This window comes from Corynebacterium sp. MSK073 (assembly GCF_030232085.1).
Classification (GTDB): domain Bacteria; phylum Actinomycetota; class Actinomycetes; order Mycobacteriales; family Mycobacteriaceae; genus Corynebacterium.
The window spans coordinates 1-57,671 of record NZ_JASPIY010000005.1; the positions used below are offsets into that span (position 1 = coordinate 1).

Annotated in this window: 42 protein-coding genes, 3 tRNA genes and 8 pseudogenes (1 of these 53 running past the window's edge); 24 read left to right on the forward strand and 29 right to left on the reverse strand. The window is 54.2% G+C overall.

The window, feature by feature from the left end; genetic code table 11:
- Positions 1-76: 76 nt before the first annotated feature.
- Positions 77-831 (forward strand): annotated as a pseudogene (locus QP970_RS04380) (IS256 family transposase); the annotation flags it as partial.
- Positions 832-946: 115 nt separating this feature from the next.
- Here QP970_RS04380 and QP970_RS04385 read toward each other — a convergent pair.
- The 4 genes from QP970_RS04385 to QP970_RS04400 all read right to left on the reverse strand — a co-directional run bounded on the left by QP970_RS04385 (position 947) and on the right by QP970_RS04400 (position 7,401).
- Positions 947-2,431, reverse strand: coding sequence for an ABC transporter permease (locus QP970_RS04385; protein ID WP_284869715.1), 1,485 nt, complete (start codon positions 2,429-2,431; stop codon positions 947-949).
- 269 nt (positions 2,432-2,700) lie between these two features.
- A complete protein-coding gene (locus tag QP970_RS04390) occupies positions 2,701-3,339 on the reverse strand; it encodes an ABC transporter ATP-binding protein (protein ID WP_239208590.1) in 639 nt (212 codons plus the stop codon).
- The gene (locus QP970_RS04395) at positions 3,332-5,863 is read right to left on the reverse strand and encodes a class III lanthionine synthetase LanKC N-terminal domain-containing protein (protein WP_284869716.1); all 2,532 of its coding nucleotides are present in this window, start codon (positions 5,861-5,863) and stop codon (positions 3,332-3,334) included. The genes QP970_RS04390 and QP970_RS04395 overlap by 8 nt, the downstream gene beginning before the upstream one ends.
- Positions 5,860-7,401 carry an ATP-binding cassette domain-containing protein gene (locus QP970_RS04400; protein WP_284869717.1) on the reverse strand — a complete coding sequence of 514 codons (1,542 nt, stop codon included), beginning with the start codon at positions 7,399-7,401 and terminating at the stop codon, positions 5,860-5,862. The genes QP970_RS04395 and QP970_RS04400 overlap by 4 nt, the downstream gene beginning before the upstream one ends.
- Before the next feature lie 426 nt (positions 7,402-7,827).
- Between QP970_RS04400 and QP970_RS04405 the strand changes: the two genes are divergently transcribed.
- Positions 7,828-8,502, forward strand: coding sequence for a response regulator transcription factor (locus QP970_RS04405; RefSeq protein WP_284869718.1), 675 nt, complete (start codon positions 7,828-7,830; stop codon positions 8,500-8,502).
- 396 nt (positions 8,503-8,898) lie between these two features.
- On the opposite strand, the pseudogene QP970_RS04410 reads toward QP970_RS04405, so the two are convergent.
- A pseudogene (locus tag QP970_RS04410) lies at positions 8,899-10,247 on the reverse strand (IS256 family transposase).
- 1,428 nt (positions 10,248-11,675) lie between these two features.
- On the opposite strand from QP970_RS04410, the gene QP970_RS04415 reads away from it, so the two are divergent.
- From QP970_RS04415 to QP970_RS04425, 3 genes and pseudogenes are all read left to right on the forward strand, one after another.
- Positions 11,676-12,245: a hypothetical protein gene (locus QP970_RS04415; RefSeq protein WP_284869719.1), complete on the forward strand. Its 570-nt coding sequence runs from the start codon at positions 11,676-11,678 to the stop codon at positions 12,243-12,245.
- A gap of 138 nt (positions 12,246-12,383) precedes the next feature.
- Positions 12,384-12,779: a hypothetical protein gene (locus tag QP970_RS04420; RefSeq protein ID WP_284869720.1), complete on the forward strand. Its 396-nt coding sequence runs from the start codon at positions 12,384-12,386 to the stop codon at positions 12,777-12,779.
- A gap of 63 nt (positions 12,780-12,842) precedes the next feature.
- Positions 12,843-14,054: pseudogene (locus QP970_RS04425) on the forward strand (IS3 family transposase).
- 439 nt (positions 14,055-14,493) lie between these two features.
- Here QP970_RS04425 and QP970_RS04430 read toward each other — a convergent pair.
- A pseudogene (locus tag QP970_RS04430) lies at positions 14,494-15,015 on the reverse strand (transposase family protein); the annotation flags it as partial.
- Between the two features lie 62 nt (positions 15,016-15,077).
- Entirely contained in the window at positions 15,078-15,686 is a 609-nt protein-coding gene (locus tag QP970_RS04435; RefSeq protein WP_284869721.1) for a recombinase family protein, read from the reverse strand.
- Positions 15,687-15,842: 156 nt separating this feature from the next.
- On the opposite strand from QP970_RS04435, the gene QP970_RS04440 reads away from it, so the two are divergent.
- The 3 genes from QP970_RS04440 to QP970_RS04450 all read left to right on the forward strand — a co-directional run bounded on the left by QP970_RS04440 (position 15,843) and on the right by QP970_RS04450 (position 18,843).
- Positions 15,843-16,403, forward strand: a complete 561-nt coding sequence (locus QP970_RS04440) for a hypothetical protein (RefSeq protein WP_284869722.1) — start codon at positions 15,843-15,845, stop codon at positions 16,401-16,403.
- Positions 16,404-16,684: 281 nt separating this feature from the next.
- Positions 16,685-17,437, forward strand: coding sequence for a hypothetical protein (locus QP970_RS04445; RefSeq protein WP_284869723.1), 753 nt, complete (start codon positions 16,685-16,687; stop codon positions 17,435-17,437).
- Positions 17,438-18,081: 644 nt separating this feature from the next.
- Entirely contained in the window at positions 18,082-18,843 is a 762-nt protein-coding gene (locus QP970_RS04450; RefSeq protein WP_284869724.1) for a hypothetical protein, read from the forward strand.
- A 533-nt stretch (positions 18,844-19,376) separates the two neighbouring features.
- Here the strand turns inward: QP970_RS04450 and QP970_RS04455 are convergent.
- Positions 19,377-20,502 (reverse strand): annotated as a pseudogene (locus QP970_RS04455) (IS256 family transposase).
- Positions 20,503-20,565: 63 nt separating this feature from the next.
- Here QP970_RS04455 and QP970_RS04460 point away from each other — a divergent pair.
- Positions 20,566-20,973, forward strand: a pseudogene (locus QP970_RS04460) (transposase); the annotation flags it as partial.
- Positions 20,974-21,122: 149 nt separating this feature from the next.
- Here the strand turns inward: QP970_RS04460 and QP970_RS04465 are convergent.
- The 3 genes from QP970_RS04465 to QP970_RS04475 form a co-directional block, all read right to left on the reverse strand.
- Positions 21,123-21,389 (reverse strand): transposase, encoded by a 267-nt coding sequence (locus tag QP970_RS04465; protein WP_284869725.1) that lies wholly within the window; start codon positions 21,387-21,389, stop codon positions 21,123-21,125.
- A gap of 609 nt (positions 21,390-21,998) precedes the next feature.
- Positions 21,999-24,329, reverse strand: a complete 2,331-nt coding sequence (locus QP970_RS04470; RefSeq protein WP_284869726.1) for a coiled-coil domain-containing protein — start codon at positions 24,327-24,329, stop codon at positions 21,999-22,001.
- Positions 24,330-24,718: 389 nt separating this feature from the next.
- Positions 24,719-25,180, reverse strand: a complete 462-nt coding sequence (locus tag QP970_RS04475; protein ID WP_284869727.1) for a hypothetical protein — start codon at positions 25,178-25,180, stop codon at positions 24,719-24,721.
- 261 nt (positions 25,181-25,441) lie between these two features.
- Here QP970_RS04475 and QP970_RS04480 point away from each other — a divergent pair, with 261 nt between their 5' ends.
- On the forward strand, positions 25,442-25,603 hold the full coding sequence (locus QP970_RS04480; protein ID WP_284869728.1) for a hypothetical protein: 162 nt from the start codon (positions 25,442-25,444) through the stop codon (positions 25,601-25,603).
- A gap of 169 nt (positions 25,604-25,772) precedes the next feature.
- On the opposite strand, the pseudogene QP970_RS04485 reads toward QP970_RS04480, so the two are convergent.
- Positions 25,773-26,991 (reverse strand): annotated as a pseudogene (locus QP970_RS04485) (IS3 family transposase).
- Between the two features lie 58 nt (positions 26,992-27,049).
- Between QP970_RS04485 and QP970_RS04490 the strand changes: the two are divergent.
- The 6 genes and pseudogenes from QP970_RS04490 to QP970_RS04515 all read left to right on the forward strand — a co-directional run.
- Positions 27,050-27,528, forward strand: a pseudogene (locus QP970_RS04490) (DDE-type integrase/transposase/recombinase); the annotation flags it as partial.
- A 19-nt stretch (positions 27,529-27,547) separates the two neighbouring features.
- On the forward strand, positions 27,548-27,715 hold the full coding sequence (locus QP970_RS04495; protein ID WP_284869729.1) for a glutaredoxin family protein: 168 nt from the start codon (positions 27,548-27,550) through the stop codon (positions 27,713-27,715).
- A 475-nt stretch (positions 27,716-28,190) separates the two neighbouring features.
- Positions 28,191-29,027 (forward strand): DUF368 domain-containing protein, encoded by an 837-nt coding sequence (locus QP970_RS04500; protein ID WP_239267614.1) that lies wholly within the window; start codon positions 28,191-28,193, stop codon positions 29,025-29,027.
- Positions 29,027-29,914 carry an ABC transporter substrate-binding protein gene (locus QP970_RS04505; protein ID WP_239267616.1) on the forward strand — a complete coding sequence of 296 codons (888 nt, stop codon included), beginning with the start codon at positions 29,027-29,029 and terminating at the stop codon, positions 29,912-29,914. Before QP970_RS04500 ends, QP970_RS04505 begins: the two co-directional genes overlap by 1 nt.
- Positions 29,907-30,860 carry an amino acid ABC transporter permease gene (locus tag QP970_RS04510; protein ID WP_239267978.1) on the forward strand — a complete coding sequence of 318 codons (954 nt, stop codon included), beginning with the start codon at positions 29,907-29,909 and terminating at the stop codon, positions 30,858-30,860. The genes QP970_RS04505 and QP970_RS04510 overlap by 8 nt, the downstream gene beginning before the upstream one ends.
- A complete protein-coding gene (locus QP970_RS04515) occupies positions 30,860-31,624 on the forward strand; it encodes an amino acid ABC transporter ATP-binding protein (RefSeq protein ID WP_284869730.1) in 765 nt (254 codons plus the stop codon). Before QP970_RS04510 ends, QP970_RS04515 begins: the two co-directional genes overlap by 1 nt.
- A 28-nt stretch (positions 31,625-31,652) precedes the next feature.
- Here the strand turns inward: QP970_RS04515 and QP970_RS04520 are convergent, their stop codons facing one another.
- From QP970_RS04520 to QP970_RS04555, 8 genes are read right to left on the reverse strand one after another with little or no spacing between them, the layout of a single operon-like run.
- Positions 31,653-32,399, reverse strand: coding sequence for a sulfite exporter TauE/SafE family protein (locus tag QP970_RS04520; protein ID WP_239267618.1), 747 nt, complete (start codon positions 32,397-32,399; stop codon positions 31,653-31,655).
- A complete protein-coding gene (gene coaD, locus QP970_RS04525) occupies positions 32,396-32,869 on the reverse strand; it encodes a pantetheine-phosphate adenylyltransferase (protein ID WP_023031110.1) in 474 nt (157 codons plus the stop codon). The genes QP970_RS04520 and coaD overlap by 4 nt, the downstream gene beginning before the upstream one ends.
- Before the next feature lie 15 nt (positions 32,870-32,884).
- Positions 32,885-33,478 (reverse strand): 16S rRNA (guanine(966)-N(2))-methyltransferase RsmD, encoded by a 594-nt coding sequence (rsmD, locus tag QP970_RS04530; RefSeq protein WP_239267620.1) that lies wholly within the window; start codon positions 33,476-33,478, stop codon positions 32,885-32,887.
- On the reverse strand, positions 33,479-33,691 hold the full coding sequence (locus QP970_RS04535; protein ID WP_239267622.1) for an acyl-CoA carboxylase biotin carboxyl carrier protein subunit: 213 nt from the start codon (positions 33,689-33,691) through the stop codon (positions 33,479-33,481).
- A 19-nt stretch (positions 33,692-33,710) separates the two neighbouring features.
- Positions 33,711-35,843, reverse strand: a complete 2,133-nt coding sequence (locus QP970_RS04540; protein ID WP_284869731.1) for an ATP-dependent DNA helicase RecG — start codon at positions 35,841-35,843, stop codon at positions 33,711-33,713.
- Positions 35,844-35,845: 2 nt separating this feature from the next.
- Positions 35,846-37,198, reverse strand: coding sequence for a DAK2 domain-containing protein (locus tag QP970_RS04545; protein ID WP_284869732.1), 1,353 nt, complete (start codon positions 37,196-37,198; stop codon positions 35,846-35,848).
- A 10-nt stretch (positions 37,199-37,208) separates the two neighbouring features.
- Positions 37,209-37,847, reverse strand: coding sequence for a uracil-DNA glycosylase (locus QP970_RS04550; RefSeq protein WP_239267628.1), 639 nt, complete (start codon positions 37,845-37,847; stop codon positions 37,209-37,211).
- Positions 37,848-37,849: 2 nt separating this feature from the next.
- On the reverse strand, positions 37,850-38,887 hold the full coding sequence (locus tag QP970_RS04555) for a thiamine-phosphate kinase (RefSeq protein WP_239267630.1): 1,038 nt from the start codon (positions 38,885-38,887) through the stop codon (positions 37,850-37,852).
- Between QP970_RS04555 and QP970_RS04560 the strand changes: the two genes are divergently transcribed.
- Positions 38,835-39,734 (forward strand): DUF3515 domain-containing protein, encoded by a 900-nt coding sequence (locus QP970_RS04560; RefSeq protein ID WP_239267633.1) that lies wholly within the window; start codon positions 38,835-38,837, stop codon positions 39,732-39,734. The genes QP970_RS04555 and QP970_RS04560 overlap by 53 nt on opposite strands.
- A 14-nt stretch (positions 39,735-39,748) precedes the next feature.
- Here the strand turns inward: QP970_RS04560 and QP970_RS04565 are convergent, their stop codons facing one another.
- Positions 39,749-40,816 (reverse strand): D-alanine--D-alanine ligase family protein, encoded by a 1,068-nt coding sequence (locus QP970_RS04565; RefSeq protein ID WP_239267635.1) that lies wholly within the window; start codon positions 40,814-40,816, stop codon positions 39,749-39,751.
- Positions 40,817-40,838: 22 nt separating this feature from the next.
- Positions 40,839-41,837 (reverse strand): NAD(P)H-dependent glycerol-3-phosphate dehydrogenase, encoded by a 999-nt coding sequence (locus QP970_RS04570; RefSeq protein WP_239275843.1) that lies wholly within the window; start codon positions 41,835-41,837, stop codon positions 40,839-40,841.
- A gap of 149 nt (positions 41,838-41,986) precedes the next feature.
- Between QP970_RS04570 and QP970_RS04575 the strand changes: the two genes are divergently transcribed.
- Complete coding sequence (locus QP970_RS04575; RefSeq protein WP_239267639.1) at positions 41,987-42,985, forward strand: NUDIX hydrolase; 999 nt, start codon at positions 41,987-41,989, stop codon at positions 42,983-42,985.
- A gap of 29 nt (positions 42,986-43,014) precedes the next feature.
- Here QP970_RS04575 and QP970_RS04580 read toward each other — a convergent pair whose 3' ends face one another.
- The 3 genes from QP970_RS04580 to leuC form a co-directional block, all read right to left on the reverse strand.
- A complete protein-coding gene (locus QP970_RS04580; protein WP_239267641.1) occupies positions 43,015-43,803 on the reverse strand; it encodes a hypothetical protein in 789 nt (262 codons plus the stop codon).
- Between the two features lie 136 nt (positions 43,804-43,939).
- Entirely contained in the window at positions 43,940-44,530 is a 591-nt protein-coding gene (leuD, locus tag QP970_RS04585; protein ID WP_239267643.1) for a 3-isopropylmalate dehydratase small subunit, read from the reverse strand.
- Positions 44,531-44,552: 22 nt separating this feature from the next.
- Positions 44,553-45,974 (reverse strand): 3-isopropylmalate dehydratase large subunit, encoded by a 1,422-nt coding sequence (gene leuC / locus QP970_RS04590; RefSeq protein ID WP_284869733.1) that lies wholly within the window; start codon positions 45,972-45,974, stop codon positions 44,553-44,555.
- Between the two features lie 52 nt (positions 45,975-46,026).
- Between leuC and QP970_RS04595 the strand changes: the two genes are divergently transcribed.
- From QP970_RS04595 to QP970_RS04610, 4 genes are all read left to right on the forward strand, one after another.
- Positions 46,027-46,710, forward strand: coding sequence for an IclR family transcriptional regulator (locus QP970_RS04595; RefSeq protein ID WP_239267647.1), 684 nt, complete (start codon positions 46,027-46,029; stop codon positions 46,708-46,710).
- A 206-nt stretch (positions 46,711-46,916) separates the two neighbouring features.
- Positions 46,917-47,210: a hypothetical protein gene (locus QP970_RS04600; protein ID WP_239267650.1), complete on the forward strand. Its 294-nt coding sequence runs from the start codon at positions 46,917-46,919 to the stop codon at positions 47,208-47,210.
- 233 nt (positions 47,211-47,443) lie between these two features.
- Positions 47,444-50,116 (forward strand): YhgE/Pip domain-containing protein, encoded by a 2,673-nt coding sequence (locus tag QP970_RS04605; protein WP_284869734.1) that lies wholly within the window; start codon positions 47,444-47,446, stop codon positions 50,114-50,116.
- Positions 50,113-52,302, forward strand: coding sequence for a YhgE/Pip domain-containing protein (locus QP970_RS04610; RefSeq protein ID WP_239267654.1), 2,190 nt, complete (start codon positions 50,113-50,115; stop codon positions 52,300-52,302). Before QP970_RS04605 ends, QP970_RS04610 begins: the two co-directional genes overlap by 4 nt.
- 331 nt (positions 52,303-52,633) lie before the next feature.
- Here the strand turns inward: QP970_RS04610 and QP970_RS04615 are convergent.
- A tRNA-Glu gene (locus tag QP970_RS04615) sits at positions 52,634-52,706 on the reverse strand.
- A 352-nt stretch (positions 52,707-53,058) separates the two neighbouring features.
- Between QP970_RS04615 and QP970_RS04620 the strand changes: the two genes are divergently transcribed.
- Positions 53,059-54,273 carry an IS1249 family transposase gene (locus QP970_RS04620; protein ID WP_284869735.1) on the forward strand — a complete coding sequence of 405 codons (1,215 nt, stop codon included), beginning with the start codon at positions 53,059-53,061 and terminating at the stop codon, positions 54,271-54,273.
- Between the two features lie 107 nt (positions 54,274-54,380).
- Here the strand turns inward: QP970_RS04620 and QP970_RS04625 are convergent.
- The 3 genes from QP970_RS04625 to gltX form a co-directional block, all read right to left on the reverse strand.
- Positions 54,381-54,453: transfer RNA gene (locus tag QP970_RS04625), tRNA-Glu, on the reverse strand.
- A gap of 40 nt (positions 54,454-54,493) precedes the next feature.
- Positions 54,494-54,565, reverse strand: a tRNA-Gln gene (locus QP970_RS04630).
- Positions 54,566-54,791: 226 nt separating this feature from the next.
- Entirely contained in the window at positions 54,792-56,285 is a 1,494-nt protein-coding gene (gltX, locus tag QP970_RS04635) for a glutamate--tRNA ligase (protein ID WP_239267982.1), read from the reverse strand.
- A 233-nt stretch (positions 56,286-56,518) separates the two neighbouring features.
- Here gltX and QP970_RS04640 point away from each other — a divergent pair, with 233 nt between their 5' ends.
- On the forward strand, positions 56,519-57,671 hold the 5' end (the start) of the coding sequence (locus QP970_RS04640) for a choice-of-anchor M domain-containing protein (protein ID WP_239267658.1). Its footprint extends 1,310 nt past the window's final position; the window shows 1,153 of its 2,463 coding nt (coding positions 1-1,153); the start codon lies at positions 56,519-56,521; its stop codon lies off the right edge, out of view.

Genomic DNA, 57,671 nt, shown 5'->3' on the forward strand with positions numbered 1-57,671 from the left:
CTACCCCCGGTACCCGATATCCGCACCGGTCGGTACTCGATACCGCCCTACCGGTACTAAATAGCGTCGCGCGTCACGCGACAGCGGCCGAGCAGTCAACAAATCCGCGTACATGGCTATCGGCATGGGCCTCGACGACATGAAGCACATTTCGGGTTGTGGATTGCCAAAGAAGAAGGCGCTTCATTTTGGGCGCAGGTATATTCCAATGTTTCCAACCGTGGGGTCAAAGACGTCTTTGTCGTCTGCTGTGACGGGCTTAAAGGACTGCCAGAAGAAGTAGAGGCAACCTGGCCGAACTCTATGGCGCAAACCTGTATCGTGCACCTGATTCGCGCAGCTAACCGATGGGCGTCTTATCAGAACCGCAAAACCGTCTCTCGTACGCTTCGCGATATCTACACCGCTGCAGATGAGTCCACAGCATGGCTACTTTAGCCGAATTTGAAGCCTCTGAACAAGCTCAAAAGTATCCACGCTCAGTCAAGGTTTGGCGGGGTGCTTGACAGCGTTTTCGTACCATTTCTGCAGTTCCCACCAGCAGCAAGGAAGGTAATCTATACAACGAATTTGATTGAATTACTCAACAATTAACTGCGTGAAGCCCCCCGAAACAGGGTGCAGTTCACCAACTATGAATCAGCACTCAAGACGCTGTGACTGATGATCCGCAACATCGAAGACAAACGAGCTCCAAAGCGGGCGAAACAAGGCAAACGAGTCTCAGCGACAGCCGGCAGACTCATGGAAAGAGCCCGAGTTTCCGGCCGGAAACAGGCCATCAACCAAATGGTTGTGGCCTACCCCGACCGCTTCGACAAATGCCTATAAACCTAACCTCACGCGATACAGCTTGACAGTTAACTATGCAACCAAAGGCGATGGCGAAATAGTAATAGGCGTGGTCCCCAATGACCTTTAGTTGCGAATTCAGCAACGTGACCGATTACCTAATATCTTCTTTTGGCGACTTCACAAAATTACTACCCATAGCAGCCAAGCCGATAACGACTACCAAGAATAGGATAAGACCGAACGGAAGAGAGGGAAAGTGCACCACCAATCTGTGCGCAATTAGAGAATCCATATACGTGCTTAGGAACCAAGCTGATCCCAGCGAAAGCAACACTGCGAAGGCCGAGGGCACACAATTAGCCAATTTTCTAATGCGATAGGCTTCAGCGGCTGGTACTCCCTGTTCCCAAATTGTTCGCGCATACCGAATGAGTCTCCCCTGCTGGGCTAACGCCAAGCCGAAAATAAGGACCGCTACTCCAACAATCACATAAGCAAATAGCGGTATAAACTCGCTAGTACCCGTACCGTTTGGACCATAAAGCAACCGATCAGGAAGTTTTTCTGCCCACTGCTTGGCGCTCACAACTGATACTCCCTCAGTAACTCCGATGTCGGGAGGGGCCGAAAATATTGCAACCGAATACGTACCCCCCTCATCGCTTTGCCAGGCAGGATCCGACTGAGAGTTAAAGGTTTGATCCCATGGTCGCATCCAAGTCTGATCAAAGGGAGATCGAGGCGCTTGACCGACTACGTCCTTGTTTTTTACCAAAGAATCGATAGTTCCATCTCGATCCTCCACTAGAGTGTAAACAGCCCCTTCTTCCAGGCTGGAAGGCTTAAACTGTCCCGCATCTTCAATAGCAGGGACCCAATTTAACACGCCCAAACAATCCTTCGAATGCTCTCGACAAGCCATTCTTACCTCCGCAAGGCCATCTGTCCCCTCAGAGGCCGGAGCCGCCACAAATACATCGTCAACATTATCAGCCAATGCCTGTCGGGCAGAAAAAAGGGCCGAATCGTTCGAAATAAATAGAATTATTGGGAGCAAGACAAAAATGCAAGCCATCCGCAAAACCGTCGTGGGAATGAATGAACGCAAAAGTCGAATAGCCAACACGAATGGGGTCCAACCACGACGACGTAACGAAAAACGCTCAATCAAGTACAGAATTAGTGCATAAATAATTACCGAGGCAGCACTAACCAAGAAAGGAATGCCATAGATGAAGAGTAGAGGCCAGCGGCTCCCTGGGGCAGCATGTGGTATAAGGAAAAAGATGGCGATCCCTATCACACAAGCAATAATCCCCAACGGATAATGAAACAACTGTGAAGCTTGTGGACTACTTGGGCCTGCGCTTCCATCAACATGCTTCTCCCTTAACTCAGCTAGAGAACCCGTTTCTTGCCATAGGGGAAAAATAGCCAGCACCGACGTAGCTAACCACGTAACAAAAGCCACGAAGAATGGTGACGGGAAGCCAGAAGGCAAAGTAATACTAACCCCAGAATATATAAAAGAAAAGAGCGGCTGAATACACATTGGCACGAGGAAAGCATTAACCAAGGAAAAGCATGCAATCACAACTACAGTTTCACACACCAACGCGTAGCGAATCTTCGACAAAGGAAATCCAAACAGCCGAAGGGCCCTATAGTGCGCTCTTCTCCCCATAATGACGTGCCTAATACAATACTTAAGCGCTAAACTGAATGGGACCAGAGAAACGACAGCCGAATACATCAGGCCCATCGATAACGACTCAGTAACTTCCTTCGCCCCTACAGTTGAGATCAATAAGGCGATAAAAAAAGTAAGGATGAAACAAGTTGAAAGAAATGGGACACTCTCCACGGTCGTGTCCTTTCGAATCTTCGATGCCAACGAGCGATAATTCACAGAGAACCCCCAATTTCAAGACTGCAATCAGCAAACTCAGCAACGCGTTCATCGTGGGAAACTATCAAAGCAATTGCTTGACCAGATTGAGCATATTGCGCAAGGCGATTCAGGACAATATATGCGTTTTCCTCGTCAAGTGCGCTAGTCGGTTCGTCTGCAAGAATAAGTCGAGGTTGTTTAGATAGCGCTGCTGCAACGGCTGCACGCTGGCGCTGGCCCCCGGAGAGCTCGCTAGGTAAACAATCAGATACCTCAGCAATCCCGAAATTCGTAAGCAGAGAACTGCCGTCCGTCGAGATTGATGAAACACCAGAAAGACTCCGTGCAAAAGCTAGATTTTCTCCTACGGTTAGACAAGGAATCAAGCCCGCGTCCTGGAACACTACGCCCATAGATTGAGCCCTGAGCGCATCACGTTGTCGTCTCGAAATTGACCAAAGACTCTTTTCACAAAGCTTGACCTCCCCTGATAAAGGGGGTTGAAGCCCAGCGATTGTCTTGAGGAGAGTAGTTTTACCCGCCCCCGATTTTCCTCGAATCCAGTGGACACTTCCTTCCGAAAAGTGTCCGTCTATACAAGCAAGTGACTTTCCTCGCCTCGACGATATTTCTAAGTTACAAAGCTCAAGCATTCTTTACTCCTAATTCTGGGAAAGGGATCCAATCCCCCGGTTGACAAATTTCCTTGGTAAATGCGTGAAGCACTCCAGCTGTTCCAAATGCAAAGTCAAGAGTGAACCTTTCATTGCGGTCTCCAAGGCAATAGACAGCTCCGTCCATCTCCATGCATTGTTTTTTCAAAAGTATTTCTTGATTTCGAAGCAATTGCCCTCCCACTTGAGAGCCGAAAACCTGATTAGCTCTCTTTAACGACCAATAGCAGCCTGCACGACCGTAAAATAAACCCGCTGTGGCGAAGTACCTTGAGGAACAGGCTTCTATTAAGCCCGAAAGTTGCTCATTGGTGGCAACCATTCTGCGTTTCTTTGCGAGCTCGGTTAATGCCCACAAAACACCAGCGCTTCCTTCTGCCAGATACGGGAGTAGCCTGTCCCCATCATCGACCATCAGACTTCCATTTTTTGATTTCTTACAGTTAAGCAAGTCTTCAGCACACATGGTTTCAGCCAGGTCCAAAAAATTTTCAGCTCTCGAGCTTTTCTCACTTTCCCACCATTGGAGGAGCGCCATAGCCGCTCCACTCCAACCGCTTAAAAGCCCACCGGAGGCTTCAGTCCTTCCATCTTCGAAAGAGCTAAGGAGCAGCTCAGATACATTCAAACCAAGCTCTTCGAGCAAAGAATTTGTCGCACTTTTAAACAATGCCCCTGAACCCTTTACACGAGAAAGTATAACGAGATCTCGAATCATTCTTTCAAGTGTGAATCCATTGTCGGGCTTCGAACTATACTCTCGCTCCAAATTTTTAGCATACTCATCTATCGAGTCGCGTGAGGGATTTAACGCCATACGAAGTTCACTCACATTTACAGCATTCCTGCCGTAAGGATCAGAATCTATTCGCGCTTTCCTCAACAATTCGCTCTTGAGCCTGCAGTCTTCATACTGATGCTGAAGTTGCACGTACAAAAGATCCCGCAGTCCTTCGGGAGAAAATATCGTACCTTCGCCTAAGCTATCGGCTCCAACTGGCACAGTCTCGCTGACTTGTAAATGCTCTTCATACCTGTCCCACGACTTGACGATGCCACTTGCAAGGTCAAGCTCATTGACTGGGCCAAAGGCATACCGCGGTACGGGGAACTCGATAAAGTCCTCTAACCATTCACGAATCGTTTTGCCATAGAAATCTTGAATCTCATCTAGAATCACACCGCGCTCACCTAATGAAAAGTCCACTTGAGACGCAGACGGGTAAAACAGTGATAGCGCGATTTTTCCCAATCCGTAAAAGTCGTTCTCCTCGAGACAAAATCCCTTTTTTTGATCTGAACACCGCATCCTCGGATCCGCCATGGAGAACCCCGGAGTCCAGTATTTGGGTACCCCTGTTCCGGCAGGGGCCGCCGCCTCCCAATCTACAATCATGACCTCTCCGTTCGGAGAAACTAAAATGTTATCAGGTGATATGTCACCGTGACACCAACCATTGCCATGTGCCCTAGTAAGTACGGCTTTTGCCTTTTCCATGCAAGATTTCGCCCAAAATACGTATGAACGCACTCCCTCCTCGGTTCCCAAGGCGAGTGGACATGTTTCCGTGACATACGCTCTAAGGGACTTTCCGTTGAAGTAATCAGTAATCAAATAGCTAGAAGCCTCACTATTTATCAGTTCAACTTTATTTGGAATTCCGTTTACCCCTTGCAGCTCCTCCAGTACTTTACTTTCCTGCTTAAGGCTGGAGACTCCGTCCGAACTCCAATTAGTAAACCCCGAAAGCTGTCTAACTTCTTTTACAAAGACCTCACGGCCTTGATAACGAGCTTTCATGGACAAACCCCTGCTACTGTAGCCAAGGACCTGGTCAACCTCGAAGGGGACTCTGAATGCGTTTCTATCACGTCTAGCTAAGACAGAATTGATGAATTCACTCCGAGGGGCCCATCGGGGAATTTCTAAACATCCAGATCGACTCGGCCAATAAACCTCTCCCGAAGAAGATTCAAGTGCTTCAAGCCAGCGTTGCTTTTCTTCGCACCACTTCTTCATGAGCAAGAATGATCCATACCTAAAATGTACGGGAGAATTTTCTATCTGGGCATCAGATAATATTTCGGGTGCGCGGAACCCCTCGAGTGCACAATAAAGCTGAGAGACTACAGAATCAAACTTCTCAAGCGTCACCGGATACGCCGTCAAAAGCTTGCCAAATTCATCCACCGATGCCGTCTTCAAGAGCTTTTTAAAATATACTGATGGATCGGCTGCAACTTTGAAATAGACTCCTGAATCTATGAGGATCGGAATTGCTGCGCCTAAAACCTCCTCAGCTTGTGTAGGAAACGCGCTCAGATGGATTTTCCATCCACACTGAGGAAGGTCGTTCGGTCTGGAACCGAAAAAGCGCCATGGAGAAGCAATGTCACCACTTAAAAAGCTCCAGCGTTCGGAAATTTTCCAATCTTTACCCTCCCTTTTAGCCTCATCATTTACCAAAGGGTGTGAGCTCACACCAAATCCCTTGAGCTTCAATTTCTATCCTTCATCGCTATTATTTTTGTGTTTTGTATCTGCCGTGGAGTATGGTGGCTAGCGTGCACCACAATCCTGGATCGTTGTGAATTTAATAGTTTTGCTAAACGCACACAGTTGTTTTCATCTAGCCCCGAGAATGGCTCATCCAAAAGCAGTATAGGTTTAGTGGATGCCAAAAGCCTTCCTAAAGCCAACCGGCGCTTTTGCCCTCCAGAGAGTTCCCCTACTGTAAGAGCAGTCGAACTTCCCGCCAAACTGTCCGTTATGTCGGAAAGGAAGTCGTCTAAACCAGTATCTAGACCCAAGATCTCAGCTAATACTTCCGATACTGCTTCGGTTTCAAGCCCCGGTTCTTGAGGGCAATAGCCGATTAAATCTCGATACCTGTTGCTGGGTTCTTCAATCTGCTGCCCATTCCAAATTTCAACAGCCCCGCGTTCAGGGGTTTTTAAACCAGCTAGTACGCGTAAAAGTGTTGTCTTGCCGCAACCAGACGGTCCAGAAATCATTACCAGATCTGACCGTTGTAACCTATCTGAATAGCTTCGATCCACCTGAAATTCGTCGCACACAATTCCCGTAAAGTTCAAGCACAAAGGAACTTCGGGATTCGAGGAATTGGTAGTTTCATATTTAAAAGATATTTTTCCCTTCAAAGTTGGAATCCTTTTTTTCGCAGCCTCCGACTTCTTATAGCTTTCCAAGCTTTCAGTCACGACTTGTACTGGGGAAATGACCATTCCAGCAACTGTAAATACGGTAATCACTTCGCCGACTGACAAATTCCCTCTAGGAACGAGGAAGATCATTGCTATAGCGACACATACTGTAGGTATCAAAGCAAAAATGAGAGAGGGAACCGCTAAGTAAAGGAACTTGGTAAGCACCACTCCACGCAAAGCCGAAGTCGTTTTGCGCGCCGTTTCATCAATTTCGAGTTTTCTTCTACCAAAAGCATCCAAAACTCGAATCTCTTCATAACTCCTAACGAAGGAAGCCGTTTCATTTACAAGCTGAGCATTCAGTTCCAGCGCTTTTGCATTTGGCCGCTCCAGTCTCCGCAAACCGCCCTTCGTTAGTAAAAGACCTACTACCAATGAAATCGCAATAAAGAACAGCAAAGCCTTATTTACCCGAAGAACTAAGACTACAGCTACGATTACACTGGTTAGCGAAGAAGAAATCGAGCAGACGATACTCACAACTCCGGATACATATTCTCTAGAATCCGTAAGAATATTTGAGGCCAGATTCTCGTTACAGGCTGGGATGCCCCTTTCCTGCACCTCAGTCCTTGACCGCTCTAACAGAGCGATTCTGACTGCTCCTATCCCGTTAACTTCAGCAATTCCTTTCAGAAACTCAGCACATTTGCTTACCAAAGCCCAAAGAATAGTTAAGCTTACTAAAACCACCCACGCTGGGAAGCTTAGGATAGTTTGACCATCAACTAACTGCCCAAGCAACCATGGTTGCATCATCCACAGCACAGAGGTGATAGCTGAAGCGATTGCAGCCACCAAAAGGGAACGCACTGGAAACATTCTCTCACTCACAAAAAGGGAGTGAGGGCTCTAAAAAAGAGCCTTCACTCCAAACAAATTTTAGTTGCCACACCAAGCAATGCTTGCTCGGCTTTCCCGTGCGGCTGCACAGTCAGTCACGCTCACGTGGCTATCCGCACGGTTAGCCTGATCGCCGAGACCCTTAGCAGCCTCACGAATTTCGTAAATATTGGTCATCTAAATTCACCTCCTTCTCGCTCTCAGGAATTTAAGTTATCAAGGCATCTTGATGACTGATATAGAAAAATGGCTTTCTTATACTTTCGTATATTATCCTCAACGAAAAGATAGATTTGGATTAAGTTATAAATTTATGTAGCGGTAGCGGTGCTTGTTGTTCAACTAATTAGATAAAAATTGAGACGTTACACCGGTTAAAATTTTGGGAGGCCTTAAATGAGGGTATTGATTCTAAGCGACGCCGACGCCAACACGCCTGCCCACTTAACGCCTCTCTTGTCTTTAATGCGAAATTGCCTGGAAGATGTTTCAGTCTCAGGAGATGAAACACTAGCCATCGAACTTTTAAAGCTCCAGCATTTCGATGCTGTTTTCATCGATGCAACATTATCTTTCAAGTACTGTTTACCGGTCCTAGATTTCATCCGAAATGACAGTTCATCGATACGGCCCTATTCCATAGCATTAACGATCTCAGAATCAGACAAAACATTTTTAACGTTGCTGGCCGCCGGTGTGTCAGCGATCATTCGCCCTCCAAAGACGATTTCAGAAGTTCAAACGGTGGTAGAAATTATTCGAAAGGGCGGATGCTATTTGTCTATGCAGGATACTGCTCGACTAATCAAACTGACTCTTCACAACTATTCAGATTTTCCGCTCAACGAGGATACCCCTCTTTCTAAGACAGACCGTAGAATCCTGCATTTTGTACGACAGGGAAAAACTACATTTCAGATCTCAGGGCTGTTAGGCTTTTCTGAAATCTCCATAAAAAAGCATATATCTAACCTCTTTGAGAAATATAGAGCTGTATCAAGGGCTGAGCTAATATATAAGAGTTTCTATGATGTCGATTCGGAGTCTATTTCTAATAAAAGTTCGGGTTAAGGCCCACCGTGAAAATTCAGCCGCAAAGTTCTTAGCAGATCAGATCATAAAAGACGATGCAAACAAAAGAAAAATAGTGGCTGCCTCAGAAATATCCCAACTGATCGAATGATTCACCAGGGGAAAATAGCAGAAAGAGCCCATACTTCTTGTTTTCTAGTTCCAGCTTCTTCCTACTTGATAAATTCAATGTTCAATGCAGTTCACGGTCCCTTTACTTATCTTGATGCGACCCGTGCTGTAGAAGCATTCGTTTTTCGGACATACAGATACACCACTACTTAGAACTTGCCTCAACTAACGACAGACTTTGTCGGTGAGCAAGTGTTTCGCACTGAGAATTGTAGACTGCGCGAATTCAGAGAGTGTCCGATTCTTTGTGTGCGGGGGCTTCGTTTACAAGTAATCCGCGAATCGGTTGGGGTAAGACACGGCTAGTTGGTTGATAACTTGTTTCCACCCAGTGGCTTTCGCTCCTTCAATATAGCCGTTGCATTCAATGGCGCGTTTTGCTTTCTTCGCTCGTTGGGCAGCGCGCTTGTCTTCGATGTTGCAGATCATCAGCCACAACGTCTTCAGTGCAGCAGTATCGTTCGGGAATTGCTCCCCTGCTACGGGTAGTTTTACGCAGTTGGGCGTTGAGTAATTCGATTGAGTTGGTAGTGTAGAGCACTCGCTGCGCCGCTGGCTGGAACTGCGGAAACGGTACGAACCGCTCCTATGCGCGCCAGACTTTGACCGACTGGGGGGTATTTCGGACAAGTTCACTGGCGTCGAAAGTATCCAGGCTGGCACGTGCGGTGTCCTCGTTAGCGGCTGTGTAGACCTCGCGCAGTGCGCGGGAGACTGCTTTGCGGTCCTGGTAGGACACCCACCGGTTCGCAGCCCGAATCAGGTGCACAATACAGGTCTGCACCATGGAATTCGGCCAGGTTGCCTCCACGGCTTCCGGCAGGTCTTTGAGCTCGTCGCAGCACACGATGAACACGTCCTGGACACCGCGGTTGGCCAGATCCGCACACACCGATGCCGCAGAATGCGGCGCCTTCATTGTCAGCGATCTACAATCCCAGGATGTGCTTGATGCCGTCCACGTCGACACCAACCATCATGTACCAGGACTTGTTGACCACCCGGTGGCCGTCACGGATCTTGACGCGTAGCGCGTCGAGGAAAATCACTAGGTAGAACTCGTCGAGCTGGCGGTTTTGCCAGATCATGACCTCGTCCAAGACCGCGTCGGTAATGGTGCTGATCGTATCCGGGCTCATATCCACACCAAGAGTGGTTGCGAGATGGTGCTGAATATCGCGCACGGTCATCCCACCGGCGTAGAGCGAAATAATCATGTCGTCGAGCTCTGTGAGCCGACGTGCACCCTTGGGCACCATCCGGGGAGTAAACGTGCCAGCACGATCCCTGGCAACGGTCACTTCCACCGCGCCGTAGCCAGAATTGACGGTCTTGATGTACAACCCGTTACGGTGATTGCTGCTCTGTGCGGTTTCCATCTGGGTTTTGGCCTTGCGGTCGCAATGACTATAGCCCAAATGCGCATCCATCTCCGTTTCAAGACTAGCGTTGATCGATGCCTGCAGGAGGCCTTTAACCAGCTCGCTTGCATCACCGGCGGAAGTCGACAGCTCGCTGATCAGGCTGACGAGCTTAAGGATTTTCCATCAGCTTCTCGCTGATCTCATTGACCCTTGTCGGCCATGGTTTTTCTTCGGTGACACTGTAGTCATTATCGGTGAAACTCCTTCTAGATCAGAGTCTCACCCACAAATTCCCTGACACACCCATCAGGTGCAGATCAACTCTAAGAAGAAAACAGGCACGGCTAAATACCACGAGTACCCGTTGGGGCCGGGTCTAGAGACTCGAAAGGTTCTGGAACGTAGCCAGCAGTTCGATAAACAGTTCGCACGAGGTCAAAACTCGGCGGAGACCATACCCTTGACTAAGTTACCAGATGGATAGAAAACACCTCACAAGCTTAAGGACACCACTTGGCAGGCGTAGGTGGAATCAAAGTAGACCAAGCCCGAGTAGTCACTGCTCCAGACCGGTCATGTTTCGCGTCAAAACTCCGTAGGTTTTGCGTAGCGAGGAACTGAAACACTCACCCAGAGTACGCCTACACCTCAAGAATGGGATCAGTGAGGATGCTCGACGAGCAGTAGCCAAGTCGCAGGCTCTACTGCAGGACCTTGAAGTCGATCTTGGTCTCGATTCTGATGGTTTACGCGGAAAACCTCTCACGCCATTAAGGTAGCCCAGTCCGCCGTTAAAGACCTTATCGTCGACATGGACTTAGACGACGATGATCTTTGAAAAGACGCGTCAGACGTTGTACGACTAGCGCAGTCCTTCATCAAAAATCTTGTCGCCGGCATGGACCTAGACAACGACGCTTTGAGTCAATATTCCGCTGCGTCAGTGACTGCTGCGCAGAAATCTTTTCGGATTTTGTAGTCAAAATGGAGTTGGACAAAAAGTCCTTATCACGTCACGCTCACAATGCTGTGCGTGAGGCTCAAACCACTATGAAGGACTTGCACGTCGACATTGATGTTGACGATAAGCTCCTCCCTGTAAAACATTAGCGGCGGTCAAAAAGGCTGAGCTGCTAACTCCAAAAATCAAGTTCCAAATGTCACTAGACTACAAGGGACTTCTGCCGGATTCTGTAGGTGCGGTCAAAGTCCAAGCCTCCACTCCGAAAATTAAACCCAAGATGGACTTGGACTATAAAGGATTACTATCTGACGCCATCACTACGGTCAAGGGTGTAGAAAAGGTAGCTCCGAAGATCAAGTTGGCAACTAAGAACAAGTACAAGTTCCTAAACCTTGCTCTGGTTTAACTGGCTGCAAAAATTTAGGTGTGGGAGAGACTTAAAAGCTCAAGGTCAGGGTCTCTGCGGATAAAACTGGCATTGCAAAAGTCTCCGCAATGATGGCCGCACTCACCGCCACTACTGGGTTTGTTAAAGCTAAAACCGCTATGACCGGACTGACAATGAGCCTAGGAGCCGCGGGGGCAAAGACTCTGCAAATGAGGTCAGCTATGGCTATTGCAACGTCCGGTGTTCTGGCACTCGTACCAATCCTGCACACCGCCGGAAAGCAACACTACAATTCGCGTCTTCACTGACGTCACTCGTCGGAGCAATGGCCGTACCAACTATCGCAGCGGCAAGCACAGCGTTTACTTCTGTTGCTATCGCAATCAAGGGAATGGGCGACGCTATTGGTGCTACTGACACGAAGGGTTTGCAGGACGCGATAAATCAGTTGACTCCGTCTGCGCAGACTGCTGCTCTATCAATCCGAGACTTAAAGGATCTGTTTGATTTTTCTGGTATCCAAGAAGCATTTTTCGAACCGCTCGGAGACCTTGGACAGGTTAGCGCACTGATCGAACCACTTAACGAGGTCATGCGCACACTCGCTGGAAACCTAGGCCTAGCAGCGAGCGCATTGGTGGAGTTCCTGACCACAGGTACTGGTCTGACAGCCATGACCGAATTGCTGAATGGCACGAAGTTTGCGGCCAGTGATCTCGCGGGTGGAGTACGAAACGTTCTTAAAAGAACCGTAGTGTTGGGCGCTGCTGCTCCAATTTTCAGCCGCATGATGTCGCACTTTTGGGTCTGGCTGAGACGTGGAAGAACAACACGATCACGGCTTTTGAGGACGGGTCGCTACAGCGATCTCTTGCGGAAAAAGAAGCGGAGGTAGTTTCATTTTGGAAGAGTCTATCCCCGTCTCGGAGGGCGAATCGGAGGGATCTTTTCCGGTATAGACAAGGCCGCCGGATCAGTGAATATAAATGGTGGGTTCAGCTTCCTAAACTTCTTATCGCAGGTCAACGGGTGGGTGAACTCGATGCAGGGGCAACAAACCCTGCAAAGCTACTTCGCCTCAGCAGCCGCAGTTTTGTCCTCCATATCGCCGATTATCTCGACATTGGCCTCCATCGTGATGAATCAGATATATCCGGCTTTTGCTGATTTCGTCTCACAAGCCGCGCCAGGAGTCGAAGAATTTCTCAACAGAATGGCGGAGTGGATTCAACTTATTCTCGATAAACTCCCCGAATTCGGTGAGGCTCTAGGTGACGTCGTCGGCGCTATTGATTTTGAATCTCACGGCAAGACCATCTCCACAGTGATGGATGTTTTCACCACAGTAGTCCTCCCCGTACTAGAAACCATCGCTCCAAACATTGATGAGATCGTGATTACGATCGGGATTTTGGTCGGAGGGACCTGACCCCTGTTTGGTAGACACCTCTGTTTCCGGCCGTGTTGGGTCGGGGAAAAGTAATCTGCCTCCATGCCTAGGAAGGTTTATTCGGATCAGTTCAAGCGCGACGCAGTCGCGATGGACGAGAGCGATCCACATCTCTCGCTCAAGGCCACGACTGAAGATTTAGGGATCTACCGCACCACGCTTCGCACGTGGGTCGATACGTACGGCACCGGTGCAAAGCCCCAGAGTCCACCGGTTGCACGTGCTGATCGTGCCAAGCAGCTCACGGATGCAGAAATGATACGCCAACTGCAGCAGGAAAACTACAGGTTGAAAGAAGAACGCGATATCTTGCGCAAGGCGGCCAAATATTTCATGGAAGAGACAAACTGGTGATCCGCTTTCAGTTTTTCGAGGACAACCGCACCGAGTACTCGGTCAAGCGGATGTGTACCGTCTTTGGGCTCAATCGCAGCTCTTACTACAAATGGAAAGCCAGCAGCCCCAACGGCACCGTCGGCTGATCGACGATGCCATGCTAGGGGCGAAGGTCAAGGCGGTCTTTGACGAGAAAGACCAGCTCTGTGGTGCCAAACGCATCGCGGCAGAGCTGACCTATAACGACGCTTACAACGACAATGGGCCGGTCAACCATAAGCGCATCGCCCGGATGATGAAGAAGCCTCGCCTGCGTGGCTACACGAAAAACGCAAGGTCACCACCACCAGGCGTGGGCCCAATCGAGTGGTGTTTGCCGACCTGGTCAAGCGAGAATTCACGGCCCCGGCTGCAAATAGGGTGCTGGTTGGCGATATCACCTATCTACCGATCGCGGACGGGTCGAATATGTATCTCGCTTCGGTAATTGACTGCTATTCCCGGATGCTCGTCGGCTTTGCTATCGCCGAGCACATGCGCACCGAACTCGTCGAGGGAGCGCTCGAGCACGCGCACCACACCCGCGGGAGTCTTGCCGGGGCGGTCTTTCATTCGGACCACGGAAGTGTCTATGGCTCATCGCAGTTTCAGGCTACCTGCCACAGGCTCAACGTCACCCAGTCCATGGGCGCAGTCGGCACCAGTGCCGATAACTCACTGGCGGAGTCGTTTAACGCCACCTTGAAACGAGAGGTCCTCAAGGATAAGAAAGTCTTTGACAATCCCATTATCTGCCGGCAGGAAGTCTTCCGGTGGTGCATGCGCTACAACACGCGCCGGCGACACTCGTGGTGCAACCTTCTAGCTCCCGATGACTTCGAAGCACTCACATCAGCTACACTGACCAAAGCAACATAGCTAACCCCCGACGTGTCCACTGTCCGGGGGTCAGGCCCCTGCTTCGACCATTCCTGTTGAGAAAGGGTACCTAGAGTTGGAAGACGATAAAAACGTAGAGAACTTTGTGGACTGCCGTGAAATCCGCACGGTTTTCAAACCAACTTGGGTGAGCTGGTGGTTCCACAAGATTTTTACGTTCCCGCGCGTTGAGTGCGATGGGATCGTAAGCAATTGTCACTGGGGAAGAGACAAAGCGTTAGTGAGGGATGGTGGGACGGTTACGGTTGGATTTAGTTATCGTATTTTCCATGATACGAAAATTAGATGTAAGAGCTCCCCTATCGAGGTTTCCCCTTCACATGCTGAGTTAGAAGCCAAGACAGCCATAACTAACAACTCCCCGATGTCTGCCGTGCTCTACTAGCATTCGTCTCGAGCCTATCGATGGTTCGGGCGCGTACTTCCCCGCGACGTTGTGAACGCGTTGCATAGGGTTAACCCGCCGATAGCGGTATGAGACCAGTGGAAATTGGAGTCGTGGCTGGACTCCACATACGCCTTCTGCCGGGCGCTCTGAGACTCAAATACGGCCGGGCGTAGGCCCGCTCAGTCATCAACGTGCGGTCGAACAGTTCCTCATTCCCGCTCGTCTGTGGCCGATTCACCCCTGGTTCACCGGTGCTTGACACCCGGCCCCAACGCCTCGACGAACGCGCGTGAACGGTAACAGGCGCCGTTGTCGGTCATCACCGCGCCGACACGCACACCCAGCGACGCGAAAAAGCCGCTTGCCCGCCGCGGTGTCTTTATGCTCGTCGTCGAGGATCTCCGAGTGCACCACCCGGGAATGACCGTCGACCGCGTGATGCAGATACCGGTAGCCCCTGCCGGGTTTCGAACCTTTCCGCCCGGCCGCGTCACTGGCCCGGCCGGACGCCCGGCCCTGGTCAGAGCCTCTGCCGAACATCCGCCACCCGCCATATGGCAAGGCATGTGGTGAGGCTGACGGGCGCGCTGATCTACCATCACGCGTGCGCCGCTTTAGGCGTTTTTCAACGCCCGATACACCGTAGGGCGAGTGACCCCAAACTCTCGCGCTAGTGCTGCCTTTGACTCCCCTGCCAGCACGCGCCGCTTAATCTCTGCTACTTGCTCTGGGCTTAGGGCGGGTTTGCGACCTTTGTACTTGCCGGCCATTTTCGCCAACGCAATACCTTCCGCCTGACGCTCGCGGATAATGGCCCGTTCAAACTCCGCAAAGCTGCCGAGGATGCCCAGCATTAAATCCGCGCGTGGGTCACTAGTGCCTTTCGAGAAGGATAGGTTCTCGTGCAAAAAAGTAACGGTCACACCCTTGTCGGTGAGTTCGTCAACAATACCGCGCAGATCTGTTAGTGAACGGGCGAGGCGATCAATCGACGAGACGACGAGTTCGTCACCGTCGCGCACATAGGCCATGCACTCCCCAAGTCCAGGACGCTCTGTCTTAGTGCGTCCGGAAATCTTATCCTCAAAGAACCGGTCAATACTTCCAGACGTATTGAGTAGTTCTTTTTGTCGCTGATTATTCTGCTCCACCGTCGAGACACGGATATACCCCACCCGCTGCCCACGCGAACCAGAACCACTAGCCGCCGACACCACAATCACCACTTTCTGTATAGATAAGGCCTAGTCCCCACTATACAGGTGTAAAATAATGCTCGAATTAACCTTACTTTACATGTAGCTTACCAGTATAAACGCGCGTAACAATAGAGTGTACTTTATAGATGCTAGGCCGATGGCTAAGGAGGTAGGCAACTCGTGAAGAAACCAAATGATTCCTTCTTCGTGAAATTGATGCAGGGACTTTTTGCATTCTTTGTTCTGCACTTGTTTCAAAAAGTCTTTCCAGAGAATGAAAGGGTTGAAGAATCAGAATGTGAGAACCGTGAAGGGGGCGAAGAAAAGAAGAGCCGGTGGGTGAAACTTAAGAAGGCGGTGCATAAATTTAAGACGGCAGTGGGTAAACCCGCCTACGGAAACATTGCACTCATCATTATTCAAATTCTTCTCTATGCAGTAACCAGCGCAGCCACTCTTCAGCAGGAGTGGTTCAAAGAAGCAAAGCCGATAGCCCTAGGCTCCTTTGCCGTCGCGTGGATAATATGTGTTGGCATCTATTGTGTGGCATCCGACGGGGCCATGGTCGCTTTCTTCTGTCTCTTGGGGATATGCCTCGCGGCCGGGGCTTTAGCAATGATTGATCTATCCGGTCTAAAAGACCCTGTAACGTACGTACTGCAATTGGGTCTCCAATCGGCATCGCTTATATGCGCTGCGTTTGCGTCAAGGTACATCAAATCGGTTCATACAGGATCGTAAAAGAAACGCGAATGCCGCCCGGCCTCCGGGGAAGGCGGGCGGCATTCTTGTCATCGGGGCAAGCAGGGGTTTCTCGGGGTAAATAGTTAATCCCCTTGCCAGAACTTCTGACTAACCAAGGGTATTCCTTCGATTGAGTAAGACAATCATGGATGCTCCTAATGTGGAATTATTCCGATTAGACTTGCTCCCCGGCTTTCGTTTTTGAGAGCTTACCGAGCAATTTTTCTTTTAATTTACTTTTCAGAATGACAGCTCAGTCTTACTGACTTATTATGTGAATGCAAGAAAAGGTTATTCCTATTGTCTGGAGTTCTACTTTGAAGAAGATAATTGCTGCCCCGTTTACAGTCCTGGTTTGTTCCTCAATTCTCATTAACGCTTCCTCTGCTGAAGCAAAAACTCCACATACTTTCCAAGATTCTTCCAGTTTGTCTAGTACCAGTCGCTTATCGTCTTCCCTAGCGGATATGAATGCCGATGAGCCTATTCAGGTTTCCGATCAGTCAATCTCTGAAGAAGACCTTTCCTTCATCCAAAAAGTCGCAGACGCCGGAAACAGCTTTGTCGAGCGCGATGGAAAAATCGCAACGTCTGCCACTGACCAACAATTAAAAGACGACTTTGGCTTCACCGACCAACAGGTAGTTCGCCTTCATGAGAAGGTCCTCGGAAAGCCGATGAGTGAAACCTCTGAAGAGCGCAATGCATTAAAGTCGAGAAACTTTACAAATTACGCTTCCGTACAAGGAAAGTCCGTCTGCTTCAGTAATGAAGATCTAGCAGTGGGAGCTGGTGCAGCTATTGTAGGGGCATCTGAAGCTGGACCAGCGGGAATAGCCGCAGCACTTGAAGCAGCCGCAACAGCCTTTGGAGGTCCAGTCGGCTCAGTTATTGGCATAATTCTCACTGCTGCTAGCGCTCCTTCTCTAATTGAGATTGGAGGACGAGCAGCTAAGGCTGCAGTATCGGGGCAAGGCTTGAAAATTGGTGTACATGCGGATTATCCGCCAGTATACGCAGACTACTGTTAACGAAAGAGGGAATCTTGACAAGACAGAACATTACTTGGCCCAGTATCTTTTCACTTGCGCTAATCTTAAGCGGATCCGTTCTGTTGTCGAAGTTTCATGAAGAGAGTTCGGCTCTTTCTTCAGAGAACTTCGTTATATGGGCGGTACCTTCCGTCCTTGGGGGATTGGGGCTGATTTATTGCGCCGTAAAACACGAGGTTGTAACTTCCTACGCCTACGGGATTCTGATTAGCCTCTTTTCCTTTGGCGCAGCAGTTTGGCATCCAAGTACTTTTACTCGCTGTGTTACGGCAGTTATTTTTTTGATAGTGGCTATAACCGTCGTTCTAAAGCGCCAAAAATTAATACTCTTAATAACGTTCACGGCTAGCCGCAAGTGATACAAGTAAGGTGTACCCTATAATCTCCCTACTTTGAAGTAGTCCTCTTTAGCTAAAATAACTTTCATGCTGAGGACTTCGAATACAGTACGAGGGAAGCAGGCCGAGCTACAAGTAGTGGCTGCGCTCGAGAGTGTAGGAATTGCAACCAACTTGTTGACAATGGACGACAATGGGCTAGACGTTAGCTGCCAGATCCCTACCCTTCCGCTCACTTCGAAACAAAGAGAAGACATAAGGGCCGGATCGTCATTCACTTGGGAGATGAGCTTCGAAACAATAAATATTCAAGTGAAGTCCGGCAGTAGCTCTGTAAAAACGAGAGACTTGATTGGTTGGGATATGGCCAATAAGTCATCTCCCCTGGGGGCGAGAATTATGGTGGTATGGCTAGAGCATAAAGAGCCTGACGTTATATGGGTTTTCGATCCAGGCGCGATTTCTTCAATAGTTGAAGGGCTTTCTGTAGATCAAGCGTCAGTCACACTATCTGCGAAGGCTCACAAGAGTGCCGCAGTGGAGATTGATTGCACAAAGCTAGAAGTGCTCGGTCGATACTTATGGTTTTGGTCCAATTGTCCGGTAGCACTCGCGGAGGTTTGGGAAAAAGACATTCTTGAGCTTGCGCAAAACCCTACATGGCCCAATTTCGAAGAACTCGAAAAAATTGCTTATGCATTCTTTCTGTGGGAATGCCACAAAGAGGAGTTTGGGAGTGTCCAAGCTCTTTATAACCAAAAAGACCACGATTCTCGAGCTGTCGGTGATGTCTTTTTGGAATGTAGAAAACTTATTAGGCCCTTTTATGAAATGGGGCGCTTTAGTGAGTGTTTGGACGATCGTGATGAAGCAGCGCGGACTGTCATAGATCTTCTTTCCGTGGAGGGTGCCGTGTGGGAAGATCGCGAAAAAGATAAATATGAAGGACCGGCTAATCTGGGGTGGTCTCCACCGGCGGCACAGAGGGATCTTGTAGTCAAACAATTTATGACTCTCTTTGACTTCTTACTATCTGAGAATGAGTAGCTGAATCTTTAAATGGAAAGAAATCCCAATTCCCTGCCTATGGTTCGAAGTGAAAATAGTCCCCCCAGGTCGGAAAGTAATAGAAGCGCTATTAAAAAATGGCCGAATGTAATGGGGAACATGGGGCTAATAGTTTTTCAAACTTCCCTTTTCGTGTTTCTTACTGCCTCTTCTTATGGCTTTGACGGTCACGATCAGGACACCGTTTCTATTTGGCCTGGAGGGGGGTTGATAATTGGAATCCTCCTCTATGGATGGGCACTTAAAGGAGTGAAAGGAAAAGCCGTGCACTGGATACCTGCGGCTTTACTCGTCGGAATATTTGTAGCCGCCCTTTTGCTAGAGGCTGTAGGGTTGATGGACCTAGCTGGATGGAACCGGCTTCTTTTGTCAGGCACTCTTCAGGGGGCGTCACTTTTTGCGGGTGGCGGGCAGCAGAACAACTAAGCAATCCTCACGGTGGTGTACGTGAAAAACTAGTGCCGCATCGTTAAGTGGGAGAGTGTCCGATTCTTTGTGTGCGGCGGCTTGGTTTACAAGTAGTTCGCGAATCGGTTGGGGTAAGCCACGGCTAGTTGGTTGATGGCTTGTTTCCACCCGGTGGCTTTCGCTCCTTCAATATAGCCGTTGCACTCAATGTTGCGCTTTGCTTTCTTCGCTCGCTGGGCAGCGCGCTTGTCTTCGATGTTGCAGATCATCAGCCACAGCGTCTTTAGTGCGGCAGTATCGTTCGGGAATTGACCCCGGTTACGGGTAGCTTTACGCAGTTCGGCGTTGAGCGATTCGATCGAGTTGGTGGTGTAGAGCACCCGGCGTGCCGCCGGTGGGAACTGCAGAAACGGCACGAACCGCTCCCAGGCGTCGCGCCAGACTTTGACCGACTGGGGGTATTTCCGGCCAAGTTCACTGGCCTCGAAAGCATCCAGGCTGGCACGTGCGGTGTCCTCGTTAGCGGCTGTGTAGACCTCACGCAGTGCGCGGGAGACTGCTTTGCGGTCCTGGTAGGACACCCACCGGTTCGCAGCCCGAATCAGGTGCACGATACAGGTTTGCACCATGGAATTCGGCCAGGTTGCCTCAACTGCTTCAGGCAGGCCTTTGAGCCCGTCGCAGCACACGATGAACACGTCTTGGACACCGCGGTTGGCCAGATCCGCACACACCGATGCCCGGACTCATATCCACCCCCAGGGTGGTTGCGAGATGGTGCTGAATATCGCGCACGGTCATCCCACCGGCGTAGAGCGAGATAATCATGTCGTCGAGCTCTGTGAGCCGACGTGCACCCTTGGGCACCATCCGGGGAGTAAACGTGCCGGCACGGATCCCTAGGCACGGTCACCTCAACTGCGCCGTAGCCAGAATTGACGGTCTTGGTGTACGACCCGTTACGGTGATTATTCTCTGTGCGGTTTCGACCTGGGATTTCGCTTTGCGGTCGCAATGGCCGTAGCCCAAGTGCGCATCCATCTCCGCCTTAAGGCCAGCGTTGATCGATGCCTGTAGCAGGCCTTTGACCAGCTCGCTTGCATCATCAGCGGAGCTCGACAACTCGCTAATCAAGCTGGCGATTTCAGAATTTTCCATCAGCTTCTCGCTGATCTCGTTGACCCTCGCCGGGTCATGGTTTTTGTTTTTCTTCGGTGACACCGTAGTCATTATCGGTGAAACTCCTTCTAGATCAGAGCCTCACACACAAACTTCCTGACACCCTCGTCCACAGCTCAGGCTGCCTTAGACGAATTTGAAGCCTCTGAATTGGGAGAAAAGTATCCACGCTCAGTCAAGGTCTGGCGTGATGCGTGGGCGCGTTTCGTACCGTTTCTCCAGTTCCCACCGGCAGCGAGAAAAGTAATCTATACGACGAATTCGATTGAATCATTCAACAATGAACTGCGTAAAGCTACCCGCAACAGGGAGCAGTTCACCAACGATGAATCAGCGATGAAGACGTTGTGGTTGATGATCTGCAACATCGAAGACAAACGAGCCGCAAAGAGGGCAAAGCAAGGCAAACGAGTCTCAGCGACAGCCGGCAGACTCATGGAAAGAGCCAGAGTTTCCGGCTGGAAACAAGCCATCAACCAAATGGCCGTTGCCTACCCCGACCGCTTCGACAAATACCTATAAACCTAACCCCACACACAAACAACTTGACACGCTCGATCGAGACACTTTTAATAGCCGTGCCATACGTTTGATGCTGTAGTTCGCCTTCTCTCGCTGCATTAGTTCGAACTCTTCTGCTCGCGTTGCATTAAAGCGAAGAAGGCTGTCCCTTAAGCCAAAAATTCGTTATCCATCTTCGCCTCAGCCAGCTCACGGCGCAGACGAGCATTCTCAGCACGAAGATCAGACTCACTCATCCCATCTGATGCTCCTCGGCGTTCGCGCTCATTTTTTACCCACCGGCCTAAAAGCCCGGCGAAAACACCGATCTCCTTAGCCACATGAGCAATCGGGCACCGCGACTCGATTACCAAGTTCGCAGCTCCACGCCGGTAATCCGGCGTGTACTTCTTGCGCTGTTGACTCACAATGAACATCCTCTCCTACGGACACAAAATCCGCACAAATAGGGTGCCCACTAAACGAGGGTATTCTCACTGTCTGCTTCCCCAGTAGCGTTTCTGGCGCTTCTCGAATGCATCACGTCCCCCGTCAACCACCTCACAGATATGACGTTTTATGCTTTTCCGCCTTAAGAAAAACGGAGAATTGGACTTTACGCTCCTCTGAGATTGCTCTAAGGCTCCTGCTACCGACAAGAAAAGTGACGGATTCTCACTTCCATTCGGATAGTCTTTGCTGTGGCGGTTAACGACAATCGTTAAGTCAGAATCCGCCCCCACAACAAGATTTGCATTATGCGTGACCATCAAAATTTGGCGCTTTATGCTTCCCTTTCTCAGGAACGGGGCGATGGTATTGAAAATAGATCGAGAGTCTAGATCATCCTCCGGCTGGTCCAAGAGCAGTGGCCAAGGAGAATCGTCGTCTCCAAGAAGTACAGTTAACGCAAATAGTGCACGCTTGCCGGCCGTCATAGTCGTAGGCTTGAACCCCCCAATTGTATCTCCCTCAAAGTTACTACCAAACCGCGGCACAGGGATAAGGGCCTCACAGAACTCTGGGAATAAGTCATCTCGTCCTCGTTACTTTGCTGCAACTTTCGCATCGCCAGCAAAGATCTTACTAGCAACTTTAGATACAACTTCCTCTGTAAATTGCAGACCATCTAATTCAGCGAGCAGGTTTTTAAACTCCTTATCCTGCCCTCGTTCGAGGAAAAAATCCTTAAAGTTATCAAGTTCCCGGGTATCGCGACCACTTTCTACAAAGTTTAGATAAGAAGACTCATTTTCTTCTAGTGAAATCTCTTGCTCGAATTCACGTTGCAAATTTGCAAAACTTTCTACCCACTCAGCATATTTTTTAACCAGTGAATCGAGCTCTTCATTCACTCTTCTTTCAACAGCGTCAAGCTCATCGAGAAATTTCTTGTGTTTATCGCACTGCGTTTTAGCAGTGTCATACCTTTGCTTTGCGTCGGCCAGGCGAGAGCCTCGAACTTCGGTAAAAGCATATGCCCGCTTCTTAACGTCCTCACGATTGATGTAGGCAGATAGATTATCCTGGATTTTGGAGGCATTACGATTACCCTCTATCAAAAGACGTCTAACTTCCGCATTAACGGAATAAACCGCATCCGCTAACACCGGCTCTACCTGCGTGTAAAGCCACTGCAGGTACGTATCACTATCAGTGTTCTCGAAAAGAGTAGCCCAGACAGTTTCAACGTCTAGGCGCTCTAGCAATGCCTCCACAGAACCCGCACTGTTCCGCAGAGCCTTCGCCGATTGCTCGATTTCTGTGTGGAGTTCTACTATCTCCAGAGCTGCTTGCCCCTCCGGGTTCTCGCTTCCCGCTGTGATTTCTTTGAGAGCTCTTTGGGCCTCGGCAAATTCGTTTTGTAGTGCGTTTTCGTCGCCAGCTTCCCTGATTTTCTGACGCAGTGTTTCCCGTTCAATGCTGTCCAATCGAAAGCGTTTTGCTGATTCTCGGATCCCAGCCTTGCATTGAGAGTATTCGTTGAGTATTTTTTCATAAATACTTTTAGCGGAGGGGTTTTGAGATATTTGTTTTTCTATCAATTTGTCAGTATTGCGACGGTCCCCAGAGGAAAGTTGGAAGAGGAAATTCTGGGGAACATAGTGAACCATTCTGGTTCCTTGCAAATCAGAGGATGATGAGATAGTCCCATCTTCCCACTCCACTTTCACATCTAAATTACTGAGAGCATCTTGCCACCGATGACCTTCAGCGGGTCCGAAATCGTCGAGAGACTTTTCTGGGACCGCAGCCTGCTGCGCCGCTAGCGTTTTATCTGCGTCGACGGCGTAGGCAGTATGGGCAAGAAGGGTTGATTTACCTGAACTGCGGGGGCCAATGATCGAGTTCAACCCTGGATTAAACTCCACATCGGGCATGTATTGGTCATTACCGAAGGATACTTTCCGGATTACGTGCTCCGGCCGTTTCAACCCTGGCATTCTTGGACTAATCTCTAGACGCGATTCTGGTTCAACAACAGTTTGCTGTAAGACACTGAAGTCTCTGAGACCACGCACCCATGTGTAAGCGCCGTCGTCGGGAAAAGCAGCTAGTCGGTCAAAGCTATGCGCGTCCGATCCCCGAAAAACGGCCATAGGCCGACCAATCCGCACTCCGAGCTCTTCATTTGGACTTAAAGACTTCTTCTTGCCTTTCGCTCCCGACACTGCAGCCCAGTCAATTGACCTGATAGATCTGAGATCGTTCGCATTCCCGAACAGCGCGTCTGCGAACTGAGCAACATTCTTGGCTACGCTCCGGTAGCGGCCGGAATTACCAGTTTTCAGCTCGGGATCGTACAACCCATCACCGCGGACTGGAACTACCACGAAGTAGGAATCTTCACGTGATGGGAAAGCCCCCTCAAGTTCCTCCTTTAGCGTGTCAAGAGACACTGTTACGTCACTGTATTCACTACGGGGAATGTCCCCGAGCCGCTGGCCGTTGCATTTCAATCGGCTCAGCATCGCGGAAATGGCTTCAACTTTTACCTGGTCAGAAAATATTAGGTGCAAATTAATGTGCCCGCGACCAGCGTCTTCCGTAAGGCGCAACTCGACGTTTGGGAACACCCTTTTTTGTTGCTTCCTCAATTCACTGGAGTAAATCTCAAAGTTGTCCACAGAGAAGTAGTCAGTCAACCCGATGATATCTAGATCGGACTCAGCTAACTTCTTTAAAAACTGCTCTTGGACAGCTTCATCTTTCTCTTTTTGCCCAAGAAAACTCGCGTCTTTCTTTGTTTCCACGCCCCGCGTTTCTAATAGCTGAGCTCTGCTAACCGCGTCTAGTTTGTACTGGTCGTTCATCGCCGTTTTAGGCACATGGATATGCAGGTCAGTTTTCAGCCATTCAGTTCCCTTAGCCATCATTTCACTTTCCACTTCTAGACAGGACGACTTGCGCCAGACTAACTCAAAATCCGGTGATCATTATATTTATATAGCTTTTCCCGAAGGGCGCGGACGTCGCCGACTCCACCGTCGACGAACGCGTGCCCCTCAGCAACGGCTTCGGGGGCACTTCATCAGCGTCGAGCTTGAGGTCACTGTCCCCGGCGCGGCCAAGGAGACCGCGCAAGTGCTCACCGACGCCCCCCCACGAGACCTACCCTTTCTCCAAGGCAGGCGCGGCAACATCGACGTGAGCGTGATCGTAGCGGAAGACTCGACCCCGCCTCAGGCTGTCCGCGGGCGGAAGTAAAAACTTTTTCACGAGAGTGAGCGCATCGCGCTCGTTCTCCCTGGAAAAGCCACCAAGCCTATTCTTCCTCTTCCCTCTTTCTGGCCTGTCTGCGCGCACGCCTTCTAGCGCGTCTTGCTTTGCGGATATCGACGACCCAACGCGGAACAAAAGGCCACGGAAGCGGAACCCCACCTGTAAATCCAACGACTCCGATGAGGAGAGCTGCCATGAGCGCAACCTTCAGCACCGTGCCAACAAACTCGGGAGGGTTAGCACCATCGACCAAGCCTGCGATACCGCCAACACCCAAAACTAGCGTGCTATAAGGATAATAGAAGAGCACGCCATCACTTGCTGCACCTTCCCAGGCGGGTTCGTCGTACCACTTTTCTGATCTGGGATTCCTCCGCACATACCGGATGTAGTAGGTCCAGTAAAGCACCATGATAAGCACCAACCCGGCGCATACGAGCAGCTCAGCAATGTCGCCGTCCATAAAATAGGCCTCCCGTGGCTGCTGGTTGCGGTATGTAATCAAACGCTACCAGCGTCTGCTGGGGTAAGGCAGGAGACGAAACCAACTTATAGATACGTACAAGCACTCCAACCAAGGACAATGAATAAGACCGGCCACTCGTGATGCTTGAAGCCTTGCGACCTTTAGGCTCCTTCTCTTTAACGTAACCGGTTTCGGCAACATCCGCGCCACGCACGCACCCCCGGCCTTCGCCTTACTCACCAGCGGGTCCTTTGCCACCGCCTTGCTTGCCGACGCCCCACCTAACCACCCCATCCCCGCGTGGTACAGCCCAACGCCGATGAATCAGAACTGCACAACTTCAGCGAGGCATCGATGCCACTGAACGCCCCGGACCACACCCACCGCTGCCTACACGAGCGCTACGGCACCGCCGCACGCGAGGCACTAGCGCTGCGGGAGCCCATTAGGGCTGGAGCATGATGAGCGGACGCTTGGCGACGTCCTCCTCTCACCGCACTACCCCAATCCTGAAATCGAGGTTGCCCTTCTTTCCGCGCCTTCGCTCGGTTCCCTAAAGAAGTCCCATTCGCAATGCTTCACGGTTGGGGTTGCCTGCAAATCGTGGACAGGTAGTGGAGCTACCTAATGGTTAGGCAGCTATTTCTTGTCTGCTGGTGGTTAGAGCAATGCGGCTCTCAAAATCAACAGGACTAACCATCGCGAGTGCGGAGTGCCGGCGTCGGCAGTTGTAGACGACTTCAATCCAGTAAGCAACGGCCTTGCGTGCGGCATCACGGGTTGGCCAGCGCTCACGGTCGTAGAATTCAGTTTTAAGCGTCGACCAGAACGACTCGGCCATCGCGTTATCGAAGCACACATAAGTAACGCCCTACGGGCTGAGCAATGCCCAGGCTGCGGCAAACCTTCCAGAGCTTCTCGCTGGTGAATTGGGTTCCGCGGTCAACATGAAACACCAGCCCATCAGGAATGCCACCGCGGAAGTGTAGGTGCCATTCGCAGGGCCTGTTCGATTAGGTATGTATCTTGAACGCTATCCATAGCTCATCCCAGTACTCTGCGGGAATGGCCATCGCAGACTGCGCACAAGTACAACCAGCTTTCAGAAGTGCGCAGGTAGGTAATATCCGACATCCACACTCGGTTGAGCTCACCAGTATCAAACATGCGCTTGACCAGGTCAGGAAGCGTGGACTTACGCTTGGCTTGAATCGTAGTCACCGGGACAAAGGCACGCGGTGAAATCCCCTCAATACCCATCATGCGCATCCGTTTAGCCACAGTCTTACGGTTAAGCGCAATGTGGTAGCGCTCGGCAAGTTCTGCGGTGACCCGCGGAGCACCATAAACCTCATCGGAGTCCGACCAAATCTGATGAATCTTACGATCGACATCATCGTAGAATGCTGCACGATAATCTTCGCCGGATAGCCGCTTCTGCTGCGTATGGGACCATTTGTAGTATCCAGACCGAGACACTTTTAAAAGCCGTGCCATACGTTTGATGCTGTAGTTCGCCTTCTCTCGCTGCATTAGTTCGAACTTTTCGGCTCGCGTTGCATTAAAGCGAAGAAGGCTGTCCCTTAAGCCAAAAATTCGTTATCCATCTTCGCCTCAGCCAGCTCACGGCGCAGACGAGCATTCTCAGCACGAAGATCAGACTCACTCATCCCATCTGATGCTCCTCGGCGTTCGCGCTCATTTTTTACCCACCGGCCTAAAAGCCCGGCGAAAACACCGATCTCCTTAGCCACATGAGCAATCGGGCACCGCGACTCGATTACCAAGTTCGCAGCTCCACGCCGGTAATCCGGCGTGTACTTCTTGCGCTGTTGACTCACAATGAACATCCTCTCCTACGGGCACAAAATCCGCACAAATAGGGCGTCCACTAAACGAGGGTAACCTCACGGTATTCGAAAAATGTGGCACGCTATGAACCACGAAGGCTTTCATATTGGCCGCGATAAGACTACCCGGTTGATGAAGCTAGCAGGTGTTTCCGGCCGAGACATGGACGACATCCGATAACAACGGTAAGCCCAAAGACACCTGATAGTCGCCCAGACCTAGTACAGCGAACCTTTCGTGCACACGCACCGGGCGGTCTTTGGGTTGCCGATATTACCTATGTTCGTACTTCGTCGGGGTTCGCCTACACCGCATCTTTCGTGGATGTATTCAGTCGGCAAATTGTTGGTCTTGCCACGTGCTCTATGCTGCGCACTGATGCGTTGCCGATGGAGGCTTTAGAGCACGCTTTAACCAGTGTTGGAAGAATCCATGGCGACCAGTTGATTCACCACAGCGATCGGGGCAGTCAGTACGTGTCGTTGAAATATTCTACGGCTTTAGCTGAGTCTGGAATTCACCCGAGTGTGGGAACGGGCCTGGCCCCGAGCCACCATGCGCGCACTAGATGCAGTCGACGCAGAATACGAAGTGATTGACATCAGCGTAGACGAGGTCGCTGCCGAAAAGCTCAAGAATGCTGGCTACACCTCTACCCCCGTTCTAGAACAAGATGGAGAATTTTTGTGGTCAGGTTTCCACGCCGAAGACACTAAAACCTAGCCGCGTAGAGCCCGTTTTAGTTGTCAAATTGTTGTCACAAAACAGGTCGGCGTAAATTAGCACCTGGTCAAACCCTTAACAACCGTGAGTTAGTGTGAGTTCGAGTCTCACCAGAGGCACATTTCAACCCCGCTTCCTTCCGGATAAATATCCACGGAGGAAGCGGGGTTTCGTCATGCCACCTTGTTTATCTTGCTGCTGCCTAGATTGTGCGTATATCCTTCCGCGAATTGCATATTTACACAACGCTCGAGAAGCATAGCCGTTGCAAAATAACACGTTCTTCCCTCGAGACTTTAAGCACAAGCCCATCTCATATAAGGTAGATAACCGTTAAAGTAATGAAAGATATGCAGACTTAAACCACCGCGGGCGATGGTGCACCACGCCGTTCGGTCTTGAGCCACGAGTTTTTGGCACCCCGAGTGGCCCGTCAACCGCAGTCATGTCTTATACCCAGGTAGATTTTTAATTTATGCACTATATTTTGAACGCCATTCGTGGCGCCCTCATCGGTATGGCCGAGCTGGTTCCCGGCATCTCCGGCGGAACCGTCGCCCTCATCGTGGGGATTTATGAGCGCGCCGTCCGCAATGCCAATGACCTCATTTCCGGCAACTTTAAAAAGGTCGAGTGGTCCTTTCTGGGCTCTGTCGCCGTCGGCATGCTGATCGCCGTCTTTGGCTTTTCCACGCTCCTATCCAACTTCGTCGACAACAACGTCTCTGCCTCCAGCGCACTCTTTTTAGGCATGGTGGTCATCTCCATCATCGTTCCGCTATCCATGTTGTCCAAGGCTGAGCGCACCGCCCCCTCCTCCATCATCGCGTTTATCGCTGCTGCGGTCGTAATTTTCATCGTCACGGGCTTTACCTCCGAGCCGCAGAATGACCCGAGCCTCATCGTGGTCTTCTTTGCGGCAGCGATTGCTGTATGCGCGCTAATCCTGCCGGGCATTTCCGGTTCGCTCATTTTGCTAACTATGGGGCTGTACCAGCCGATCATCGGCGCGGTATCAGACCGCGAGTTGGGCACCATGGGTGTTTTTGCATTAGGCGCCCTGTGCGGACTCGCCGCCTTCATCAAGTTGCTCAACTATTTGCTCAGCAGCCACCGCGCCCCCACCTTGGCCGCGATGGCGGGCTTCATGCTGGGCTCCCTGCGCGCCTTGTGGCCGTGGGGTGCAGACCAGGATGCCTCTTCGGGCGCCATCATCGGATACTTCATCCTCGGTGCCATTATCGTGTCCGTCTTCATCTACGTAGACCGCAGGAACGCGCGTGCCATTGGGGAAAGGACGGCGGAATATTAATGCCCTGGGCGATTAATCATCGACCACTCACGGCTGTCGTTATGGCGTGCGTACTCCCCTTGAGCGCGTGCGTGGTCAACGAGGAGGATTCGACTCCAGAGGGCTGGGAGGAACCACAGACCAGCGAGGTTCCCGAGATCGCCGCGATGTACCACGACGATGACGGCGTGCTGACGGCGGGAACGAACCCGCCCTATGCCCCGTTTCAGCTCAAGGACTCCCACGGAGATCTGCAGGGCGTAGAGCTCGACCTTGCCCGCGCCGTAGCCGGGGTGCTGGGTCTGAAATTCCAGGCCCTGGAGCAAGACTTCTCCATGATCCTGCCGGCGGTACAGTCCGGCCAGATAGACATGGGAGCCTCCGGGTTTACGGATACGGCCGATCGCCGCGATGAGTTCGACTTCGTGGATCACCTCTATGCGGGCATCCAGTGGGCAGAGCTTGTCGATGGCCCCAATATGGTCGATCCCCAAAACCCTTGCGGTTTGACCGTCGCCGTGCAGCGCACCACCGTGTCCGAGACCGACGATGTACGCCCCAAGCAAGAGGCCTGCGACGGCGATCTCACCGTCTTGTCCTATGACACTGGGGATAACGCCGCGCTCGCCGTCCTGATGGGCCGCGCCGATGCCCTATCCGCAGACTCGCCGGTAACGGCTTGGGCGGTCAATCGCTCCGAGGGAAAGATGCGCGCAGTGGGCGATATGTTCCAGGCCTCTCCTTATGGCTTCGCGGTTCCGAAGGACTCGGACTTGGGCAAGGCCTCGGCTGCAGCCCTCCAGCATCTTATCGATACCGGTGAGTACGCGGAGATCTTGGCCCGCTGGGGAATTGAGGATGGATTAGTAGACCAGGCGATGATTAATGAAAGGCCCATCAATGGTTAACGAGCACAAAGACACAGCCGGCCCTACGGCACAGCAGGAGGCACCCGCCAAGGTTGAAGCCCGGCCTCTGCGCCACCCCTGGCGGTGGATTTTTGCCGCTGTACTGTTGATCCTCGGCCTGTGGTTTGTCATAGCCTCCGCGCGCAACGAGGCCTTTGGGTGGGATACGTACTTCCAGTATCTCTTTGACCGGCGCATCGCCATCGCCTCCCTGCATACGATTGCGATCACCATCTTGTCCATGATCATTGGCGTGGTAGGCGGCGCCATCCTCGCCGTGATGCGCATGTCGCCCAATCCCATCCTGCGTGCCATTTCCTGGATCTTCTTGTGGATTTTTCGCGGCACCCCGATTTATGTCCAGCTGGTTTTCTGGGGCTTGCTCTCCGCGATTTACCAGTCCATCAACTTGGGCTTTGCAGAGGTTTCCCTGCAAAGCGTGTTGACCAATGCCTTCTTCTTGGCGGTCATGGGCTTGGGACTCAATGAGGCCGCCTATATGGCCGAAATCGTGCGCTCGGGCATTTCCTCGGTGCCGGAAGGACAAAAGGAAGCCTCCAAGGCCCTCGGCATGTCTTGGTGGATGACCATGCGGCGCACCGTATTGCCGCAGGCGATGCGCATCATCATCCCGCCGACAGGCAATGAGTTCATTTCCCTGCTCAAGACCTCGTCACTGGTGGTGGCCATCCCCTATACCCACGAGATCTTCGGCCGCGCCACGGACATTTCCGCAGCCCTCTTCCAGCCCATTCCGCTCTTGATGGTCGCCGCCTCGTGGTACTTGGTCATTACTTCCCTGCTCATGGTGGGCCAGTATTTCCTCGAGCGCCACTTTGAGCGCGGCGCCACCCGCGAGCTCACCGGGCGCCAACTTGCCGCGCTTGCCGATGCCGAAGGTACTATCCCCCGCAACGTCTCCGTAATCCAGGAGGGTAAAAACTAATGACTACTCCCATGATTTCCGCCCAGAATGTGCACAAATCCTTCGGGCAATTCGAGGTGCTCAAGGGTATTGACTTAGAGGTCCAACCCGGCGAGGTTGCCTGCCTTTTAGGTCCTTCCGGTTCCGGTAAGTCGACCTTCCTGCGCTGCGTTAACCACCTGGATAAGGCCACGGCGGGCCGCCTTTATGTCGATGGTGAGCTCATTGGTTACCGCGAAAAGAATGGAATCCTCTACGAAATCAGTGAGAAGCAGGCTGCGCAGCAGCGCTCCGATATCGGCATGGTATTCCAGTCTTTTAACCTCTTCCCCCACCGCACGGTGATTGAAAACATCATTGAAGCACCGATGCAGGTTAAGAAGATGCCAGAGGATAAGGCCCGGAAGCGTGCCATGGAGCTATTAGATGAGGTGGGACTTGCGGCGAAGGCCGATAATTACCCGGTCCAGCTGTCCGGTGGCCAGCAGCAGCGCGTGGCCATTGCTCGCGCCGTGGCGATGGACCCCAAGCTCATGCTTTTCGATGAACCTACTTCCGCCCTCGATCCCGAGCTCGTCGGCGAGGTCCTTCGCGTGATGAAGGATCTCGCGGCCCAGGGCATGACCATGCTCGTGGTGACCCATGAGATGGGCTTTGCGCGCGAGGTCGCCGATAAAATTTTCTTCATGGACGGCGGCGTAGTCCTAGAGTCCGGTACCCCGGCTGAAGTGCTCGAAACCCCACAGCAGCCGCGCACCAAGGAGTTCTTATCCTCCCTGCTTTAGGTGGGCTTCGCGCGGTGCCGGCCGCGCCCTAGGAACCGTAGGTGACGATGCCGCGAATCAGTGCACTGAGTGCACCGAGGCTTGCTACCGATAGCGACAGTGCGCGCGCGATATTCCTGGAGACTACATGCGCGATGCGCGTGCCCAGCCAGATGCCGATGAACATGCCGGCAATGCCTGCGGGCCAAATGATCCAGGGCAAGCCATCAAATGTCGCTGCACCGAGCGCCGTCTTGGTGATAACGGAAAAGAGCCCGCCCACCACAAAAATCGGCTGCAAGGTCGCTGTATACATGGCTTGCGGCCATTTGGCTGCCTGGGCGTAGACGGTAATGACCGGGCCTGCCACTCCCGCCAAAGTATTGGTAAATCCGCCAAGAATGCCCGCAGAAATGGCCGGGCCCTTGCCCTCCATCGGCGGGACGAACCTAGCGCCGTAGGTCACCACCGCCAAGGCGATAAGAAGCGCTGCACCCACCACTATCAATAGGCCTGCGGTATCGATCTTGCTAATCAACGCCGCGGCCGCCAGAGAACCGATAATCATCACGGGCGCGATGAGCCCGAACATTCTCCAGCTCACATTGCGGCGGACAGTCACCGTGGTCAGCAGCGCATTGACCGCCGCCAAGACGTTGATCACGAGGATGCCTTCTACTGGGCCCATCACCAACATAAGAATGGGCCCGCCGATGAGGCCAAGCCCCATGCCGGAGACGCGTTGCAGCGTGGATCCCGCAACAACGACGGCAAAAATAGTCAGCGCCAATATCATCGGCGGTATTTTTCTTTCACCGCTTGAACTACCGGATCCGGAAGCATCCCGGTGACCTCACCGCCGAATTGCGCGACCTGTTTGCACAGCGATGAGCTGATGTAGCCGTACTTTTCATCGGTAAGCAAAAAGACCGTATCGATGCCAGATAAACGCCGGTTCATCTGGGCCATCGGCAGTTCATATTCATAGTCCAGGGAAGAACGCAGCCCCTTGACCAAAACGTCGACGCCGTGCTGCGAGGTATAGTCCACGAGCAGGCCGGACCAGTAGTCCACGTTAATGCGCGCATCCACGCTTTGGCGGATGAGATCCATGCGCTCGTGCACGCTAAATAACCCGGAAGGCTTTTCTGGGTTGCCGGTAACGAGCACCGTAACCTCATCAAACATCTCGCTGGCACGCTCAAAAATATTCACGTGGCCAAGAGTGATGGGATCAAAAGAACCGGGACACACGGCTGTGGTCATACAATATCTCTTTCTCTAGTTATCTAAGGTGTCATCGGCATCGTCAGTACCGGGACGGGTATAGACTGCCATATCCATGCGCGCGATGCCGAAGGTACGCTTCTTTAATTTCTGCCCCGTCGGCGCAAACCCTTCTGGCCAGTCGGTCTCGGGCGATTCAACGTGGCGTTCAATGACCACCATCGCGTTATCCGTCAGCACAGGCTCTACTGCGGCGATGAGCCCGGGGACATCATCAAACGCATAAGGCGGATCGGCTAAAACCAGATCAAAGTAGCCGCGCGGGGCGCTGGCCAAGTACGTTGATACCTTCCGTTCCTCCACGCGGGCACCAGGATGCTTCACCACGCCAATGTTGTGCTTGATGATGGAGACCGCCGCAGGGTTGGACTCCACCAGCACTGCCTCGTCTGCCCCACGGCTTAATGCCTCCAAGCCCAAGGCGCCGGAACCAGCGAATAGGTCAAGCACCTTGGAGCCTGGGAACCCCCAGCGGGCATTCAACGAGGAAAAGAGGCCTTCCCTCGCGCGATCGGCGGTCGGGCGGGTTCCCTCTGCCGGAACTTTAATCGTGCGCCCCCGTGCTTCGCCTGCAATAATCCGCGTCATTTACGCTTCTCCAATCTCCATAATTAAGTCTCCGCCAATAACATCGCTAAAATCCGCCACCGCAATGCGCGAAATCGTCCCTGGACCAGGGGACACGACCGGCGATTCCAGCTTCGTTGCCTCAACGGTAGCGAGCTCCTGACCAGTGCTAATTTTCTCGCCTACATCGACATGGCAGCGAGCGATGCCCGCGAAGGGGGCGTAGATTTTCATACCTATAGCCTATCCCCTCTTAGTTTTTCTCCAAGTATTCCTGCTCGCTTTGGCTCAGATTCCGCGTTAGCTCTTCGGCCAACTGGGGATTGCGCTGGACCATGGCATACGCATCCGCGTGGGTGCGCTCGACAATATCTTGGTCATCTGCAAGGTTGAGCAGCCGCAGCGTCCGGTGCGTACCAGACTGCACCGCACCCAGGATATCGCCCTCGTGGCGTTGCCGAAGGTCTAATTCCGCAAGGTCAAACCCGGACGAGGTCTGGGCGATCTGGGTAATGCGCCGATACGAGGGCGAGTTATCCTCCACTTTCGTATGCATCAGGCAAATCGATGCATTCCCACCGCGCCCTACGCGCCCGCGCAATTGGTGCAGCTGCGAGACGCCAAAATTCTCCGCTTCTCGGATGAGCATGACCGTGGCGTTGGGAACATCGACGCCCACTTCGATGACCGTGGTGGATACCAAGATATCGATCTCACCCCGGGCAAAAGAGGTCATGACCTCATCCTTATTTGGCATCTTGCCGTGCAAGATATCTACCCGCAGCCCTTTAAACGGGCCGGCGGCAAGCTGTTCTGCCAACTCAAGCACGCCGCCCTCGCCTTCGATGCGCGGACAGACGATATACGCTTGGTGCCCATGCGCCACTTCCTCACGGATGCGCTCGAGCGCCCGCGCCACCCATATGGGCCGCCATTCCGCCACCACGGCAGACTGGATCGGTTTTCTCCCACCGGGTAGCTCGGCGAGCGTCGATACCGCAAGGTCGCCGAAAATCGTCATGGCGATGGTTCGCGGGATAGGAGTTGCCGTCATGACCAAGACGTGGGGGCTAATCCCCTCGCGCGTTTTAGAACGCAGGCTATCGCGTTGTTCCACGCCAAAACGGTGCTGCTCATCCACGATCACCAAACCCAAATCGAAGAACTCGACGGATTCTTGAATGATGGCATGCGTGCCGATGACGATATTCGCCTCACCCGAGACGATATCCAGGAGCGCTTGGCGCTTCTCGGCGGTCCGCATGGAACCGGTTAAGAGCACAACCTTGACGCCTTCTGGCACGGACGTACCAATGGAGGCCGCGTGCTGGGAAGCCAAGACTTCGGTGGGGGCCAGTAGTGCCGCCTGGCTCCCAGCATCGATGGCCTGCAGCATGGCGCAGGTAGCAACCATGGTTTTTCCCGAGCCCACCTCGCCTTGCAACAGGCGCATCATGGGTAAGGAACCGGACAGATCATCGTCGATTTCAGTAATAACCCTGCGCTGGCCTTGCGTGAGCTCAAAGGGAAGATGGGTCAATAACTCTTCGCGGAAACCGCCCAAAATTGCAGGCATCGTCGGCGCCGTGTGCGCATGAGCATCGCGCTGGCGTAGCGCCATGACCAGGCCAATGGAAAGCGCCTCGTTGTACTTGAGGCGCTGAATCGCGCGTTGCGGGCCAGCCGCGCCGGGCTCATGGATTTCGCGCACCGCTTGATCCAGGCTGATAATCATCTGCTGGTCTAAAGGTTCCCTAATGGTTGGGGTGTGGGCGAGCACGTAGTGGATGGCCCCCATGAGGTACCACGAGGTGATCTTCGCCGTGGCGGGATACACCGGGATCCATTCCCGCTCGAGCAATAATTTATCGAGCCGCCCGAATTGGGACAGGTTGCGCAGGGACCCGGTTGCCTTCTGGGACTTTTTCTTCCCCGCCGTTGGCGCCTGTTCACGGTAGGCTGCGAGTTCCCCGTCTGGGCGCCCAAAAGCGTCGATTTCTACGAAATCCGGTTGCTGCAGCTGGGGCTGCTGGCGGAAATATTTCAATTTTCCGCTCATCATCACCCGCTGCCCACGGTGGAGCATCCGCAAGACGTACATGGCATTAAAAAACGTCGCGACGATATGACCATCGAGCTGGACATTGATGATGGTGGTCTTGCCCGTATCGCGGGTCGTTATTCCCGTTACGGTTCCGGTTACGGTGACGATATCGCCCTCGGCGGCATCGCCAAGCCCCACGTCTTGATTATGGCGAATGTAATCGCGCGGATAGTGCGCTAAGAGCTCCCCGCAGGTCTTATACCCCAGCGCCTTAGTGATCTTGGTGGCGTCTTTTTTCTCCAAGACATCGGTCAACGGGCGATCATCTTGCCAGCCGAGCATCGCTATTCCACCCCGATCTCGGTAGGAATATCGGGCACCTGCAAGGCCACTACATCGACGCCTAGCTCTGCTGCCAGCTCTTCTTGCGAGATGGCAAGCGGGCTTATAACCGTCACCTGTTCCCCACCGGCGGTAAGCAGCTGGCGGCACGTCTTAGCGATGGCTGCCGCAGATTCTTCTGCCGGGTGCGCCACCCGCATCGAGTGCGCTGCATCGCGCATGGATTCTACGACCGCGGCGGTATCCGCATTATCCGGCTCATAGACGGAGATGGCGGCCAGCCCCGCCGCAAGGGAAGAGATTTCTACTGTATGCGCTGCGGTTGCGTGTTCTTCTAGCCCGCTAGATAACACGATGTCCTGGCCTGCCGCATGGATTGTTTCTCCTGGTTGAACCACCGTCACCCCGGCGGACTGCACCAGCTCGGCCACGGGGCCGGCGGGCACTGCAGCATAGACGGTGCGCGCATGACTAGCATCGGTCTCTTTGCTCCTTGCCGGGGCTTCCGGAAGGGACTCTAGGCGCAAGTTGCTCACCGATCCTGTGGCAAAGGCGGTCTCAATGACCTCACCGGCCTGGGTGGAATGAATGTGGATGGAGGCGCTATCCTCGCCTGCCTGCGCGATGACCAGGCTCGTACCCAAGGAGGCAATCTTTTCTTTCAGCGCCGCGCTATCACCTTCGAAAAAGAAGACCACCTCGAGTTCGGTGACGGTCTCTTGCATGGATTCGGGTGCGTGGCTGGTGGTTCCTTCAATTTCTGCAAGGAGGGCTTCTAAAAGGATGACTAAACCGGCACCGCCTGCATCCACGACCCCGGCTGCACGCAGTTCTGGCAGCTGCGAGGGTGTTTCCGCAAGAGCTTTCTGGGCAGCCGAAATCGTCTCTGCTACGACGCCGTGAAAACTAGATTCGGGTTGCCGCGCGGTGTGCTCCGCCTTTTCTGCTGCACACCGCAATACGGTGATGACCGTGCCTTCCACCGGCTCTGCAATGGCTCGGTCCACGAGCTCTACCGCATGCATGAGGGAGGCGGCAAAGATGGCGCCATCGATGGTGGAATCCACGGTGGCCTCCGCGATCCCGCGCAGGACCTGCGAGAGGACCATTCCGGAATTTCCCCGCGCCCCGCGCACGGCGCCCATCGCAAGCGCGGCCGCAACGTCGCCGCCACCCTTTTCCACCTCGGCGACGGCGGCTTCCATGGTGTGCGCCATATTCGAGCCGGTATCAGAATCCGGCACCGGAAAAACGTTGAGCGAATTGATTTCGGCGCGACGATGGGAAAGCTCGCCTACAGCGCGGTGCGCCCAATTGCGCAATCCGTGAGCGTCCAGCGTACTGGGGTATGACATGCGCAATAGTTTACAAGTCCCACGCGATCTCTCGCGCGCCTTGGTCCCGCAAAAGGGCGTTTGCCCGGGAAAATGGGCGGGAACCAAAGAACCCGCGGCTGGCCGAGAGCGGCGAAGGGTGCGGGGAGGTAATGCAAGGCACATCGGGGAGGAAGCGCTCGCAGGATTGGGCATCGCGGCCCCATAATATGGCGACCATCGGGGTGCGGTTAAGAGCGCGGATGGCGGCTTCGGTCACCTCTTCCCAGCCAATGTGCCGGTGCGAGCCCGCCTGTCCCGGTGCCACGGTTAGCACCCTATTAAGGAGCAAGACTCCCTGGTCGGCCCAGGCGCTTAGATCGCCGTCCTCGCGCCCGCGAACGCCCACATCGTCATACAGCTCGCGGTAAATATTGACCAGGGACCGCGGGGGTTTAACCCCCTGCTTGGTGGAAAAGGCCATCCCCATCGCGTGGCCCGGGGTGGGATAGGGGTCTTGGCCAACGATGAGCACGCGGACATCGTCAAGCGGCATCTGCAATGCCCTGCACACGTCTTCTGCCGGCGGCAGGTAATCCTGATTGTCCAGCGCCTGAGATATCCGTGGCCACTGCTGCTCCAGCACCGGCGCGAGGACCGGTTCCCACGAGGGATGGTAAGTCGGGTGCATATCTAAAATCCTGCCCACCCTTCTGCATAACGGGGTTGTTTACCATCCACTGTAACGCCGCTGCCGCGCGAGACGGTGCCAATTTCCCGGAACCCCGAAGGCGCCTGCTTTGCGGTGGTTCCAATTAAGGTATGGTCCTCGCCGCCGGCCAGGACCCACTGCCAAGGATCGCAATCGAGGACGGTGGCCGCGGCGTGCAGGAGTGGATCGGGCTGGATGGCATCGGCCTCCAAATCGATGTGGACCCCAGAGCGCTCCGCCATGGTTCCGCAGTCTTGAATCAGTCCATCGGAATTATCGGTCATGGCGGTGACCTCGGCGGCGCGGGCGATAACGCCGCGGCCGGGGCTGAGCCAGGGGGCGCAGTGGGCATCAATAAGTGGGTACAAATCCGCATGCTCTGCCGGCAGGTCGCGGCCAAAGCGCTGCAGCAAAGATAAGCCTGCCGCCGCGTGGCCAATCGCGCCATGGGCTACGACCTTCTGGCCCGCGCGCGCCGCATCAAGGGTCAACGCTGCCCGGCTACCGCCCAAAAAGCCGACGGCGGTGATGTTGATAACCAGCAGGTCCGATTTCGTAATATCTCCGCCCACCAGCTCGGCGTTGTAAAAAGAGCAATGCTCGGCGATGCCCTTAGCCACGCCCCTGACAAAACTCACCGGCGTATCACCCGGTGCGGCGATGGCTAAAAGGGCCGCCACTGGGCGCGCTCCCATGGCCTCGATATCGGCGAAGTTGCGCAGGATGGCCTTTTTGCCTATTTCGCGCGGGGTGGACCATTCCCGCAGGAAGTGCCGGCCATCTACCATCAGATCGGTAGACGCTACCGTGCGCGAATTGGGCGGTGCCGCGAAAAGTACCGCGGCATCATCCCCATTCAAGCTGCTGGGAGCGGCCGCTGTGATTTCTTGAATCACCGCCTGCTCCCCCACGTCCGCGAGAGTCTGACTTAAGTTCACCGGCATCCTTTCGATAAAATGAACCCCTATGACATCCCAATTTAACCGCACCGCGATCCTCATTTCACTTGGGTTGTCCATAGTGATGGTTCTAGCGGTCCTTTTCGGCGCGAAATACGTATTCACAAACACAGCCAAGGCCCCCGTGGCGGTTTCCCCGGTGGATTCCCAGGAGGCCGATTCGCAGGCGTGCACGGACTTTGTGCAGGCGCTTCCCGATGAAGCCATGGGTCAACCGCGCGCCGATATTGCAGAACCCGTCCCCGCCGGCGTTGCCGCTTGGGCCGCTAATTCCCAGGAAAAGGTGACGGCGCGCTGCGGTGTTGCCATGCCCGTCCAGTACACCGATTACTCCACGACGCAAGACGTCGACGGTGAGCAGTGGTTCAAGGTCAAGGATGCGACATCTGGTTCTAGCCTCTCTACCTGGTATTCGACCCAGCGCTTTCCCGTCGTGGCGGTAACGACCTTTAATGATGAAAAGCCGCAGGACCTCAATGAGGCCGTTGCCACCCTGGAGAAAAAGCCAGCCGAGACCCATCCAGCCCCGTTGCGCGATCTTAAGGCGGCAAAAAATGACCGCTGCGCCGCGGTAGAAAAGGCGCTACCGGATGAGATTGCGGATGGCTACCACCGCCGTGAGGTTGACGATAAAGACACCTACGTGTGGAGCTCTGAAGGGCACGAGGACATCGTCGCGCGCTGTGGCGTCGCCCAGCCGGAAAATTACGAGGCTGGCGTGCAGCTCCAGCAGGTCAACGATATTGCCTGGTTTGAGGATACGACCTTGGCCCAAGGCACGACCGCAGGAACCTGGTTTGCGCTCGGCCGCGAGAACTACTTGGCGCTGCACGCCCCGCAGGATTCCGCACAGGCAGCACTGGTAGCCCTAAGCGATATCACCGCGAAGCACGTCCCAGAAAGGTAAAGGAAGCCGCAGACCTACGCGGTCCGGGCCTCTGCGCGTGCGATGAGTACCTCAAGCAGCGTGGGGTACTCCACGCCAGAGGCCGCCAGCACCTGGGGGTACATGGAAATCGGGGTAAATCCCGGCAGGGTATTGACCTCATTGATGTACAGGCCTTCTTCAGTGACGAAGAAATCCACGCGGGAAAGGCCTGCGCAGTTGAGCGCTTTGAAGGCCCGAATCGCCATATCGCGCAATTGCGCCGTGAGTTCTTCTGGGAAAGGCGCGGGAATCTGGGCCGTGACCACGTTATCTAGGTATTTGGTCTCAAAGCCATAGAAGCCCTCATCGGAGTCATCGATGCCCTTGAGCAGCGCCGGCACCGAGGCAATAAGCTCGCCATCCGGGTATTGCAGGACGCCGACCTCTACCTCGCGGCCGACGATTTCTGGCTCGACCAAAATCTTGTCATCGTCTTCCAAGGCAATGCGCACTGCTTCTGGGAAATCCGCCCAGTCGCTTACCTTGGAGACTCCAATCGAGGAGCCCCCGCGGGCAGGCTTGACGAAGACCGGCAGGCCAAGGCGGTCTTTTTCTTCCGCGGTTAATTCCGTGCGGCCCTGCACAATGACCTCTGGTGCCACCGGCAGGCCCGCGGCGGATAAAATCTTTTTGGTAAATTCCTTGTCCATTCCCACCGAGGACGCTAATACGCCTGGGCCCACATAAGGGATTCCGGAGAGCTCGAAAAGCCCCTGCATGGTGCCGTCTTCACCATAAGGCCCATGGAGAATGGGAAAGATAACGTCAACGTGGGCATACAGCGAACCGTCACTAATCGTGCGGATTTCACCCTTACGCGATGGATCCGCAGAAAGCGCCAATTCCGTGCCGCGCTTGACCTCAGGCATGACGCCATCGACGATTTCTAAGCCCTCGGTATCGCCCGGCGTCCACGTACCCTCGCGCGTAATGCCGATGGGCACCACCTCGAATTTTTCCGGATCAAGGTGCTTCATGATTGCGCCTGCGGATACGCAGGACACGGAGTGCTCGGTACTGCGGCCACCGTAAAGGACGGCCACGCGGGTCTTTTCAGTCATGGGCGATGATTTTACCTTTCTGCTACTCCGACTTCTTGGAGCGACCCATAAGGGCGATAATCATATCGTCTACAGCCATGCCCTGATGGCACACTCCGTAGACGGCTTCCGTTATTGGCATCTCTACCCCAGCCTGCTGGGCTAGGCGGAAGATGGAATCAGAGGAAAACACGCCCTCTGCTACCTGGCCATTGGTGGCCGCCTTCGCTTCTTCTAGGCTGCCGCCTTGACCGAGGCGGTAACCGAAGGTCCTATTACGCGAGAGCGTGGAGTTACACGTAGCCACCAAATCGCCCAACCCCGCCAAGCCGGAAAAGGTAAACGGCTCCGCGCCCAAGGCCGTGCCCAGGCGGGTAATCTCCGCTAAGCCGCGGGTAATCATCGTGGCCATAGTGTTATTGCCCAAGCCCTTGCCCGAGGCCATGCCGCAGGCCAAGGCGATGACGTTTTTGCAAGCACCACCGATCTCCGCGCCGATAACATCGGTATTTGTATAGGGCCGCAAGTAGGGCGCGGCGATGGCCGCCTGCACCGCCTTGGCACGCTCTTTGTCAGTGCAGGCGATGACCGTGGCCGTAACCTGCCCCTGCGCCACTTCTTTGGCTAGGTTGGGTCCAGATAGCACCGCCACGCGCTGCGGATCTACGTCGGCGGCATCCACGATGACTTCGCTCATGCGCTTGAGCGTGCTGGTTTCTACGCCCTTGGAAATGGAGACCAGCGTGGAATCCTCGGGCAATACGGGCGCCCAGCGCTCCACGTTGGCGCGCAAGGACTGGGATGGCACGCCGAAGACCACGATATCCGCGCCGGAAAGCACCTCTTCCTCATCGTGCGTGGCGCGCAGTGCCTCCGGAAGGTGGATATCCGGCAGGTAATCAGGGTTTGTATGCGTTTCGTTGATCGCTTCCGCCAATTCGGCCCGTCGCGCCCACAGGGTGACATCGTTTCCTGCGTCCGCAAATACCTTGGCCAAGGTGGTGCCCCAGGAACCGGCACCCATTACCGCTACTTTTACCATGGCTTCCTCCAAACGTTTTCCTATTAGTTCCACCTTAAGGCATTTATCGCTCTGGGCGTGGCAAGGATGCGGCAGGGATCTCCCCCGTGGAACAATGATTATGAGGTTAACGCCAATTTTTCAGTCACCGAAGAAAGGCACGAAAAGCTATGCCGAGCGCGAAGAAGATGCACGAGACCGATAAAGATAAAAAGTCCGAAAAATTCATTTCCGGCCGGCATCAAGAAATTCCGGTGGATCCTGCCAAAGAATTTCCCCGCACTACCCTTGCCGCCGGCGCTGTAGTCTGGCGCGGCGACCCCGCGAACCCTGAAATCGCGCTCATTCACCGCCCGCATTACGACGATTGGTCCCTGCCCAAGGGAAAGGTGGATCCAGGCGAATCCCTGCCCACCACCGCGGCGCGCGAAATTGAGGAAGAAACCGGCTTCCAAGTGCGCTTGGGCAAGTTGATTGGCAAGGTCACCTACCCCGTACAGGGGCGCACCAAGGTGGTCTATTACTGGGCGGCGTTCTACCTCAGCGGCACCTATACCCCTAATGATGAGACCGATGAGCTGCGTTGGGTGCCCATTGACCAAGCACAGCAGCTCTTGTCCTATGACGTGGACAACGACGTCGTCGCCAAGGCACAAAAGCGTCTGCAGCTCGCCCCCACAACGCGCGTCTTGTACGTCCGCCACGCCCACGCCCACGACCGCAAGAAGTGGGAGGGCGATGACAACCTGCGGCCTCTGGATAAGAAGGGGCGCCGCCAAGCAGAAATGCTCGTGCCCATGCTGGCGGCCTACCACCCCACCGCGATCTATTCCGCTCGCCCGCATCGGTGCCAGCAAACTGCTGCGCCGCTTGCCGATGAGCTGGGTAAAGACATTGCCATTAATAAGGACTTTGGCGACGAGGTGTGGGAAAAGAATCCGGCGGCTGCCAAGAAGGCTTTCCGTCGCGTCGTAAACGACGGCGGGGTGCCGGTCATTATTAGCCAGGGACAGACCATCCCCGGCATCATCGAGGACTTAGCCCCGCAATTCCTCAAGAAGCCACAGGAGGAATTGAAGTTTAAAAAGGCCTCGGTGTGGGTTTTGTCCTTCAACAATGGTGAATTAACCGGTGCTGATTGCCTTCCCAGCCCCCTGCCTGTGCGCTAAATAGCTCGGGCCGCGCGAGCCCCTAGCCCTTAGCCGCGCATGCCAAGGTTGCGGCGCACGAAGAGGGTGGGGGCTAAGGCCATGAGCCCCGGCAGCACGACAACACCCACCACGGTTGAGCCCAGCGCCATGTAGAGGATGATGAGCGCGATACCGACCAGCAAGGTGGTACCGATGTTCCTCTTTGCGATATCCGCGGAAAGCTTAAAGCAGTCACCCAAGCCTAGGTCTGGGCGCGCTGCCTTGACGGCTGGGACCCACCACCAGAAGAACAGGGCGAAAAGTCCGGGGATTATGAGCAAGACAAAGCCAATGCCGATGACCACGCTAGTGACGAGGTAGGCCAACATGATGCCGCCCATGCCTTTGAACGTGAAGAAATCCCCGAACATCAAATCCTGGCCATTGACCTGCTTATTAGCGGCTTGGTACCAGATTGCATTTGCCCACAGATAGACAATTAACAGGGCTATTACCGCGATGGCGAGTAATAGCACGCCCAGTACGCCGAGGGAACCGTCCAAGGCGGTTCCCTCGGTCGACGCCTCGATGGAAAGGGAGCCGCCGCCGGCGGCAAAGACTACGGCGATGATGAGGTATGCGACGAAAAGGACGACCATTTGCACTAGTGGGGCAAAAAGCCACTGCACCCAATTGCGACCGAAATAGCGGAAACTATCGCCAATAATGTTGACGGCATCGATGTCGCCTGGAGCGGTCGACTCACGAAAATATCCCGGCTGCCCACCTGAGTAGGGCTGTTGGGAGCGGTGATTGTATCCATCATGGTCGCGTGATCCGGAATAAGGCGAAGTCATACCACAGAGAATAATAGATAAACCCAGCTGCACGCTTGCGAAGTCAGTTTTGTTACTCGACCGTTACCCCACCACTGCCCCGGATCATGACGACGGTGGTGTGCGCCCCGGCAAAGCGTGGGGCGCACCTGCTGGATTAGTCCGCGTGAACCGCGGGCTTGAAGCTGGTGCGAGAGTTCTCGAAGCTCGTGATCGCCTCTTCATCGCGCAGCGTGATGCCAATGTCATCGAGGCCTTCCATCAGGCGCCAGCGCGTGTAGTCATCGATGTCGAATGAGTAGGTGTTTTCGCCAATCCGAACGGTGCGCGCCTCCAGATAGACCGTGACTTGGGTTTCCCCGGCCTCCAACTGCTTCCAAATAAGCTCGATGTCTTCTTGTTCCATCAGCCCAGTAAGCAGACCAGACTTTCCCGAGTTACCTCGGAAGATATCCGCAAATCGGGAGGAGAATACTGCTTTGAAACCGTATTCGCGCAAGGCCCATACTGCGTGCTCTCGGGAGGAACCGGTGCCGAAGTCGCGGCCGGCAAAGAGTACGGAGCCGTCCTTAAACTGCTCTTGGTTAAGTACGAAGGTGGAATCAGAGCGCCAGTTGGAAAATAGCCCCTCCGCAAAGCCCGTGCGCTTGACCGATTTGAGGTAGCGCGCGGGGATGATTTGATCCGTATCCACGTTGGACGCCCGCAGCGGGACTCCCGTGCCGGTATGGGTGATAAATTTCTCCATTATTTCAACCTTTCTCGCGTGCTTATTTCAGGTCAGCCGGGCTGGACAGGTATCCGGTGACGGCGGTAGCGGCAGCAACCTGTGGGGAAACGAGGTGGGTTCGCCCGCCAGGGCCCTGCCGGCCTTCAAAGTTGCGGTTGGACGTGGATGCTGAGCGCTCCCCTGGTTTCAGCTGGTCGGGGTTCATGCCCAAACACATGGAGCATCCCGCCGTGCGCCACTCTGCGCTGAAGTCTTGGAAAATCCGGTCAAGGCCTTCCTTTTCCGCATCGGCCTTGACCACCGCGGAGGAAGGAACCACGATCATGCGCGTAGTGGAATCGATGGTGCGGCCCTTGACCACCTCAGCGGCGGCGCGCAGGTCCTCGATGCGCGCATTGGTGCACGATCCCACGAAGACGGTGTCGATCTTGATGTCGCGCAGTGGGGTGCCTGGTTGCAGGTCCATGTACTCCAAGGCCTTTTTCACGGTGGCCTTGGAATTGTCATCGCCGAAGTCTTCTGGGTCCGGTACGGTTTCGCCCAGCGGCAGGCCTTGGCCCGGGTTCGTTCCCCAGGTGACAAATGGGGTCAGGGATGATCCATCGATTTCTACGACGCGATCGAACTCGGCGCCATCGTCAGTAGGCAGCGTCTTCCAGTAATCCACCGCTTTATCCCAGTCGGCGCCCTTTGGGGCGAACTCACGGCCCTTGACGCACTCAAACGTCGTTTCATCGGGTGCGACCATACCGGCACGCGCACCGGCCTCAATGGACATATTGCAGATGGTCATGCGGGCTTCCATGGACATCTTGCGGATGGCTTCACCGCGGTATTCGATGATGAATCCTTGGCCACCGCCGGTGCCAATCTTGGCGATGATGGCCAGAATAAGGTCCTTTGCGGAGACGCCTTCCTGCAATTCGCCGGTGACTTCGATGGCCATCGTCTTAAAGGGCTTCAAAGAAAGCGTCTGGGTGGCCATGACGTGCTCTACCTCTGAGGTACCAATGCCCATGGCGATGGAGCCGAATGCACCGTGGGTCGAGGTATGCGAATCGCCGCATACAATAGTCATGCCGGGCTGGGTAATGCCCAACTGTGGGCCAACGGTGTGCACGATGCCTTGTTGCTCATCACCCATTGAGTGCAACCGCACGCCAAATTCTTCGCAGTTCTTGCGCAGGGTAGAAACCTGGGTGCGCGATACCTCGTCTTTAATCTCTAAGAGGTTGCCGGATTTAATACCCTCCGTCGGCACGTTGTGGTCCTCGGTGGCCAGGTGCAGTTCCGGGTGCCGCATTGTGCGACCTTGCAGGCGCAGCCCATCGAAGGCCTGCGGGCTGGTAACTTCGTGCAAAAGTTGAAAGTCAATATAGATAAGGTCTGGTGCGCCCGCGTCGCCCTGCTGGACAACGTGGTCACGCCATACTTTTTCTGCCAAGGTCAGCTTCTGGTTCATAAACATCACTCCACACTTGAAATCTCATAATTTGGGACGTAGATTTCATTATATGGGAGAGTATAGCGCAGTTTCCGGCATTAAGGTACTAGATCGTGCAATGGCCATCATGATGGCCGCCGCAAACAACCCATCGACCCTTAATGAGTTATGTGAAACCACGGGACTACCTCGGGCAACGACACACAGGCTAGCCACTGCGTTAGAAGCGCACCGCATCCTCGTACGCACCCCTGAAGGAAAGTGGAAAGCCGGTCCTGCGCTCCCCGGCAACCGCGACCACATTTTAGAAGTCGCAGGCCCCATCATGGACCAACTCCTCGACCGCACCGGTGAGTCCATTCAGCTCTATGAATTCACGGGAACCACCCGCACCTGCATCGCCACCCGCGAGCCCACGTCAGGGCTACACAACGTGGTCCCAGTAGGCCGCCAGCTGCCGCTGACCTCCGGTTCTGCAGCCCGCATCATCGCAGGCTACGTAGACTTCCCCCTTGACGCCGCACAATTCAGTGCCGCCGATGTAGAAACCGCCCGCCGCCAGGGCTATGCAGAATCCATCGAAGAGCGCGAGGCCGGCTTGGCTTCCATTTCCGCTCCCGTCTTTGATTCTTCCGGCGTTTTCCGCGCAGCACTGTCTATCTCCGGTTCCGCTGAGCGCTTCCGCCCCTCGCCCGCCAAGAAGTACGCCCGCCTGCTAACCTCCGCCGCCCAAGAGCTTTCAGAGCTTCTCTAGCCTCACCAACGCCCTGGACCTCCCACCGGCCCAGGGCGTTGCTGCGTTTTACCTCCACATACCCCACCCCGCCGTAGCCTATTGAAAAAATATCGAAAATCTCCCGCACGCTATTGAAACCGAACTGAAAACATGATTTAATGAAAACAGAGTGAAAACGAGAAGGACACTCCTTGACCCCAAAGGCAAAGAAAGGATTCATGATTATGACTCACGCTACCCACACTGAACACGAGCACACCCACGGCGAAGGCTGCGGCCACGTTGCTTTCCCGCACGAGGATCACACCGACTTCGTGCACGATGGTCACATCCACCGCGAGCACGAGGGCCACTGGGACGAGTGCGAGACCAACGAGCACATTGAGGCTGAACCTCACAGCGACCACACCCATGGTGAGGGCTGCGGCCACGTTGCTGTCCCTCACGGCGACCACGTTGACTACATCCACGACGGTCACCGCCACGCCGCTCACGGCGATCACTACGACGAGCACTAAGCTGCGCCGGCACGCGCCCTGCAGCACCCTAGCGCCGCGATGTTCCACCGCTTTGATGCATGGAGTATCGCGGCGTTTTTCTGCGCATTAGCCCAGCGTGAATTAACCTTTTATTAACCCTAGCCACAATTGCGTACGTCGCACGGTGGCCAAGAGGCAATCAAGCTGTCAATTTCGCCGAATCTGCCTGCTTGACTATTAGTTAACACCGTTTCGGTGCTACGGTCTTTCGAGTGATTACTAGTTGGAAGCTTTTTCTCCAAGACTTCGTCCGCCTGTGGCGGACGCCGCAAGTCTGGGTGATTCTCATCGGTTTGATGATTACCCCTGCCTTATATTCTTGGGTCAATGTCTCCGGTTTCTGGGACCCCTATGGCAATACCGAACACCTCAAGGTAGCCGTGGTGAACGAGGACAAGGGTGCCTCGTCAGATCTCACCGGCGATATTGACGTCGGCGGGCAGATGATGGAAAAGCTGCACAACAATGACAGGCTCGGCTGGCAGTTTATGGACCGCGGCGAAGCTGAACACGCCGTAAAATCCGGCGACGTTTTTGCATCCATCATCGTGCCGGAGGATTTTTCTTCCGACTTTGTCAGCCTGTTCCAAGGCACCTATTCTCAGCCCACCTTGGAGTATCAGGTCAATGAAAAAATCAATGCCATTGCCCCCAAGGTCACTGACTCTGGTTCTTCTACCCTAGAAACCACGATTAGCGCGACCTTTAATGAAAACGTCGCGAAATCGGTTTCCACCGAGTTGAGAAACTCCGGCGGCGACCTCAGCGATAGGATCAATAGAACCGCGGGTGATACCGCGAATTCTTTCTCAGAGACCGCCGATACCGTGGCCAATTCGCGCAATTCCTTGGCGGATGTCAACACCATTATCGACGATGCTCGACCCACCATCGCACAGGCTCGTCAGTCCCTCGGCTCTGTGCAGGCCACGATTGATGACGCGCAGCAGGCCTTAAACCAGGTCACCTCCTTGACCGACGAGGTGCAAAAGGAAGTTACTTCCTTCGCCGACGATGCCACTGCCGCTTATATCCAAGGCACGACTGCGCTTGCCGATGGCACCGCAAACGCCAATGCCAATATCGGTTCTGTCACCGGGCGGTTAAACGGCGCTCTCAACCGCGTCGATGCCGCGACAGACGGCGCCCAAGGCATCCTCGATCAGGCTGATAAAGCCATCGACCAATTAGCCGGAGTCGCTTCCCTGCCAGCCCTTCCCCCAGAGGTATCGCAGCAGATCAACCAGTCGGTTTCTGATCTGCGTGACCGCAACGATCAAAACCGCGCGGTGCTAGGAGAGCTGGATTCCCTTAATAGCGATACTAATGCCACCCTTGATTCGCTGAATAAGACCTCGGAATTGCTCAATTCCATGGCATCCCAGGCCCGCGATGATTCCCACGGACTGCGCGATGACGTGGCCAACGGCTTACCTAAGCTCAATTCTGCGCTGTCTAATGTCTCCGCTACCGCTGGGCGGCTATCTGCCTCGCTCAACAGCCAAAAGGCTCTGGTTGGGCAAACGGACGGGCTTCTCGGGGGCGTCGACGAGCAGTTGACCCACGCCCAAGAAGTGGTAAAGCGCTTCTCGGTTGATCTGGATCGCGTTGAAGAAGGGCTTCGTTCCGCGCGCACCGATGTTATTGCCTTGAGCAACACGGCCAATAACAATACCGTGCTGAAGTCCGTCAACGGTCTTGATACGGACCACGTGTCTTCATTCCTTTCCTCGCCCGCAGAGATGGAAAGCCATGCAGTCTTCCCCGTCGCGCACTACGGCTCCGGCATGTCCTCGCTGTTTATCAACCTCACGCTGTGGATCGGTGCCTTTATGCTCCTAATCATTTTCCGTGCCGAGGTTGACCCACAGGGCCGCCGGGATCTGACCATCAATAAGGCGTACTTCTCGCGCTTCTTGCTCCTCGGCTTTTTCGCCATTGCCCAAGCGCTTATTGTTTCCATCGGTAACTTAGTCATCGGCGTTGAGCACGTCAGCGCCACCGCTTATATCCTTACCTCTGTATTTATCAGCCTGTGCTACCTCAGCATTACCTATGGCCTCGTCTCGACATTCGGTCACGTGGGCCGCGGCATAGCGGTGGTCTTGGCCTTTATTCAGATTCCCGGCGCATCAGGCCTGTACCCCATCGAAATGACGCCGGACTTCTTCCGCGCCGTCCACCCCTTCTTGCCCTTTACCTACGGCATCGATGCCATGCGCGAGACGGTAGGCGGGTTCTACGGCACCCATTACATCCGCGATATCGCCGCGCTGACCGGCATGGCAGTTGTCGCCTACCTCATGGGCACCTTCTTAAGGCGCGGGCTGTCCAACGTCACCATGCTGGTCAATGACGAGCTGGCCAAGGGCGGGCTCGTTATCAACGAGCAGGTCCACCTGATCGGCAGCCGCTACCGTTTTACCGACCTCCTGTATGCTTCCGCGGACCGCGAGGGATACCAAAAGAGCTTGGATACCAAGTGGATGACCGCCCGGAAGAATTATTCTCAGCTAATGAAGCTCACGATCGCCATCGGGATAGCCTTGGTGCTCGCACTCGTGATTTGCTCCCGGTTCATGCCGGAACAGAAAGCGATTCTTTTCGGCATTGCGTGCCTTGTGGCGCTGATTGCGGTCGCGGTCATTTGCTCGCTGGAATACGTGAAACAAAGCATCGCGCACGATAACCGCTTGGCGGATCTCAGCGATGAAGAAATTCAGCAGCACCTAGAACATCAACGCCAAAACCCCAATCAGTATCGGCTAGAAGATGTCCAGTCGGATAAACACCCCGAAATATCTTCTACCCCACAATCGCAGGGCGATACCACAGATAAGCCCGCCGACGACGGCGAAGAAACCGGAAAGGGAGATAAGTCATGAGCAATATTCTGACCATTCTCCGCGATGACCTCAAGGCCATCCGTGGCAACGTAATGACCGCCGTCATCATTTTCGGCCTCGCCATTATCCCGCTGCTTTTTACCACTTTTAACGTGCTGGCCAGCTGGGACCCTTTTGCCAATACCAAACAGCTCAAAATCGCCGTCGCCAGTGAGGACGAGGGCCACCAAAGCGACCTAGCTTCGCTCAAGCTTAACTTGGGAGATGAGGTTTTATCCCAGCTCAGCCGCAACGACGAAATCAATTGGGTTCTTACCAATAGCGATGATGCCGTAGAGGGCACCAAGTCCGGTGAGTACTACGCAGGCATCGTCTTGCCCAAGGATTTCAGCTCAAACCTCCTCACTTTCTACGTGGAAGGCACCGAGCCAAGCAAACTTAATCTCTATACCAATGAGAAGAAGAACGCGCTGTCGACCACGATTACCCAACGCAGCGCTACCGGTGTGATCGAGAAGATCGACGAGTCCTTTACCCGCGTTGTGTCCAATGTGGGTCTTGGCGTCATTTCCTCGTTGGACCAGTACCTTGATGAGGGCGATACCCAGGCCGCGCTCAACAACGTGCACAACCGAGTCAATACCGTACAGTCGCGCCTCGATGCAGCCTCTGGCACGGTCATGGCGCTGAGTAACCTGGTAGATTCCACCATTCCGCTCACCCAGGCGGCCAATAACATCCTGAATGAAGCGGGAAACCAGGCCTCCAGTACCACCAATGACAACGGCGAATCACCCATCGATATCTTAAAGTCCACGCTGGATGAGTCCACTGGTTCCTTGGATGCGTCCCTTGCCGCGACGACGCAGAGCTACGAGGTCCTATCCTCACAAATCGAGGAATTGCTGAACAATGCCAGCGCCACCTCCGCGCAGACCGCCCAAACCTTCCGCACTGCCGCGGACCGCGTGGGACAGCAGACCGCAGCCTTCCAAGGCGTGAAGGACAGCATCCAGAAAGAAGCCGATAAGGTCGATCTCCCAGGCCCGGTAGCGGCAGGCTATGCGGCCATGATGGGGCAGCTGGATGCCAGCATCGCCCAGAGCAATGCGCTGCACGATTCCTTGACCTCTACGGCCGATAACATCGAAAACGGCAGGAATTCCCAAGAGTCCAAGCAGCAAACGCAAGCTGCGATTGCCAGCGCCAAGCAGGCCGTCGAAAACGCCCGCAACTCCTATAACTCTAATCTGAAGCCACAGCTAGCGGCTCTGGGAGATAGTGTGGGTACGGTTGCCAACGATGTTGATGCGGTCAAACGCGATATCGCAGGCATCCGAAATACCATCTCTAATGACAACGATGCCCTCGTGCGGGTGCGCGATCTAACCGCAAGCCTATCCGGTACATTGCAGCAGCAGGCGAGCCGCTTTGGCGAGCTCAGCCAAAAGATCGATGAGATCCGCGACGGCGGTGACCTCAGCCAGCTCGCCGGTCTCATTGGCGATGATCCCGAGCTACTGGCCTCCCGAATCGCTTCGCCGGTCAACGTGGACCGCCAGCCCATCTACGATGTTGCTGCATTCGGTGTTGGTATGACGCCGTTCTACCTCACGCTTTCACTGTGGGTAGGTGCCCTGCTTGCCTGCGTGCTGGTGCACACCAACGCCGAACGCAAGTACTTGAAGAAGAACGAAGGCCTCGACAAGAAGGATCACTTCACCAGGAACCAAGTCTTCCTGGGCCGCTTCCTTACCTTTGGGCTCATCGGCATCGCTCAAGCCACCCTCGTCGTCCTCAGCCTGATTTTCTTCGTGGAGATCGAGCCCGAGCACCCATTCATGATGCTCTTTGCCTCGTGGATAATCTCACTGGTGTTTATGTTGATAATATATTCACTGGTTATCACATTCGATAGCGCGGGCAAGGCCCTCGCGGTTCTGCTTTTGGTCATCCAAGTCTCCGGTTCCGGCGGCGCCTATCCCCTGCCGCTTCTTCCAGAGTGGTTCCAAAATGTCAGCCCGTGGCTGCCGGCCACCTACGGCATCGACGCGTTCCGCAGCGCCATCGCCGGCATTTACGAGGCCGACATCCTCCGTGAGCTCGGCATGCTCCTTCTCTTCGCCATCCCGGCACTCATCCTCGGTCTGTTCTTGCGTCCCGCCATGGATAACTACCACAAGCGCCTCCAGAAGGCGATTAAGAAGACGAAGGTCATGGCATAGCCTTCCACCTACATTCAACGCCCAGTGCAGCCTGAGAGGCTCGCTGGGCGTTCTTTTTGCAGTGGCGGACCCATCCCCTCCCTTGGCGCTCACGGGCGCTGACCCGGCCCCAATTCCCGCTGACCCGGTGAGTGCGAAGGGATGGCTGCGGCTACAGCAGGCGCTTTCCGATGCCTTCTCGCCCACCGCACTCTCTCCAACGCAATGCTCCATGTGGCGCAGCGAGAGCCGTTTAAGCGCCGCTTAATCTACTTCTCAAGCCCTGGGAAACGCAGAAAGAAAATGGCAAAACAAAAGGCTGCGAGCGGTGGCGCTCGCAGCCTTTAAATTGTACCCCGTACGGGATTTGAACCCGTGTTACCGGCGTGAGAGGCCGGCGTCCTAGGCCGCTAGACGAACGGGGCTCGGTCGCGCGTAGCACGCAAATCAAAAGCGATGCTGCTTAAAGCTTGCTTGCTGCGGACTCGTTAAACAGTAAACGATGGGTAAACACATTACAAATCAGCAGATAGTAAGGGAATTCGTGCCAATAGATCCCCCGGGTTAAGACCCACTTAACCCCCGTTTAGACCGCAAGCGCACATACGAAAAATTGGCTTAAGGGACATTTTGTGTGGGATTTGAGGTGTCGATTCATTCCTTGAGCTGGGGCAAGGTGCGGATATTGAATTGGAATCAGTTCCAACCTGAGGTTTAGCCCTCAAATACGCCGGTCATTGCCCACCTGTGGTATTTGAACCTGCTACGGCAATTCTTATGACAGGTCGTAGGAATCGCCCAGCATGCGCGATCTGCGGAACAAGCATGCACAAGAACGGCACAACAACAGCAGGAACCCCACGCTGGCGTTGCCCCAACTGCAACGCTTCACAAACCGGCACCAGGGCCAACACCGCCAATATCCAGCACTTCAAAGTCTTTTTAGACTGGGTCCTTACCGGCGAACCAGCAGAACGCATAGCACACCGCCTTCACGTCACCCGACGCACACTCACCCGGTGGTTTACCTTCTTCTGGTTCATCGTGGTGCCCTCACATACCGACAAGTTCCGCGTCTACGACCAGTTGTTTATCGACGGCACCTACTTTCACAACAAATGCCTGCTTGTTGCGTGCACCGCCGAACACCCCGTGGCCTGGCTATGGTGCACCGGGGAATCAAAATACAACTACGCCAGACTCCTGGACATGCTCGCACCACCGCTGATCGTCACGATCGATGGCTCTGGCGGTGCCCGCGCAGTCATTAAAAAGCACTGGCCAGATACTAAAATCCAGCGATGTCTCGTTCATGTTCAGCGCAATATCCTCACCGACATCTCACGTCATCCCCGCTATCCAGCGCATAAAGCACTGCGCACGTTCGCGTATCAGCTCACACATATCGAAACTCAGGATGAAGCACGCGAGTTCATCACCAGAGTCCACAAGGCCAGCGTGACATTCGGCCCCTGGTTGAAAGAGAAAACATACCGCAGCCAGGTAAAAGCCGCAGATATACCGCGGTGGGTCAAGCCGAGTCAAAAATTCTGGTTCACGCACCGTGGCGCTAGGCGAAGCTTCAACAGGCTCAATGAACTTATCAACGACGGAACGCTATTTACCTACCTGAATCCGCCTGAAGGCGTGACCTGCGACGTGAAGTCCACAACGAACCTGCTTGAAGGCGGAATCAACAAGCAGCTCAAAGACCTTGCCAGAGCCCATCGTGGAACCTTCGATGAGCATCAACGCATCATCATGGATTGGTGGCTCTATGTCCGCACGGAAAACCCAGTGCCGCCGCTACAGCTAGCTCTTGAGCAAGATTTCGGACGCAAAGGCGAAGAGAAGGCACAGGCGGCCTGGGCCGAAGAAGAAATCAAGCGCCGAGGCCATGCTGATGGTCGACCAGCCGCCTATGACACGGGAATCGATTCCGAATGGAATCCCAGCCTTGGAGTGCGCAAAGGCTGGACTGGACGCGGATAAATCCCACACAAAATGTCTCTTACCACGACGCGCCACAGATCCCACACATTTTGTCCCTTAAGCCAAAATTCCTCCAACCACTGTGGCTGGAGGAATCTTTTTATTTGTACCCCGTACGGGATTCGAACCCGTGTTACCGGCGTGAGAGGCCGGCGTCCTAGGCCTCTAGACGAACGGGGCATAGAACTAGTGAGCCTGCTTCAAAAAAGCGTTTTCACTGCTGGCCTACCAGGACTCGAACCTAGAATGGCGGTACCAGAAACCGCTGTGTTGCCAATTACACCATAGGCCATTTGCTCACTCGCTTGGAATCGCATCCTTATCGGCTGCGCTCCCTTGCTCGCTGCAACGTGTTATAACTATAATCATCGTTTCCCAATGCGCCAAATCGCCAGCGCAACTGGAATTTTTAGGCGTTTTTCTTGAGCTAAAATAAAGCGGCGGATGACATCTGTGTAGTTCGATGTTCATCCGCCGCTTTAACGGGCTGCGCCCTCCACACTTCTGGTGGTGCCGATTTACTCCGCAGCTGGAACGTACGGAGTTACCTCGCGGGCAGCACGCAGGCGCGCCAAGGTGGACTCCTTACCCAGAAGCTCCATGGACTCAAAGAGCGGCGGCGACACCTGGGCGCCGGAAATGGCTACGCGCAGCGCGCCGTAGGCCTTGCGCGGCTTTAACTCTAGATCTTCAATGAGCGCCTTGGAGAGCGCGGCTTCAATAGCGTCGGTCTTCCACTCCTCTACCGCTTCAAGGGTGTCAATGCCCACCTCGAGCGGCTGGACGGCGTCGTCTTTCAGGTTCTTCTTGGCCGCCTTTTCATCCAAGGTGAGCTCAGCATCGGGGGTGATAAGGAAGCTGAGTAGCCCATAGGCATCGGCAAGCGTCTTAATGCGCGTTTGCACTAAGTCTGCGGCGAAGGCGAATTTCTCGCCATCATAATCGGCCGGGAAATCCGTGTACTCCGTCAGGTAATTGCGCAGGCGGAAGGCAAACTCTTGGGGCTCGAGCAGGCGAATGTGATCGGCATTGATGGCCTCGAGCTTCTTCTGGTCAAAGCGCGCGGGGTTGCCCAGAACATCGTTGACATCGAAGTTCTCAATCAGCTCGTCCATGCTGAAGATGTCCTGATCTGCAGACAGGGACCAACCCAACAGCGACAGGTAGTTGAGCATACCCTCCGGGATGATGCCGTTATCGCGGTGGTTGAAGAGGTTGGACTGCGGGTCGCGCTTGGACAGCTTCTTCTTCCCCTCACCCATCACGAAGGGAAGGTGGCCAAACTCCGGGGTAAATTCCGCGATGCCGATTTCCTTCAGCACGTCATACATGGCCAGCTGGCGCGGGGTGGACGAGAGCAGATCCTCACCGCGCAGCACGTGGGTAATGCGCATCAACGCGTCATCGACCGGGTTGACCAGGGTGTACAGCGGGGCGCCGTTGGAGCGCGCCACCACATAGTCAGGCTGCGTTTCGGATTTGAAGGACATCTCGCCGCGCACGAGGTCAGTCCAGGCCCAATCCTTGTCCGGCATGCGCAGGCGCCATACGGGCTTGCGACCTTCAGCCTCAAAAGCATCAATCTGTTCCTGCGTCAGGTCGCGGTCGTAGTTGTCATAGCCCAACTTGGGGTCGCGCCCTGCGGCCTTGTGCCGCTCTTCTACCTCCTCAGCGGTGGAGTAGGCGGGGTAGACATGTCCGGCATCGATAAGCTTATTGAGCACATCCTTATAAATGTCCATGCGCTGGGACTGCCGGTACGGTTCATGCGGGCCACCCACGTTGACACCTTCATCCCAGCCCAATCCGAGCCAGGTCAAGGAGTCAATGATGGCCTGATAGGACTCTTCCGAGTCACGGGCAGCATCGGTATCTTCGATACGGAATATCAACTTTCCGCCTGTGTGGCGGGCATAGGCCCAGTTAAACAGGGCCGTGCGCACCATGCCAACGTGCGGGGTACCGGTGGGAGAAGGGCAAAATCTAACGCGAACTTCAGTCATGGCCACCATCGTAGTGGAGTCACAGGACACAGTCCGCACCAGCCCAAACCAGCGCCTCACCCTACCACCCAAAAGTGCGCCCCCATGTACTTTATTACACGCAAAAAGGGGTAGATGATAACGGGTTTCATTATAAACACACAGGTAAACGGGAACAGTTTCCAAAAGATTATCCAGTATTGGGAATCATTTTCTATAGTTTCGAGGTGAACTACTGACAACTGCAGAAAGGTAACGCGCTGGTGGCTTCTCCTCGTATTCGCTTCATGGCCGCATTCAGCACGATCGCGCTGATTGCCCCGGCTACCGCCTACGCCGGCCCCGACGATGGCAAACACATCGCAACCCAAACCCACGTCGATTCCCCCAAGAGCTTTTGGGAAGGAGACAACTTCCTACTGCGATCCGAATTTTCCGGCCAAACTCCGCTTATCGATGACACCGTTGCCTGGATAGGCAAAGGCTATAACCGCGAAGACGAGGACGGTAAGCGCCGCCAGAACTTTATGTATTCCCTGCCAGAAAACGGCACGCAGGACTACATCGGTCCTACAGGCACCACCTACTACACGGCCCCGTACCAAGCCTCCGCCAATCAAGAACCCATCTGGATCGGTTTCGGCGCAGACACTGGGCTTCCCGTGAAAGATTTCCGCGATAACATCGCCTTCCTCGACCTCTTAAGCGTGGATGGCCCAGGCGACGTGGAGCTTTTTACCAACAAGGACGATAAAGACGGCGCCGAGCTCCATCGCATGCTGGGCTCCTTCCAAGACTCACCGCACTCTACATACCTCAATGCCGGTACCCATACCCATAACGCCACTCTCTTTACCAAGCCCGGCCGTTATCGATTGACCTATCGCACCACCGCTCGCACGGCGGATGGGCAGCTCGTGGCTAGTGAGCCGCAAACCACCAGCTACCAAGTGGGCGGGCAAAAGCCAAAGGATGACAAGACCCCAAGCCTCAAGGAACGCTTCGATAGCTCCTCCTCCGGCGATGCCGCCGCTGCTGGTTACAGCCTGAGCATGGACAAAAAGCAGAACCCGGAAAAGGACGGTGACGATAAGCTCACCACCATTTCCTTCGATGCGGAAAATAAGGCATCCGGCACGCTTACGCTGCTTATCGATGGCTACTTCCTCACCGATCTGCCTGTCGCCGACGGCCACGCCGAGTGGGATGAGTACATGGGCCCAGACTCGTCTAATATCCAGGCGGTATTTACCCCAGAAGGCGATGCGCCGCGCTGGATCTCGCAGCAGGTGGAATTTACCCCAGGCTCTTCTGTCCACACCGACTCTTCTGATGCCGCAGAGGCATGGGAAGAAGCCGAAAATCCGCGCCAGCTGGCCCCCACCGAAGAGGTAACGCTGCAAGAAACCGGCTATA

Coding starts and splice junctions, on each gene's coding strand:
- QP970_RS04390 (WP_239208590.1), bottom strand. CDS start 3,339: ATGCTTGAGCTTTGTAACTTAGAAATATCGTCGAGGCGAGGAAAGTCA.
- QP970_RS04405 (WP_284869718.1), top strand. CDS start 7,828: ATGAGGGTATTGATTCTAAGCGACGCCGACGCCAACACGCCTGCCCAC.
- QP970_RS04415 (WP_284869719.1), top strand. CDS start 11,676: ATGGCCGTACCAACTATCGCAGCGGCAAGCACAGCGTTTACTTCTGTT.
- QP970_RS04445 (WP_284869723.1), top strand. CDS start 16,685: ATGCAAGAAAAGGTTATTCCTATTGTCTGGAGTTCTACTTTGAAGAAG.
- QP970_RS04450 (WP_284869724.1), top strand. CDS start 18,082: ATGAGCTTCGAAACAATAAATATTCAAGTGAAGTCCGGCAGTAGCTCT.
- QP970_RS04465 (WP_284869725.1), bottom strand. CDS start 21,389: ATGTTCATTGTGAGTCAACAGCGCAAGAAGTACACGCCGGATTACCGG.
- QP970_RS04470 (WP_284869726.1), bottom strand. CDS start 24,329: ATGATGGCTAAGGGAACTGAATGGCTGAAAACTGACCTGCATATCCAT.
- QP970_RS04495 (WP_284869729.1), top strand. CDS start 27,548: ATGCGCGCACTAGATGCAGTCGACGCAGAATACGAAGTGATTGACATC.
- QP970_RS04500 (WP_239267614.1), top strand. CDS start 28,191: ATGCACTATATTTTGAACGCCATTCGTGGCGCCCTCATCGGTATGGCC.
- QP970_RS04505 (WP_239267616.1), top strand. CDS start 29,027: ATGCCCTGGGCGATTAATCATCGACCACTCACGGCTGTCGTTATGGCG.
- QP970_RS04510 (WP_239267978.1), top strand. CDS start 29,907: ATGGTTAACGAGCACAAAGACACAGCCGGCCCTACGGCACAGCAGGAG.
- QP970_RS04515 (WP_284869730.1), top strand. CDS start 30,860: ATGACTACTCCCATGATTTCCGCCCAGAATGTGCACAAATCCTTCGGG.
- QP970_RS04520 (WP_239267618.1), bottom strand. CDS start 32,399: ATGATATTGGCGCTGACTATTTTTGCCGTCGTTGTTGCGGGATCCACG.
- coaD (WP_023031110.1), bottom strand. CDS start 32,869: ATGACCACAGCCGTGTGTCCCGGTTCTTTTGATCCCATCACTCTTGGC.
- rsmD (WP_239267620.1), bottom strand. CDS start 33,478: ATGACGCGGATTATTGCAGGCGAAGCACGGGGGCGCACGATTAAAGTT.
- QP970_RS04535 (WP_239267622.1), bottom strand. CDS start 33,691: ATGAAAATCTACGCCCCCTTCGCGGGCATCGCTCGCTGCCATGTCGAT.
- QP970_RS04540 (WP_284869731.1), bottom strand. CDS start 35,843: ATGCTCGGCTGGCAAGATGATCGCCCGTTGACCGATGTCTTGGAGAAA.
- QP970_RS04545 (WP_284869732.1), bottom strand. CDS start 37,198: ATGTCATACCCCAGTACGCTGGACGCTCACGGATTGCGCAATTGGGCG.
- QP970_RS04550 (WP_239267628.1), bottom strand. CDS start 37,847: ATGCACCCGACTTACCATCCCTCGTGGGAACCGGTCCTCGCGCCGGTG.
- QP970_RS04560 (WP_239267633.1), top strand. CDS start 38,835: ATGACATCCCAATTTAACCGCACCGCGATCCTCATTTCACTTGGGTTG.
- QP970_RS04555 (WP_239267630.1), bottom strand. CDS start 38,887: ATGGACAACCCAAGTGAAATGAGGATCGCGGTGCGGTTAAATTGGGAT.
- QP970_RS04565 (WP_239267635.1), bottom strand. CDS start 40,816: ATGACTGAAAAGACCCGCGTGGCCGTCCTTTACGGTGGCCGCAGTACC.
- QP970_RS04570 (WP_239275843.1), bottom strand. CDS start 41,837: ATGGTAAAAGTAGCGGTAATGGGTGCCGGTTCCTGGGGCACCACCTTG.
- QP970_RS04575 (WP_239267639.1), top strand. CDS start 41,987: ATGCCGAGCGCGAAGAAGATGCACGAGACCGATAAAGATAAAAAGTCC.
- QP970_RS04580 (WP_239267641.1), bottom strand. CDS start 43,803: ATGACTTCGCCTTATTCCGGATCACGCGACCATGATGGATACAATCAC.
- leuD (WP_239267643.1), bottom strand. CDS start 44,530: ATGGAGAAATTTATCACCCATACCGGCACGGGAGTCCCGCTGCGGGCG.
- leuC (WP_284869733.1), bottom strand. CDS start 45,974: ATGAACCAGAAGCTGACCTTGGCAGAAAAAGTATGGCGTGACCACGTT.
- QP970_RS04595 (WP_239267647.1), top strand. CDS start 46,027: ATGGGAGAGTATAGCGCAGTTTCCGGCATTAAGGTACTAGATCGTGCA.
- QP970_RS04600 (WP_239267650.1), top strand. CDS start 46,917: ATGACTCACGCTACCCACACTGAACACGAGCACACCCACGGCGAAGGC.
- QP970_RS04610 (WP_239267654.1), top strand. CDS start 50,113: ATGAGCAATATTCTGACCATTCTCCGCGATGACCTCAAGGCCATCCGT.
- QP970_RS04620 (WP_284869735.1), top strand. CDS start 53,059: ATGACAGGTCGTAGGAATCGCCCAGCATGCGCGATCTGCGGAACAAGC.
- gltX (WP_239267982.1), bottom strand. CDS start 56,285: ATGGTGGCCATGACTGAAGTTCGCGTTAGATTTTGCCCTTCTCCCACC.